General features: G+C 33.2%; 38 protein-coding genes and 1 pseudogene. All 39 read left to right on the top strand.

From position 1 onward, the window contains the following. Nucleotides 1-514: 514 nt before the first annotated feature. Entirely contained in the window at nucleotides 515-2,290 is a 1,776-nt protein-coding gene (locus HNS40_RS14340) for an SLC13 family permease (RefSeq protein ID WP_172281992.1), read from the top strand. A gap of 99 nt (nucleotides 2,291-2,389) precedes the next feature. Continuing rightward, on the top strand, nucleotides 2,390-2,764 hold the full coding sequence (locus HNS40_RS14335; protein ID WP_172281990.1) for a four helix bundle protein: 375 nt from the start codon (nucleotides 2,390-2,392) through the stop codon (nucleotides 2,762-2,764). 188 nt (nucleotides 2,765-2,952) lie between these two features. After that, complete coding sequence (cysC, locus tag HNS40_RS14330) at nucleotides 2,953-3,561, top strand: adenylyl-sulfate kinase (protein ID WP_172281988.1); 609 nt, start codon at nucleotides 2,953-2,955, stop codon at nucleotides 3,559-3,561. Between the two features lie 1,037 nt (nucleotides 3,562-4,598). Continuing rightward, entirely contained in the window at nucleotides 4,599-5,138 is a 540-nt protein-coding gene (locus HNS40_RS14325) for an ArsR family transcriptional regulator (RefSeq protein ID WP_172281986.1), read from the top strand. Nucleotides 5,139-5,344: 206 nt separating this feature from the next. Next, nucleotides 5,345-5,896, top strand: coding sequence for an ORF6N domain-containing protein (locus HNS40_RS14320; RefSeq protein ID WP_172281984.1), 552 nt, complete (start codon nucleotides 5,345-5,347; stop codon nucleotides 5,894-5,896). A 1,010-nt stretch (nucleotides 5,897-6,906) separates the two neighbouring features. Next, nucleotides 6,907-7,233 (top strand): annotated as a pseudogene (locus HNS40_RS14315) (NAD-dependent epimerase/dehydratase family protein); the annotation flags it as partial. Nucleotides 7,234-7,282: 49 nt separating this feature from the next. Next, nucleotides 7,283-7,708: a transposase gene (locus tag HNS40_RS14310; RefSeq protein ID WP_172281979.1), complete on the top strand. Its 426-nt coding sequence runs from the start codon at nucleotides 7,283-7,285 to the stop codon at nucleotides 7,706-7,708. Beyond that, nucleotides 7,705-8,571: an IS3 family transposase gene (locus HNS40_RS14305; protein WP_172281977.1), complete on the top strand. Its 867-nt coding sequence runs from the start codon at nucleotides 7,705-7,707 to the stop codon at nucleotides 8,569-8,571. Before HNS40_RS14310 ends, HNS40_RS14305 begins: the two co-directional genes overlap by 4 nt. A gap of 124 nt (nucleotides 8,572-8,695) precedes the next feature. Then, nucleotides 8,696-10,099, top strand: coding sequence for a UDP-glucose 6-dehydrogenase (locus tag HNS40_RS14300; RefSeq protein ID WP_172281975.1), 1,404 nt, complete (start codon nucleotides 8,696-8,698; stop codon nucleotides 10,097-10,099). A 248-nt stretch (nucleotides 10,100-10,347) separates the two neighbouring features. Further along, nucleotides 10,348-11,553 (top strand): L-2-hydroxyglutarate oxidase, encoded by a 1,206-nt coding sequence (lhgO, locus tag HNS40_RS14295; RefSeq protein ID WP_172281974.1) that lies wholly within the window; start codon nucleotides 10,348-10,350, stop codon nucleotides 11,551-11,553. A 6-nt stretch (nucleotides 11,554-11,559) separates the two neighbouring features. After that, nucleotides 11,560-12,555 carry an NAD(P)-dependent oxidoreductase gene (locus HNS40_RS14290; protein WP_172281973.1) on the top strand — a complete coding sequence of 332 codons (996 nt, stop codon included), beginning with the start codon at nucleotides 11,560-11,562 and terminating at the stop codon, nucleotides 12,553-12,555. 5 nt (nucleotides 12,556-12,560) lie between these two features. Beyond that, the gene (locus tag HNS40_RS14285) at nucleotides 12,561-13,067 is read left to right on the top strand and encodes a DapH/DapD/GlmU-related protein (RefSeq protein ID WP_172281972.1); all 507 of its coding nucleotides are present in this window, start codon (nucleotides 12,561-12,563) and stop codon (nucleotides 13,065-13,067) included. Continuing rightward, entirely contained in the window at nucleotides 13,051-14,199 is a 1,149-nt protein-coding gene (locus HNS40_RS14280; RefSeq protein ID WP_172281971.1) for a LegC family aminotransferase, read from the top strand. Before HNS40_RS14285 ends, HNS40_RS14280 begins: the two co-directional genes overlap by 17 nt. Further along, nucleotides 14,199-15,287 (top strand): hypothetical protein, encoded by a 1,089-nt coding sequence (locus HNS40_RS14275; RefSeq protein WP_172281970.1) that lies wholly within the window; start codon nucleotides 14,199-14,201, stop codon nucleotides 15,285-15,287. Before HNS40_RS14280 ends, HNS40_RS14275 begins: the two co-directional genes overlap by 1 nt. A gap of 4 nt (nucleotides 15,288-15,291) precedes the next feature. Next, nucleotides 15,292-16,260, top strand: a complete 969-nt coding sequence (locus HNS40_RS14270) for a GNAT family N-acetyltransferase (RefSeq protein ID WP_172281969.1) — start codon at nucleotides 15,292-15,294, stop codon at nucleotides 16,258-16,260. A gap of 95 nt (nucleotides 16,261-16,355) precedes the next feature. After that, entirely contained in the window at nucleotides 16,356-17,159 is an 804-nt protein-coding gene (locus HNS40_RS14265) for a formyltransferase family protein (RefSeq protein WP_172281968.1), read from the top strand. A 5-nt stretch (nucleotides 17,160-17,164) separates the two neighbouring features. Beyond that, nucleotides 17,165-18,223, top strand: a complete 1,059-nt coding sequence (locus tag HNS40_RS14260) for a GNAT family N-acetyltransferase (RefSeq protein WP_172281967.1) — start codon at nucleotides 17,165-17,167, stop codon at nucleotides 18,221-18,223. After that, nucleotides 18,224-19,282 carry a nucleotidyltransferase family protein gene (locus HNS40_RS14255; protein WP_172281965.1) on the top strand — a complete coding sequence of 353 codons (1,059 nt, stop codon included), beginning with the start codon at nucleotides 18,224-18,226 and terminating at the stop codon, nucleotides 19,280-19,282. Continuing rightward, on the top strand, nucleotides 19,279-20,436 hold the full coding sequence (locus HNS40_RS14250; RefSeq protein WP_172281964.1) for a glycosyltransferase: 1,158 nt from the start codon (nucleotides 19,279-19,281) through the stop codon (nucleotides 20,434-20,436). Before HNS40_RS14255 ends, HNS40_RS14250 begins: the two co-directional genes overlap by 4 nt. Beyond that, on the top strand, nucleotides 20,436-22,556 hold the full coding sequence (locus tag HNS40_RS14245) for a bi-domain-containing oxidoreductase (protein WP_172281963.1): 2,121 nt from the start codon (nucleotides 20,436-20,438) through the stop codon (nucleotides 22,554-22,556). Before HNS40_RS14250 ends, HNS40_RS14245 begins: the two co-directional genes overlap by 1 nt. A gap of 21 nt (nucleotides 22,557-22,577) precedes the next feature. After that, nucleotides 22,578-24,011: an MBOAT family protein gene (locus HNS40_RS14240; protein ID WP_172281962.1), complete on the top strand. Its 1,434-nt coding sequence runs from the start codon at nucleotides 22,578-22,580 to the stop codon at nucleotides 24,009-24,011. A gap of 2 nt (nucleotides 24,012-24,013) precedes the next feature. After that, a complete protein-coding gene (locus tag HNS40_RS14235) occupies nucleotides 24,014-24,904 on the top strand; it encodes a hypothetical protein (protein ID WP_172281961.1) in 891 nt (296 codons plus the stop codon). Nucleotides 24,905-25,035: 131 nt separating this feature from the next. Then, nucleotides 25,036-26,181: a DUF2334 domain-containing protein gene (locus tag HNS40_RS14230; RefSeq protein WP_172281960.1), complete on the top strand. Its 1,146-nt coding sequence runs from the start codon at nucleotides 25,036-25,038 to the stop codon at nucleotides 26,179-26,181. Beyond that, nucleotides 26,162-27,241, top strand: a complete 1,080-nt coding sequence (locus HNS40_RS14225; RefSeq protein WP_172281959.1) for a GNAT family N-acetyltransferase — start codon at nucleotides 26,162-26,164, stop codon at nucleotides 27,239-27,241. The genes HNS40_RS14230 and HNS40_RS14225 overlap by 20 nt, the downstream gene beginning before the upstream one ends. A 2-nt stretch (nucleotides 27,242-27,243) precedes the next feature. Next, nucleotides 27,244-27,843 carry a hypothetical protein gene (locus HNS40_RS14220; protein WP_172281958.1) on the top strand — a complete coding sequence of 200 codons (600 nt, stop codon included), beginning with the start codon at nucleotides 27,244-27,246 and terminating at the stop codon, nucleotides 27,841-27,843. 5 nt (nucleotides 27,844-27,848) lie between these two features. Beyond that, a complete protein-coding gene (locus HNS40_RS14215; protein ID WP_172281956.1) occupies nucleotides 27,849-29,315 on the top strand; it encodes a lipopolysaccharide biosynthesis protein in 1,467 nt (488 codons plus the stop codon). Between the two features lie 291 nt (nucleotides 29,316-29,606). Continuing rightward, complete coding sequence (locus tag HNS40_RS14210; RefSeq protein WP_172281954.1) at nucleotides 29,607-30,632, top strand: hypothetical protein; 1,026 nt, start codon at nucleotides 29,607-29,609, stop codon at nucleotides 30,630-30,632. Nucleotides 30,633-30,680: 48 nt separating this feature from the next. Beyond that, nucleotides 30,681-32,693 (top strand): alginate lyase family protein, encoded by a 2,013-nt coding sequence (locus tag HNS40_RS14205; protein WP_172281952.1) that lies wholly within the window; start codon nucleotides 30,681-30,683, stop codon nucleotides 32,691-32,693. A gap of 153 nt (nucleotides 32,694-32,846) precedes the next feature. Continuing rightward, on the top strand, nucleotides 32,847-33,983 hold the full coding sequence (locus HNS40_RS14200; protein WP_172281950.1) for a hypothetical protein: 1,137 nt from the start codon (nucleotides 32,847-32,849) through the stop codon (nucleotides 33,981-33,983). A gap of 97 nt (nucleotides 33,984-34,080) precedes the next feature. Further along, on the top strand, nucleotides 34,081-35,097 hold the full coding sequence (locus HNS40_RS14195) for a glycosyltransferase family 4 protein (protein WP_172281948.1): 1,017 nt from the start codon (nucleotides 34,081-34,083) through the stop codon (nucleotides 35,095-35,097). Between the two features lie 328 nt (nucleotides 35,098-35,425). Then, nucleotides 35,426-36,763 (top strand): phenylacetate--CoA ligase family protein, encoded by a 1,338-nt coding sequence (locus HNS40_RS14190; protein ID WP_172281946.1) that lies wholly within the window; start codon nucleotides 35,426-35,428, stop codon nucleotides 36,761-36,763. 2 nt (nucleotides 36,764-36,765) lie between these two features. Beyond that, on the top strand, nucleotides 36,766-37,959 hold the full coding sequence (locus HNS40_RS14185; protein WP_172281944.1) for a PLP-dependent transferase: 1,194 nt from the start codon (nucleotides 36,766-36,768) through the stop codon (nucleotides 37,957-37,959). A gap of 178 nt (nucleotides 37,960-38,137) precedes the next feature. After that, nucleotides 38,138-39,223, top strand: a complete 1,086-nt coding sequence (locus HNS40_RS14180) for a DUF354 domain-containing protein (RefSeq protein ID WP_172281942.1) — start codon at nucleotides 38,138-38,140, stop codon at nucleotides 39,221-39,223. Between the two features lie 29 nt (nucleotides 39,224-39,252). Next, complete coding sequence (locus HNS40_RS14175) at nucleotides 39,253-40,287, top strand: Gfo/Idh/MocA family protein (protein ID WP_172281940.1); 1,035 nt, start codon at nucleotides 39,253-39,255, stop codon at nucleotides 40,285-40,287. Continuing rightward, on the top strand, nucleotides 40,277-40,732 hold the full coding sequence (locus HNS40_RS14170; protein WP_172281938.1) for an acyltransferase: 456 nt from the start codon (nucleotides 40,277-40,279) through the stop codon (nucleotides 40,730-40,732). Before HNS40_RS14175 ends, HNS40_RS14170 begins: the two co-directional genes overlap by 11 nt. Before the next feature lie 107 nt (nucleotides 40,733-40,839). Further along, nucleotides 40,840-41,961: a DegT/DnrJ/EryC1/StrS aminotransferase family protein gene (locus tag HNS40_RS14165; protein ID WP_172281936.1), complete on the top strand. Its 1,122-nt coding sequence runs from the start codon at nucleotides 40,840-40,842 to the stop codon at nucleotides 41,959-41,961. 110 nt (nucleotides 41,962-42,071) lie between these two features. Beyond that, the gene (locus HNS40_RS14160) at nucleotides 42,072-43,442 is read left to right on the top strand and encodes an MBOAT family protein (protein WP_216664176.1); all 1,371 of its coding nucleotides are present in this window, start codon (nucleotides 42,072-42,074) and stop codon (nucleotides 43,440-43,442) included. 2 nt (nucleotides 43,443-43,444) lie between these two features. After that, nucleotides 43,445-44,497, top strand: coding sequence for a hypothetical protein (locus HNS40_RS14155; protein WP_172281932.1), 1,053 nt, complete (start codon nucleotides 43,445-43,447; stop codon nucleotides 44,495-44,497). A 122-nt stretch (nucleotides 44,498-44,619) separates the two neighbouring features. Then, nucleotides 44,620-45,402, top strand: a complete 783-nt coding sequence (locus HNS40_RS14150) for a hypothetical protein (protein ID WP_172281930.1) — start codon at nucleotides 44,620-44,622, stop codon at nucleotides 45,400-45,402. Nucleotides 45,403-45,933 lie beyond the last annotated feature (531 nt).

The following is a 45,933-nucleotide window of genomic DNA, read 5'->3' as shown; positions in this document are numbered from 1 at the left end:
TTACAATTCCTTACAACCCTTTACTACTTTTTACAACTCTTTACAATTCCTTACAACCCTTTACTACTTTTTACAACTCTTTACAATTCCTTACAACCCTTTACTACTTTTTACAACTCTTTACAATCCCTTACAACCCTTTACTACTTTTTACAACTCTTTACAATCCCTTACAACCCTTTACTACTTTTTACAACTCTTTACAATTCCTTACAACCCTTTACTACTTTTTACAACTCTTTACAATCCCTTACAACCCTTTACTACTTTTTACAACTCTTTACAATTCCTTACAACCCTTTACTACTTTTTACAACTCTTTACAATTCCTTACAACCCTTTACTACTTTTTATAACTCTTTACAATTCCTTACAACCCTTTACTACTTTTTACAACTCTTTACAATCCCTTACAACCCTTTACTACTTTTTACAACTCTTTACAATTCCTTACAACCCTTTACAATCCCTTACCCCGCAAATTATCTATCATAAAAGATAAGTCTGTTAAACCATGGAACAATACATAGTCTACACCGTAATCACCTTTATTCTACTAAGCCTCTACTTCAACTGGCTAGGCGCCTCCTTTACCTTTGTTTTGGGGGTTCTAACATTGGGGTTTGCAGGCATACTTTCACCTAAAGAAATATTAAGTGGATTCGCCAATGAGCAAATCATCATTATTATTGTCCTGTTGTTGATTGGCGATATCATTCGTAGTAAAGGAATTCTCAATAATTTCTTCGAGAAGTTTGTCTTTCGAGGGGCTCGGACCTATCATCGTTTTTTAGGGAGGATGATGTTTATGGTGGCAGGCTCGTCGGCTTTCTTAAACAACACACCACTAGTGGCAGTGATGATGCCCTATGTAAATAAGTGGAGTGGTAAAAATGATATGGCCTCCTCCAAATTTTTAATTCCCCTTTCCTTTGCAGCTATTTTAGGTGGTACCATCACCCTGATCGGAACCTCTACCAACCTTATCGTAAATGGGATGCTACAAGATCAGAAAATCATACCCAACTTTCATTCCCTAGATATCTTCGACTTTGCTTGGGTGGGAATACCCATGAGTATATTAGGACTCACATATCTCATGATATTCTCCAAGAAGCTCCTGCCCTCCAATAAGGACATCTCTAAGAACCTGGAAAGCAACCTGAGGGAATATCTGGTAGAAGTAAAAATCACTTCCAAATCCGATTTAATAGGCAAAACAGTAAGTAAGGCTGGATTGAGAAATCTAAAAAGCCTGTACCTAGTGGAGGTAGAGCGTGAAGGCTATGTATACTCCGCTACAAGCCCCAACTTCTTGCTCCGACAAGATGATATCTTAAGCTTTGCAGGAGACACCGCAGCATTGGCAGAAATTATAGATCCCAGCAATGGAATGCAGATTGAGCATGCCGCAGAACATCAAGCAGAGAAAAAGACAGGACTATTAGAAGTGGTAGTAGCTGCCAATTCAGTCCTCGTTAATAAAACAGTGAAACAAAGCAACTTCCGTAGCAAATATGATGCCTCTGTGATTGCTGTTCATCGTAATGGTGAAAAGCTAAAAGGAAAAATCGGTAATATCATCATCAAGGCAGGTGATGTATTATTAATGCTCACAGGAGAAGATTTCGAAAGCCGCTCCTTTCGCGATAGAGAGTTTTATAGAATCTCTAAACTCAGGACTTACGAAAAACCCAAGGTATTAGATACCATCGTATTGATTGGTGGATTAATTGCAGCCATCATGCTATCCGCATTCAAAATCATACCTCTATTTATTGGTGTGCTCGGACTTTTGGCTATCGTTCTCATATTGGGTATTGCCAATCCCAAAGAAATAGAAAAAGGCATCGACTTCAATCTGGGACTTACCATCTCCATGGCATTAGCCTTAGGTACGGCCATGACCAATACCGGAGTGGCCGCCGATATCAGTCATGGCATCATCAACCTCTTGGCGCCACTTGGAATACTCGGACTGCTGGCCGGAGTTTATATCGCAACTAGCATTTTAGCTGCCTATATCACCAATGTAGCTTCGGTAGCCATCCTCTTTCCCATTGTATTGTCTATTGCCGCAGAAGAATCATTAAACCCATTGCCTTTCGTGCTTTTAATAGCCTACGCCGCCGCCGCTAACTTCATGACCCCAATAGGTTACCAAACCAATATGATGGTCTACGGCCCCGGCTCCTATAAATTCACCGACTATTTGAAAATAGGATTGCCCTTAACGGTGTTGTATGGCGTGGGAGCAGTTTTGATACTTTGGTGGAGATTCTTTGTTTAGAACTGGCGAGGGGGAGAAAGGGCGAGCTGGAGAGCTGGTGAAAGAGGAGAGGGAGAAAAATTGTGATTAGTAAATTATTTCTTAAAGATAATATAGAAAATGGCAATAATAAATTCAGTTAAAGAATTAAAGGTTTATCAACTTGCGTATAAATCAGCAATGACAATTTTTCATCTAACTAAGGATTATCCAAAGGAAGAAAAATACGATTTAATTAGCCAAATTAGGAGGTCATCTAGATCGGTTGCAGCAAATATTGTTGAATCTTGGCGTCGTAGAAGGTATCCAAAGAATTTTGTTTATAAACTCAACGACTCTGAAACAGAAGCGGATGAAACTCTTTTTTGGCTCGATATTTCTTTAGATTGCGGCTATATTGATGAAATAACTCATCAAAAATTAATTGATGACTATAATCATATCATTTCTATGCTTGTCAATATGATTAATAACCCTGATAAATGGAAGCTATAACACCGGAGACATCTCCAGCTCGCCAAATCTCCAGCTCGAATAAAGCACTATATCAATTCAATGCCAGTCCATATGATTAATAATTTGATAAAAGGAAGCTATAATACCGGAGACATCCCCAGCTCTCCAGCTCGCCAAATCTCCAGCTCGATTTAACAACCTATTTTATTAAAAACAAAAGATAAAAAATGTCACCCAATAACATCCATACTACGTTTGATCGAATCATGAACCGTGAAGACAAAGAACGCTTATTAAACCAGCATTCAGTAGTCATCTGGTTCACGGGATTATCAGGATCCGGAAAAACAACGGTAGCGCAACATCTAGAACAAAAGCTTTACGAAAAAGGTTTCCTCACTCAAATTCTAGATGGAGATAATATCCGCTCTGGTATCAATAATAACTTAAGCTTTACCGAAGCCGACCGACTAGAAAACATTCGTAGAATAGCAGAAGTCAGCAAGCTCCTCATCAACAGTGGAGTCATCACCTTGAATAGTTTTATCAGCCCAACAGAGGAAATTCGAGAAATGGCAAAGAGTATTATAGGAGAGGAAAACTTCATCGAGGTATTTATGAACACCCCCATTGAGGTCTGTGAGCAAAGAGATGTAAAAGGACTTTATGCCAAAGCCAGAAGAGGAGAAATCAAAAACTTCACCGGAATTGACAGCCCCTTCGATGCCCCTGCCAAGCCTGATGTAGAACTCCACACCCACAAGGACAGCCTAGAAACATCAGTAGAGGCCTGCCTAAAAGTAGTATTACCTAAAATCACCAGAGAGAAAAGTTAAGAGGTTCAAAGTTTACCCTGACCGTAGCGTCATGGGTTCCATGTTCAAGGTTGAGTAGATTTGAAAGATTAGGTTTTCAAAATGAGCTGGCGAATCTACATGTAGTAAATCCGTGATAATCCGCTTAATCCGCGAAAATTAGCGTTCCTCTTAAAGCGAGCCAGCGAGCACCATTCGTGTTCATCCAAGTATATCACGTCAACTAATTCATTCGTGTATTCGTGGCTATCCTTTTTTACGAGCAACGCGAGTAATATCCGCGAAAATTAGCGTTCCTCTAAAAGCGAGCCAGCGAGCACCATTCGTGTTCATCCAAGTATATCACGTCAACTAATTCATTTGTGTATTCGTGGCTATCCTTTTTTACGAGCAACGCGTTAATATCCGCGAAAATTAGCGTTCCTCTAAAAGCGAGCCAGCGAGCACCATTCGTGTTCATCCAAGTATATCACGTCAACTAATTCATTCGTGTATTCGTGGCTATCCTTTTTTACGAGCAACGCGTTAATATCCGCGAAAATTAGCGTTCCTCTAAAAGCGAGCCAGCGAGCACCATTCGTGTTCATCCAAGTATATCACGTCAACTAATTCATTCGTGTATTCGTGGCTATCCTTTTTTACGAGCAACGCGTTAATATCCGCGAAAATTAGCGTTCCTCTTAAAGCGAGCCAGCGAACACCATTCGTGTTCATCCAAGTATATCACGTCAACTAATTCATTCGTGTATTCGTGGCTATCCTTTTTTACGAGCAACGCGAGTAATATCCGCGAAAATTAGCGTTCCTCTTCCCAAGAGCCAGCGAGCAGCTAAAAAAACGAGCAAAAAACTTGCGCAATAAAAAATAACGAGTAAATTTGTTACTCAATACCCTATTCCTCCTAATGCTACTGGGAGTGAAGAGGCGAAGCTGTATCTAAGTGTTTACGTATGGACGTATTTAAGTAGTAACGAATCGCAACCACGTAACCACGCAACCACGTAACCATCACAACCACGTAACCATCACAACCATCGCAACCATCGCAACCACGTAAAATGCTAGAAGCCCTAATCACCAGTAAAACCAGAATCAAACTTCTACTCAAGTTCTTCCTCAACCCAATGAGCGAAGGCTATCTAAGAGGGCTATCCACAGAGTTTGGAGAATCAACCAACTCCATCCGATTAGAGCTCAACCGACTAGAGGAGGCTGGACTACTTCATAGCGATAGCAGCGGACATAAAAAGATGTTTCATGCCAATCAAAAGCATCCCCTTTTCAACGATATTCAAAATATCATACATAAATATGTGGGTATGGATAAAATTATTGAAAAGGTAATTATGCATTTGGGAGAACCACAAGATGTATATCTATTAGGCGATTTGGCCAAAGGCCACGACAGCAAAGAACTGCATATACTCATTATAGGAGAAAACATAGACCAAGAATATTTGGATCAACTCTGCCAGAAAGCTCAAAAACTAATCAGCCGAGAGATAATCGCCCAATCGATGACCATGAAAGATTTTCAAAAACAACAAGCAACGCTCTTAAAAAAGCCATTATTGAAAATCTGGACACAAAGTAATTAAAATATGTTTTGCGTAGGCATGTATTTACGTAGTAAAGAAATCGCGTAACCATTTAAAAGCGCAACCATCGCAACCACGTACGCATGACGCTACGGTCAGGGTAAACTTTGAACCTAAAACTTTGAACTTTAAACCTTGAACCTCGAACAGCAAACCTCTTAACCTTTGAAATCTATACCCTTATCAATGTCCTATGACTATTAATCATGAGTAGCATCAATAAATACAAAAACATAGAATCAAAAATCATGATGATTCGAAATCAGAAAGTGATTTTGGATAGAGATGTTGCTGAGATCTATGGAGTGGAAACCAAAAGAATCAATGAGGCGGTTAAAAATAATCCTGACAGGTTTCCTGATGGATATATTATAGAAATAACGAAGGATGAATTAGATTCTTTAAGGTCGAAATTTTCGACCTTAAAGAATAAAGGAAGAGGACAACATACAAAATATTCACCTAAAGTATTTACTGAAAAGGGCTTATATATGTTAGCCACCATATTAAAAAGCAATGCAGCAACTCAAACAACAATAGCTATTATCGAAGCATTTGCTAGAGTTCGGGAACTCACACAAACCATTAATAAATTGTCGGATAACCCAGAAGAAGAAAAACAAAAATCACTCATGCAAAAAAGTGGAGAAATCATATCAGAACTACTAGATAATGATTTAAAATCTAGTGAAAGCGAAACCACAATAGAACTCAACTTCGCAGTACTGAAATTCAAACATACCATAACTAAGAAGTAAGTAACAAACAAATCTCAGCAGTTTTGCCCCAACAGCTGACGCTTCGGTACAGCATCGTTCCGACCCAAGGGGAGCCTGCTGAGCACCGTTTATAAATGAAAGCGCATAATTAATGATAATTAGCGTTTTACTTTGTGAGCTAGCGAACAAATATTCGTGTAAATCCAATTATATCACGTCACATAATTCATTCGTGCATTAGTGGCAATAAATTATTCAAAGTTTGAAGTTCAAAGTTCAAGGTTAATTTTGAGTAAACCTGGAAGATTAGGTTTTCAAAGCGAGCTGGAGAATTGGCGAGGGGGAGACTGGAAGAGGGTTAATTATTAAAGCAGTTCAATCTATTGTATCATTCAATCATTAACTCATTCATATAAAACGGCAACCAATACCTGAGTAGATTGTTGGGGATTGCTTCACTACGTTCGCAATGACCTTGTTTCAATTGAAACACCTGAGTAGAATCTTTCTTCGAAGAAAGTCATTGCGAGGCGCGTAGCAACGAAGCAAACTCCCCCATTAAGAACGAAATATCAAATATAAACCGTTACGAGTAAAGCGAGTAAATCCGTGAAAATTCGCTAAATCCGTGGAAATTCGCGTTTTAACCCTGACCGCAGCGTCACGGGGACCTCTTTTAAAGCGAGCGAGCGAGCACATCATTCAGCAGTTTTGCCCCAACAGCTGACGCTTCGGTACAGCATCGTTCCGACCCAAGGGGAGCCTGCTGAGCACCGTTTATAAATGAAAGCACATAATTAATGATAATTAGCGTTTTACATTGTGAGCTAGCGAACAAACATTCGAGTTTATCCAGACCAATCACGTTTAGTTAATCATTCGTGCACCTGTCTAGCTGCGTAGCCAGATAGATTAGTGGCCATCTATCTTACGAGCTATGCGAGTAAATCCGCGTAAATTCGTCTAATCCGCGATAATCCGCGTTCAGCCTGACCATAGCGTCAGTGGTTCCTCTTTTCTTGCGAGCGAGCGAGCAACAAATAACAATAATGAAAAGTTTAAAAAATAGTAAAGTTTTAGTAACTGGAGGAGCAGGGTTCATAGGCTCCAACCTAATAGAGCACTTCCTAAAAAACAACAACGAAGTAGTCTGCCTAGACAACCTAAGCACTGGCCACAAAAAGAACATCATGCCATTTATGGATAACCCCAACTTTCAAATGATAGAAGGGGATATCCGCCATTTGGATGTATGCAAGATAGCCGTGCGCGATTGCGAATACGTCTTCCACCAGGCGGCTTTGGGCTCTGTACCCCGTTCTATTAAAGACCCCGTAACCACCAACTCGGTCAACATAGATGGCTTTTTGAATATGTGTCAGTGCCTGAAATAAGTTGACCGTTTTTCAAGAAGGAAGGAAAACAATGGCAACACGTCAAAAGACAAAACTAACAGTAGCAGAAAGACAAAGGCGACATTTTAGCGAAAGTTTTAAATTACAGAAAGTTAGGGAAATAGAATTAGGTATCACAAAAATTTCAGAGATTTGTAAAGAATATGAAGTCTCTGATTCAGCAGTTAGAAGATGGCTTGATAAATTTGGTCTTATGAAAAATAAAAAAGAACGTTTGATAGTTGAGACAGAAAGCGATACCAGACAGCTCCTTGAGCTAAAGAAAAAGATAGCGGATCTTGAACGCAGCTTAGGACAAAAGCAAGTTTTACTTGAGTTCAAGGACAAGATGATAGAAGTAGCAGAAGAGATGTATGGAGTGGACATAAAAAAAAAGCTTTCCACCCAACTCTCGAAAGAATCTGGCATGAACGAGAACGATACGACTCCAGTATGAATAAACTTTATAGAGCAGCAGGGATTAGCAAACAGGCATTCCACAAATGGCTTGACCGTAAGAATATGAAGCGATCAGTTCATGAACAACTACTTTCTTTGGTTTATCAAATAAGAGATGATCATCCAACTATGGGAGTTCGAGACATGTACTACAAATTACAGCCAGACGGTATTGGAAGAGATGCGTTTGAAATATTTTGTGAGAATAATGATTTGATGGCTTCACGTCCGCGGAACTACCGTAAAACCACAGATAGTAGCGGAGTTATTCGCTTTGATAATCTCTTGGAAAACATCAATCTTACAGGAGTGAATCAAGCCTGGCAGAGTGATATAACCTATTTTGAAGTAAACGGAAAGTTTTACTACATCACATTTATTCTGGATTCTTTTAGTAGAAAGATTGTAGGTTATCAAACATCCAAAAGGTTGTTGACAGAACATACTACTTTACCAGCTTTAGAAATGGCGATAAAGGATAGACAAAATCAAAACCTGAGCGTATCAGGAATTATCTTTCATTCAGATGGCGGTGGTCAATATTATGACAAAAACTTTCTGAAACTGACTGCAAAATATGAATTCAGAAACAGCATGTGTGAATATGCCTGGGAGAATGGTAAAGCGGAAAGACTTAATGGAGTAATCAAGAATAATTATCTAATCCACAGGAAAATAAACAACTATGAAGATTTGGTGAAAGAAGTTGACCGAGCGGTGAAACTTTATAATGAAGAAAAGCCACACATAAGTTTAGGAAGAAAAACACCTTTAAACTTTGAGTCAAATTATCTAACTTTGATTCAAAATAACTCAACAACAAGGAGTAATGAAAATTTAAATTATAAATCGATAAATTAATAACCCAAAAGTGGTCAACCTTATTTAGGCATTAAGAAGACACCAACCTAAAGTTCGAGCATCAAACATTGAACCTTGAACATCAAACAAAAAGTGTGGTATTTTGATAACCTGAAATAAGAATATGATAAAAAAAATAAGGAAAATCTGTTGTATAGGTGCAGGATATGTTGGAGGTCCAACAATGGCGGTGATAGCACAAAAGTGCCCCGAAATTCAGGTAACCGTAGTTGATATTAATGAAGACAGAATTAATCAATGGAACCAGGAAGATTTGAATTTATTACCAATATTCGAACCTGGTTTAAGTGATGTGGTGGGTGAAGCTAGAGATCGAAATTTATTCTTTAGCACTGATGTTAATAAAGCAATAGATGAAGCAGAAATGATATTTATTTCTGTAAATACCCCTACTAAAACCTATGGTAAAGGGAAAGGGATGGCAGCAGATCTTAAATACATTGAATTGTGTGCCCGACAAATTGCAGATGTAGCTAAAGATGATAAGATAATTGTTGAAAAATCTACATTACCTGTGAGAACTGCACAAGCAATAAAATCTATATTAGACCATACCGGGAACAATATTAATTTCCAGATTCTATCCAATCCTGAATTTCTAGCTGAAGGCACCGCCATACAAGATTTACACAATGCAGATAGAGTATTAATTGGAGGAGATCATCATACAGTAGAAGGACAAAAAGCCATGGATGCTTTAAGTAGTATATATGCCCATTGGTTGCCCAAAGAAAGAATACTACAAACAAATGTTTGGTCTTCCGAATTATCTAAGTTAACAGCAAATGCTTTTTTAGCACAAAGAATTTCTTCAATTAATGCTATTTCTGCTCTTTGTGAAAAAACAGAGGCAGATGTAAATGAAGTGGCTCGAGCAATAGGCTCCGATTCCAGGATAGGCCCTAAATTTCTTAAAGCTTCAGTCGGTTTTGGAGGATCGTGTTTTCAGAAAGACATATTAAATCTGGTTTATATCTGCCGAACCTTAGGATTAGAAGAAGTGGCGGATTATTGGGAACAGGTCATTATCTTAAATGACTATCAAAAACACCGTTTTGCGGATAATATCATAAAGAAATTATACAATACTGTATCAGATAAAAAAATTGCTTTTCTCGGTTGGGCTTTTAAGAAAGATACCAACGATACCAGAGAGACTCCAGCTATGTATATTGCCGATTATCTTATTGATGACAAAGCCAATATAGCTGTATACGACCCCAAAGTAACGGAAAGACAAGTGTTTGCAGATCTGGATTATTTAGAGACCAGACAACCTGATCAAAACAGAAAGCATGTGAGTGTTTATAATAACCCATATGAAGCATGTAAAGATGCTTATGCCATAGCAATAATTACAGAATGGGATGAATTTGTAGATTATGATTGGGAATTGGTATACAAGAATATGAAGAAACCCGCATTTGTATTTGATGGGAGGAATATTTTGAATTTACAAAAGCATAAAGAAATTGGTTTTATTGTAAAGGCGATCGGAAAAAATTAAGTGTTAACAATTAATATATCATGGATTTTATAAGGTTCTAAATGCTTTTCTTAATTAAATAATACTAAAGTATTATATCCGTATTAAGAAGAACCAAAGAGCTTTTTAATTTAATACAGTGAGAACTTTTAAACTATTTTCTAGTTCTATTTTCCTCGTTTATATTGATTAGTCAGGTACTATAATTACAAAAGATTAAATAATCCGATAAGAAACAACATAAAATAGCTTTAAAACTTGAATATCGAATGAAAAACTATAAAACCCAATACTTGATAATAGGTTCTGGTATAATAGGGCTTAGTATAGCTAAGTCCTTAAAGGAAAAATCCCCTGATTCTGATATATTGATGTTAGAAAAAGAATCTGAGGTTGGGACACATGCTAGTGGTAGAAATAGCGGTGTTTTACACGCTGGATTCTATTATACAGCTGATTCTTTTAAAGCAAAATTCGCCAAGGAAGGTAATCAAAGGCTTACGGAATACTGTAAGCAAAAAGGTCTTAAAATCAATAATGCAGGGAAAGTTGTCGTGGCTACTAATGAAAAGGATTTGGAAACTCTTTTTGAATTAAAAAGAAGAGGAGATAAAAACGGAGTTGATATTAGTGTTGTTGATGAGGATGAGCTAAGTAGTCTTGAGCCTGCTGCCATGACTCACAAGAATGCACTCTACTCTCCAACAACATCTACCGTTGATCCAAAAGAAATTGTTAAACAACTTCAAATTGATCTTGAAAAGCAAGGGGTGAGATTTTTGTTTAATGAAGGCTACTATAGAAATCATGGGGATAATAGAATAGAAACAAGCTCTAATAAAATTATTATTGCAGATAGAATAATTAATACTGCCGGTCTTTATGCAGATAAAGTTGCTAAGGATTTTAATTTCAGTAAAAATTGTACAATTATTCCTTTTAAAGGCATTTACCTTAAAAATAAAGCAGGGGAGTTAAAAATAAAAAAACATATCTACCCTGTACCAAATATTGATAATCCTTTTTTAGGAGTTCATTTTACAACTTCTGTGGACGGTGCTATTAAGCTTGGGCCAACAGCCATTCCAGCCTTTTGGCGAGAGAACTATAAAGGGTTTGATAATTTCAAATTGGGCGAAATGTTTAATATACTTGGGTGGGAAGCTAATCTGTTTCTAAGCAATTCATTCGGCTTTAGAAATTTAGCATTTACAGAAATGCGTAAATATTATAGAAATTACTTTGTGAATCTGGCGAAACCCCTACTTAGAGCTGATATTGAATTAGATTCTCTTATAATTAAAACAGAACCAGGAATGAGAGCTCAACTTTTAAATACAAAAACTAAAGAACTCCTGCAAGATTTTGTTATTGAAGGGAATAAGAAAAGTGTTCATATATTAAATGCAGTTTCTCCGGCCTTAACTGCTAGTTTCCCATTTGCTGATTATATCGTTGAAAAATATATAAAATAAAAATCTATGAGAAAAAAAGTACTATTAGTTGGTGGAGCTGGTTATGTAGGCTCGGTAATTACTTCCCGATTTTTAAAAAAGGGATATAAAGTAAACGTATTGGATAATTTTGTTTACGATAATCACTTTTCTATTCAACCTTATATCGGTGATCCTGATTACCAATTTTTCTTAGGAGATATTAATGATAATTTAGCCTTAGATAATGCATCTGAAGGAGTAACTGATGTTATAATTCTTGCTGGCTTAGTTGGAGATCCAATAACAAAATCATTTCCTGAAGAATCATGCCAAATTAACGAAAAAGGTGTGCAAAATGTTATGGACTATTTTAATGGCAGAGGCTTAGATAAGTTAATCTTTATATCTACCTGTTCCAACTATGGACTAATCAAAGATGATCAATTGGCAGACGAAAAATTTGAATTAAATCCTCTATCTTTATATGCAAAGGCAAAAGTAGCAAATGAAGCATATTTAATGGAGAAGAAAGAAATGGTGGACTATACAGGTATTGTTTTTCGATTTGCTACAGCCTTTGGTCTTTCACCAAGAATGCGTTTTGACCTTTCGGTATCAGAGTTTGTTAGAGATGTTTTCTTTGGAGAGGAGTTATTGGTTTATGATGAGCATACTTGGAGACCATACTGCCATGTTAGAGATTTTGCTAGATTACTCGACATTGCTATAAACGCACCAAAAGAAAACGTAAATTTTGAAGTTTTCAATGCGGGTGGAGACATCAATAATTTCACGAAGAAAATGATTGTTAATGAAATATTGAGCCACATTCCAGAAGGTGATGTAAAATTTGGAAAGCAGGGAAGTGATCCTAGAAATTACAAAGTGAACTTTAATAAAGTAAAATCAGTTTTAAATTTTGAACCTGAATTTACTGTTCAACATGGGATTAAAGAATTGATAGAAGCATTAAAAATTGGCTTGTATTCAGATACTAAAGAAAACAAGAATAAATACGGTAATTATAAAATTAGCTACTAAATGATATGTTCGATAGGTTTTTAGCAAAAGTTTATTCAAAATTATTTCTTTCTTCCAACAAGGTAAAGGAGAAAAATTATAGGAGCCGATTTAATATTCACACTACTGCTAGATTCAATTATATTGAGAATACTTGGTTAAGTGGTAATATTAATATTGGTGCAAATACATACATTAACACAGCAAGACTCGTTTCTGGGCCTAATTCGCAGATTAGGATTGGCGAATGGTGTGCTATTGGGCATAATATAAATATTATATCTTGGACACACTACAAAGAAGATTCAACAGGGATTATTGAAGAAAAGCCGTTGCAAGAAGCAGATATTAATATTGGAAACCATGTTTGGATTGGCACAAATGTTTTTATTAAAGAAGGTGTTAATATAGGTGATGATTGTATTATTGCTGCTAATAGTGTTATAATATCTGATGTTGAGAAAGGAGCTATTGTAGGCGGCGTTCCAGCTAAATTAATATCTTACAAAGATAAATATGAAAAAAACACTTAATTACATAAGGAAAATCTATAACGATTCTGATGGTTTTATTCCATTGCATGCACCTGTGTTTCTTGGAAATGAAAAGAAATACTTAAATGAATGCATTGATTCAACTTTTGTTTCAAGTGTGGGCAAATTTGTTAATCAGTTTGAGCAGATGACTTCAGAATATGTAGGTTCCAAGTATGCTATAGCAGCAGCTAATGGAACAGCAGCTTTGCAGATTGCTTTAATTTTAGCAGGAGTTAAAAATGGCGATGAAGTAGTTACGCAGGCACTAACTTTTGTTGCTACTGCTAATGCTATCAAACATAGCCAGGCGAATCCAATATTTGTGGATGTAGACAGAGACACTTTAGGTATGAGTCCCGAAAGGCTCAAAGATTGGCTTCAGGAAAATGCTGTTATTAATTCGAAGGGTGAAGCCATTAATAAAACTTCTAAAAAGAAGATTTCTGCTATCGTACCAATGCATACTTTTGGACTACCTTGTAGAATTAATGAAATTGTCGATATTGCGAATGAATACAGGATCCCAGTTGTAGAAGACTCTGCTGAATCCTTGGGTTCTTTCGTAAATGCTAAACATACTGGCACTTTCGGATTGCTTGGAGTATTTAGTTATAATGGAAACAAGACAATCACCACTGGTGGAGGTGGGATGATAGTGACGGATAATGAAGAATTAGCAAAAAGAGCAAAACATATTACTACGACCGCAAAAATCCCTCATCCATTTGAATATGATCATGATGAAATTGGATATAATTATAGATTAACAAATCTAGCTGCTGCTATGGGAGTAGCTCAAATGGAAAACCTTAATCAAATTATAGAAAATAAAAGGAAAACAGCTAGTTTATATATTAACTATTTTGTTGAAACTGCTAATCACTTCTTCCAAGAACAGAATGGTTCCAAGTCAAACTATTGGTTAAATTCAATTAGTTTCTCTGAACCAAGTCAACGTGATGACTTTCTGAAATTTTCGAATGATAATGGAATTATGACAAGACCAATTTGGAAGCTTATGAATAAACTAGAAATGTTTAAAAAATGTCAATGCGGGGATTTAAGTAATTCAGAATGGTTGGAAGCAAGAGTTGTAAATCTTCCAAGTAGCTATAACAAATTTCTGTAATGAAGTTTCAGGAAATAGGCAGCAATTTTTATCGTCAACAATTTTCGAAAAGCTCATCATTAGATGAGTCCTTCTTTATTGAAAAATACGGAAAGGGAAAAAGCCTGATCTTTCCTTCAATGGGAAGACATGCATTGATGATTATTATTGAAGCCTTAGCACTTATAGAGAAACGTATATTACTGCCCGCCTATACCTGCGATACAGTGGTTGAGTCCTTCTTGGCTCACGATTTCATCATTGACTATTACAATTGCCATACAGATTTAACTTTGGATGTAGATGATTTCACACTAAAAGTGAATGCCTTCAATCCAAAAATCGTATTGGTACATGGTTATTTTGGTGAAAACACTTTTCTTGATGCAAAAACCAAAATAGAAGGACTAAGAGAAAAAGGAATCATCATCATTCAGGACGATACACAAACCCTGTTTTCAGAAAACGAGATTCTAGAAGCGGATTTTTATATGGCAAGTATTAGAAAATGGTTCGCTATTCCTGATGGAGCTTTTCTTTGGAGTAAAGAGATTGAGATTGAAGAGCCCGCAGAGGAAAACAAGGTCTATATTGACCTGCTGGAGGTGGCTTTTAAATTGAAGCATGACTTTACGCTCTGTCTGGATGAATCTATTAAAAAGAAGTACAAAGGCTTGTATTTGGAAGCTCAGAATTTGGTGGATTCAGACCCGAGTATATTCAAGATGGCAGAAGTGTCAAAAGGGACTTTCAACCAAGAAGACCTTAAGCAATATTCTGAAATTCGAAGAGAAAATTACAATACACTGTACCATGCCTTAAGTGGCAAGTTTAAACAAGTAAAACCTGTCTTTGAGCATTTTGCAGAAAGCAATATCAGTCCGTTTTGCTTCCCGATCTATTTGGAAGATAAAAAGGAGTTTCAAAAAAGGATGAGCGATAATGATGTGTTTGCAACCCACTTCTGGCCAAAAGCTGATTATATCCATGGAATCAATGAAAAAACAGAATTTATTTACAACAATTTGTTAGGCATTCCATGTGATCAACGATATACCACGCAGGATATGGAAAGAGTAATAGAGGTCATAAAACGATATTATTCCTAAAACAATGAATTTACCTGATATTTATTTTGAACCCGAATGGGGTCAGTTGTACGCCGAAAAGGATAAAGGGGAGTATTCAAATTTTGTTTTTGAAGATGAAAATGGTCTGATTTACTATTCTTTCGTAAAGCGTAAAATTGATATTGAAGTTGACGGTGAAAGCTATTTCGATATCGTTTCGCCGTATGGTTTTGGAGGACCTGTTGTACTCCACTATGCAGAAGGATGTAAACATCAACTTCTTGCGACTTTCAAAATTGCCTTTGATGCCTTTTGTAAAAGGGAAAATATCGTGACCGACTCTTGCAGATTCAGTCCCTGGCTAATGAACCATTTGGATTTTGAGCATATGTATGAGGTGGTGCCGAATTTCTCCACCGTAGGAATAGACCTTAGCGTTGAAGATGTTTTTATGGATGAAATAAAATCCAAGAAAAGAAACATGATCCGTAAAGCGCAAAAACTAGGCGTTGAAATTCATTTCGATTTCGAAGGCAAAGAGATAGACTCATTTATTCGAGTTTACGAAAAGACCATTGAGAAAAATAGTATTTCCGACTATTATCGTTTTAGTGCCTCCTTTTTTAAAAAGAATTTCGAAGAGTTAAAGGACAAGATTTGTATTGCCTACGCCACATATGAAAAGAAAATCATTTCGATTGCCTTCTTCCTATTAGGGAGTGAATATGTGCACTACCATCTGGCTGCAAATGATACCGACTATTTTGGCATTCCTGCCAATGACCTGATGCTTTACAAGGTTGCCCTTTACGGAAAGGAAATAGGGAAAAAGTATTTCATGTTGGGAGGAGCAGGTTCCAATAAGGCATTACACAGCCATAAAATGGGCTTTACAAGAGAAGGTGAATATCCCTTCTTTAAAGGTAGAAGAGTTTGTGACAAGGAGATCTACGATAAGCTTCTCCAGAATTGCACGAAAGTAGATATGAACTTTTTTCCATCCTATAGATAAGAATTATGAACACATCCTTTGTATTCGTAGGTAATAGAAGATCCGTGCTGGATGAAATGATAAAACTGTGCTTGTCGATTGACCATGTGTTGGTTATGAAACAAGGATATCTGAAAAACACAATCGATACGCTGAATCTTGATTATACCATCATCGAATCGAAAGCACACCTTCTGGAGATGCTTGATAAGCTCTCCTACGATGTGCTTGTTTCAAATGGGTGTCAGTATATTTTGCCCATAAGCAAGCTTCAAAAAGCTAAGTATGTGAACATACATCCCTCATTCTTGCCTGACCTTAAAGGAAGAGACCCGATCAATGGCGCTATACTTTTTCGAAAAGATTCAGGAGCTACCTGCCATATAATGGATGACTTGATTGATAATGGGGACGTAATTGAACAATTGAAGATTCCCTACACAGAGGATCTTGATTCCGCTCTTTTGTATCAGCTATGTTTTCTTGCTGAAGCGGAGTGTTTTAATAGAGCCTATAAAAGAAATTTCGAAGCCTCGATTGTTCAGAAAGAAAGCGACGAGTACATATACTACTCATACAGCCTACAGGATAGGGTGCTGGATTTCTCAGCCACACTAACCGAGATATTCGATAAAATCAAGGCCTACAACACAAAATCAAAGGGATGTTATTTTAAAGTTGGTAAGCATATTCTTAAAGTATATGAAGCAAAGATTATCAGCAACACTTTTGTACAGGATTTTTATAAAGACAGAAACGAGCTAGAGCTCCTCTTGAAATATGAGGGTGGAATCCTATTCAAGAACAATGGAGAATTTATTCGTTTTTCAGTTTTGAATGGTAATCTGGATGTCGTGAGGGAAGGAGATAAAATTTCGAATTGTGCGGATGATGATTTTAATACACTAGAAGGTTGCTAAACAACATGTATCGAGTTTTTGACATAAATAACATAACTGCTTGGAGCGAGATGCTTCATAAGCTACCAAAAGATCAAGTTGACATTTACTTTGATTCCGGTTACTATCAGATTTATAGAAATAACGGTGATGGTGATGTAAGATGTTTTTGTTTTGAGAAGGAGAGAGAAATCGCACTTTACCCTTTTCTAATCAACAAGGTAAATGATTTGGGCTTTGAATTGGATGGTGATTATTTCGATATAGAAGGTGCTTACGGATACAATGGAATCTTGTCTTCATCATATAAGGAATCATTTATCAATGAGTTTTATCAAGCCTTTGATGAATATACATCAAAACAAAATATCATAGCTGAGTTTACTCGTTTTCATCCTGTTCTAAACAATGTGAAGTTTTCGGAGAAACATATGAAGACCGTTTTTAATCGCGAAACAGTTTTTCTGGAATTGCTAGATGATTATGAGGAAATTTGGGAAAAGCAATACTCTTCGATTAATCGGAATATGATTCGTAAGGCCAGAAAAAACAATCTTTCTATTGTGAAATCAAGAGACTTCATGCCCTTCAAAGAAATGTATGATGAGACGATGCACTACGTAATGGCTGCGGACTACTATTTCTTCAATGAAAGATACTACGAATCGCAATTCGAAAATCTTCAGGATGACATTCAGCTTTACTATGCCCTACTCGACGGAGAAATTATTGGAGGCTCCTTGATTATGTTCAAAGAACAGTATGCTCATTACCATTTATCTGCCCGGAAGCATGCTTTTTCAAAACTTGCTGCTACAAATCTGATTCTTGATACTGCAATCCAGGATGCGATTAACAAAGGATGTAAGTATTTTCATTTTGGAGGAGGTAATTCTTCAGATGAAAAAGACCCATTATTTGTTTTTAAATCTAATTTCTCAAAGCAAAAAGGCCAATTTCATATAGGAAAGCGAATCCATAATCAGGAGGTATACAATCAGGTGGTTGCCCAGTGGGAGAAGAAGTATCCTGAATTGGCCGAATCAAATAGACACATTGTTTTAAAATATAAACTTCAAAAGTAAATGAGTTTACAAATTGATAGGATAAAGAACGTATCCATCAGGCCGGATACCTCCATATTAAGCGCATTAAAGCAAATGGATCAATTTGGGTTCAAGCTTTTAATGATTGTGGATGAAAATGCCTTTAAGGGACTGGTAAGTGTCGGGGACATCCAAAGAGCGATTATTAAAAACACAACCTTAGATGCCGAAGTTTACAGTGTGATTCGAAAGGATTACAAAGTAGGAAGCCCACAAGATACTTTTGAAGAAATTAAAAGAATTGTCTTCGAATACCGCATGGTATTCTATCCAATCGTGGATGGCAAACAGCATATCGTTGATATTTATTTCTGGGAAGATCTGTTTGGCGATAAAGAGATTAAGCCTATCGAACAGTTTGATTTGCCTGTTGTGGTAATGGCAGGTGGTTTTGGTAGTCGATTAAAACCTATAACCAATGTTTTACCTAAGCCACTAATACCAATTGGTGAAAACAGTATTATAGAAGATATATTTGAAAGGTTTTACGCACATGGATGCAAGGATTATTATATATCTGTTAATTACAAAGCAGAGCTAATAGAATACTATTTAAATAGCCAAAAGAAGCCTTACAACTTAAGTTTTTTTAAAGAGGATAAACCAATGGGAACAGCGGGGAGTCTTCATCTTTTAAAGAATAAGATAAAAGAAACCTTTTTTGTTTCTAATTGTGATATTTTAATCGATCAAGATTATTCCGAAATATTAGAATATCATCGTAGTCATCATAATGAACTAACCATAGTAGCAGCACTAAAGCATTATCCAATTCCATATGGAACAATAGAAACAGCAGAAGATGGACAACTTGTTGAATTAACCGAGAAGCCAGAATTCACTTTTAAGATAAATAGTGGAATGTATATACTCGAGCCAAGTCTTTTAAATGAAATACCAAAAGATGAATTTTTTCATATTACTCACTTAATCGATAAAATTATTGAAAGAGGTGGTAAAGTGGGTGTCTTTCCTGTTAGTGAAGGTGCTTGGAGAGATATTGGAGAATGGGATGAATACTTAAAATTGATTCGGTGAAAATATTGGTAAATGGCTATTTTTATGGGGGTAATTGTCCTCCTTTTCTTTATTATTTGAAGAAATTTAACAATGATATTAAACTTACGAATAGCCTAAGTATTCTTGAGGAACATGGTGTAAATACCGATTTCATCAGTTATGATGACTTGCTACCATTACGCTTAAACTGGTTTGAGAAATTTTTAGTTAAGTATTTGAAAAAGGCTAGAATTAAGCTTTGGATGAGAATATTAACAAGGAAATCGAAGCAAATTATTAAGGAATACAACCCAGACATTATTATTAATCACAAAATTTCCGAGAAATCAGAAATTATGTTGAAGACTGGATTCCAACCTCAGATTTCATATATATACGGTGGTGAGGTTCATGGTGATAGAATATTTAGCAAAAGTATTGAGTATTCTTTCTCTCAGAGTAAATATGTTTTAACAGCGACAGCAGAAATATTTAATTATGTTGTTAAAATGAAACCTGAAAGTAAGAATTACTTGAAACAGTACCCCCTTGGAACATTTAATTATAAGAAGGTTCTTACCTATAAGAATAATTGTGAGCGTGCAGAATTAAGAAAAGAGTATAATATTCCACGAGATCAGACAGTATTCATTGATAGTAGAAGTCTACGATCAATAAATACTGGTGTTAAATCAATCTTACATGTAATAAAAAAACTGGCTGAAAATGCCATGGATTTCACTTATGTATTTTTGCGAGGTCATTTAGGTACCGATCAAATGATAAAGTATGTGAATGATTATATAGATAAAAACAAATCTATCAGAGATAATGTTATTATAGTGGATAAAGTTATTTCAAATGATGAAATCCGAGATTATTATTACCTCTCGGATTGTTTTGTTTCTTTACTTCCGCATGACCAGTTTGGTAGCAGTATAATGGATGCATTATTTCTTGATTGTCATTTAATATTAACTGATTTAGAGGCGTATAGGAATGAACTTTCTGATTCTGCATTATATGTTCAAAACCAGGATTTAAATAAGCTTGAAGCCTATATGAAATCAATTGTTGTAAAACAAGCTACCCTTCCTAATGAGGAAATCAAACATTTTTTATCAGAAAAATACGGAGTCGAAAATAACTATAGCTCACTATATAAATTTATAAACAAAATCGTAAACGAATAATGAAGCAAGCTTTATTAAAAAAGGGAATTGTTTATCCTGTTGAATTACCACAGCCAACTGTAAAAGAAGGCTATGTAAAAATAAAAGTTTACCACTCTTGTATATCAGCAGGAACGGAGATGAGTGGAGTTTCCGAATCGAGAAAATCTATCATTAAAAGGGCACTTGATAATCCCAAGAAAATTACTGCCGCTATTACATATTATAAAAATCAAGGACTCAAAAAGACTAAAGATAAGCTAAATACTGTAGCTGATTCTTTTAAAGAAAGCGGATATTCTATTTCTGGAGAAGTAGTTGAAATTGGATATAATGTTTTAAATTTTAATATTGGGGATATTGTTTCTGCTGGAGGAATGAAACTTGCTGTTCATGCCGAGTATGTTGTTGTCCCAATAAACTTAGTTGTTAAAGTTCCTAAAGGATTGGATACTTTATATGCTTCTACAGGCACTGTTGGATCGATTGCATTACAAGGCGTGAGGAGGTCTGAATTGCGATTAGGGGAATATGGTGTTGTGCTTGGAGTAGGCCTAATAGGACTTATTACAGTTCAGCTATTGAAATCGGCTGGTATACGAGTAGCCTGTATTGATTTAAGTGATGGGAGGTTAGATTTGGTAAAAAAAATGGGTGTCGAATTGGTGATTAATCCGACTAAAGAAAATCCTGTAAATGCGATTAAGAATTGGACTGGTGGCTATGGAGCTGATGCAGTTTTATTTACGGCAGCAACATCTTCAAATGAACCGCTATCTCAGGCTTTTCAAATGACGAGAAGAAAAGGGAAGGTTGTATTAGTTGGTGTATCTGGAATGACCATAAATAGAAGTGATATTTATGCTAATGAAATTGATTTCCTTATTTCAACATCATATGGTCCAGGAAGGTATGATGATAATTATGAATTGAAAGGTCTAGATTATCCTTATTCTTATGTTCGTTGGACAGAAAATAGAAATATTGCTGAGTTTCTACGCTTAGTTCGAGATGGACATGTTGATTTTAGTTTGATAAATCCATTAGTATATCCTTTTGAGAACATTAGTGAAGCTTTTCAAGATCTTGAAAAGGATCCTGAAAATAAAATTTTGGCAATTATTGAATATGATAGAAAAGATGTATATGATAAAAGCCCTGATAGTATTACATTTCGAAATGACAAAAAAAATAAAAGAGAATATAGCATTGGAATTATAGGTGCTGGAAGTTATGTAGTAAGCACTTTACTTCCGATCTTAACAAATATGACGAACAAATTTAAGATCCATACAGTTGTAAATCGTGGTGGTAAGAAAGCTCTTGATATTGCAGATCGATTTCATGCTCAAAAGATCTCAAATGACATAAATGATATTTTAGAGAATGATGACATTGATATTGTATTTATTACAACAAGACACGATAATCATGCTGAGTTAATTCTTCAATGTTTAAAGAAAGGAAAGAATGTATTTGTTGAAAAACCTTTAGCTACAACACAAGAGCAATTAGATTCGATTAAAGAATTTTATGCTGATGGTTTTGAAAACAAGCCATTACTTATGGTTGGTTTTAACAGAAGATTCAGTAATTATATTCGTGAGATTAAAGCAAAAGTTAGCTCAAGGATTAATCCTATGTTTATGCACTATAGAATGAATGCCGGGTACAGTCCTACAGAATCTTGGGTACATGAAGATGGCGGTAGAATAATAGGAGAAGGATGCCACCTTGTTGATTTAATGCTATATATAACTGATTCTAAAATTACGGAAATTACAGCTAGCTCAATAAAACCGACTAATGAATCCATCAATTCATCTGACAATAAGACCTTTTCATTGAAGTTTGCAGATGGTTCGGTTGGTGTTATTGATTATTTTGCAATTGGACATAAAGATATACCTAAAGAAAATCTTGAGGTTCATTTTGATATGAAGAGCATCGTGATGACCGATTACAAATCTATCGAGGGCTTTGGTATTAAAGTAAATTCTATTTCGGATAAAACACCAAAAAAAGGGCAAGACAATGAAATGGAAGCTCTGTACCAAGCATTGGTAAGTAAAAAATGGCCTATTTCATTTGAGGATATGGTTCAAACAACAGAGACCACCTTTATTGTAAATGCATCATAATTGAAAATAGACTTATAAAATATGCTTTTCAATTCTTACGAGTTTATTGTATTTATTATACTCACATTTCTAGTTTATTGGTTTGTTGTAAATAAATCAATAAAACTACAAAACCTGTTTCTTTTGGGCATAAGCTACGTCTTTTACGGATGGTGGGATTGGAGGTTTTTATCATTAATATTATTTAGTTCATTACTTGATTATTTTATAGGTCTTAGACTTCAAAAAGAAAAGAAACCAAAGCCCAGAAAGCTTTTACTTATACTTAGTTTAGTTGTTAATTTAGGTTTTCTAGGTTATTTTAAATATTATAATTTTTTTGTTACTGAGTTTGTCGAAGCTTTTTCGTTTTTTGGTTTTTATCTTGACATTAAAACTCTTAACATCATTTTACCTGTTGGGATTAGTTTTTACACCTTCCAGACTCTTAGTTATTCAATTGATGTTTACAGAGGGAAGTTAAAAGCTACAAAGGACCTTATTTCTTTTATGGCTTACGTAAGTTTCTTCCCTCAATTGGTGGCAGGTCCTATTGAAAGGGCAGTTAATTTATTGCCTCAATTTCATGTAAAAAGAGTATTTGATTTAAATCTTGCGAAAGATGGAATGCGCCAAATATTATGGGGTCTGTTTAAAAAAGTAGTAATTGCTGATGGCGCTGCTTCTACAGTTAATTTGGTTTTTAACCAATACGACCAGCTTCCAGCCAGTACAATTTTGATAGGCGTTATTTTTTTTGCATTTCAAATATATGGAGATTTCTCAGGATATTCAGATATTGCCATTGGTGTTGGTAAGTTATTCGGATTTAAACTTATGCGTAATTTTGCATACCCATATTTTTCTAGAGATATTGCAGAATTTTGGAGGAGGTGGCATATCTCATTATCAACATGGTTTAGAGATTATGTTTATATTCCACTCGGTGGTAGTAAAGGGAATAATTATAAACGGATTAGGAACACCTTTATCATTTTCGGGGTAAGTGGCTTTTGGCATGGTGCCAATTGGACATTTATTGTTTGGGGTTTATTAAATGCGCTGTATTTTCTTCCACTTATGCTAACAAACAAAAACCGGAAAAATACGAATATTGTAGCAGAGAATTCAATTTTACCCTCCTTAAAAGAATTATTGCAAATTCTTTTAACTTTTACGCTTACACTATTTGCATGGATATTTTTCAGATCTGATTCAGTTACACAGGCTATAGACATTATTGGAAGTATATTCAGTCCATCAATTCTCGATACTCCTGTTAATATAGGGTCAAAATTCTATATATTGATAATTGTATTTGTAATCATTGAATGGATTCAAAGAAGAAAAGAATTTGGTTTGGATTTATCAAATGTAAAATCAAGAATTGTTAGATGGGGAGTATATTTTATTATCTCAATCTTAGTGTTCTACTTTTTTAATTATCAGCAATCCTTCATATACTTTCAGTTTTAATAATGAAAACGTTTATAAAAAGCACAATTCTATTTGCAGTTCCTTTTTTAATGCTATTGGCTTTGAATATTATTGTTGATCCATTCAATTATTCTGATTTTAATATTATTAAGCTTAAGAAGCAAGAGGTTTCAATGCCGTTAGATTATAGGTTGTACAAGCTCATAGAGTTTAAAAATAATCCACAAAAGTCATTGCTTTTAGGAGATTCAAGAGCAGCAGCTTTTAATACTTCTTTAATTTATGGAAATGAAAGTAATGGCTATTATAATTTTGGATATGGAGGTGGTAGTCTTCAAGAAGTTTTTGAAACTATTGATTTTGCCGAAGATCAAATAGAAATTGAAAATTTGTATTTATGCATACCATTTAACTTATTTGATGCCTCAAATAGCAAAGAGCGAATTAGTAAAGGAGTCAAAACTCTTAAAAGCCCAATGAGTTATTATCTGAATTTCAATATTACTAAGGCAAGTATATATGTATTGGTTTATAATATTTTTGATGAAAATCTTGCTTCTGAGAATCCAAATATTTCTAAGAAGCAATTTTGGACAAAACAATTGGAACTTGCAGATAAAGCATATCAAGCCTATAATTATCCCTTGACCTATCGTAAACAATTACTGGATTTGAAAGAGGATTGTGAAAAGGAAGGTATAAAGCTATCAATTATAATACCTCCTACACATGTAGACCTACAAAACCTAGTTGTTGTTAATGGTCTTGATGAAAATTATAAGGCCTATAAATTATTTTTGAATTCTATTGGTCCCATTTACGATTTTGATATTATGTCGAATATAACCATTGATTCAGCAAACTTTAAAGACCCATATCATTTCAACGATTCAATTATGAATATTCTTGTAGATGAAATATGGTATCAATAAGAAATAATGATAGTAACTCTAAATGTCGCTAATAAGAAGTACTTGCAGGAGGATGGAAACATCGATTTCAGTTTAATATTGGTAGGGTGTTAACAAATACCATTTTTGGATAATAATTACTTAACTATTAAATGAGTTTTACAAAAACAAAATATTTTAATAATCATCACACTGCATGTTCATTAATGATAGATGATGTTGTTCCTGCTGCTGTTTCAGAGGATGGTGAGATAGGCCCACATAACGATTGGGGATATTTAAAAGACAGTAAAAATTCTCTATTTTCCTTTTTGATGGAGAATCTTCTTATTAAATATCCTCATATTAAAGGTTCAATATTTCTTCCTTTAGAATCACATCTGTATATCCCTAAAGATACAAAGTATAATGTATTTACTGCCGATTTAGATGAAGAGTATATTGCGTTCTTAAAATCAAAATCTGAATATTTCGATATTGAATTTCATGGTGTGAAACATACGTATAATGATGGTGCTAAATTGGTATTTGAGTTTGAAAATATACAACAACAAGATTTCAAATATATAAGTAACAAATTGGATACATTTGAAAAGCTTGGTTTGTGTTTTAATGGGGTTAAGTTTCCAGGTTATAAGTATAATTCGAATGCTTTGAAATTCATAGAGAACAGGTCTTTTTTCTGGGTTGCTTTAGAAGCAGATATGATAAATCGTAAGCATCAAGATAATGTATTGAAGAAGCTTGACAAATTCGATTTAATTAATATACCTACGAATTTAAGTGGTGATATATTCAAACCATCTTCTTATATTAAACAGTTAAAAAGATTAATCAAAAATATTTTATTGCATAGAAGAGATAATTCACCAGAGAAGTATATTAAGTATTTGTATAACAATAAATTACCAATTACAATTCAAGAACACTTTCAAAATCAAATTCCAAATGGAAAAAGACAAACCCCTAATATTTATGATGATATTGAATCATTAGATAAAATTTATAGCTATTTACAACCATTAGATATTTGGTATGCTAGTTGTTCACAAATAGCTAAATATTATGATGCTTATATTAACACTGAAGTTTATATAAAAAAATATGAATTTGAGATTATTTACAATGGAAATTTAGAAAATTCAGAATTGTCATTTGTTTCAGAGTTTTCAAGAATCCAAGATACAATAACCAAAAAAATTTATATTGGCAAGCCAAGTAAAGATAAATTTGTTTTTAACCATATCCGTTCAGGAAAATATACTAAGTTCAATACTTATGATAAAGAAAATTATTAATAGTACAGAAGATTTTCTAGAAATAAAATCTGAGTGGGAGCGAATTCAAAACCAACCAAATAATTTATATTATTTTTCATCATTTGAGTATTGTTATACATGGTGGGAAGCAAATTGCAATAATATCTCTAATAAGTTATTCATTATCGTCGTAATTAATAATAATAAGATTGTTGGTATTGCTCCTTTAATTTTTGTTAACAAGAAAAAGTCTAAGACTAAATATACTAGTCTGGAATTTCTTGCTCAAGGTGATGAAAACGATTTTCTCATAGATAACGATACAGATTCTTCAATTTCAACTATAATAAAGGAGTTAATTAAAGAAATTGAATTGAATAATGAAAAATGGGATGTGCTTAATTTAACCCATATTAATCAGAATTCAGAATTAACATCTTATTTATTGAAATCTAAGTATAATAATAATTTCAATTATTTAATTGAAAACCCACATATTGATTTTAAGGAATTCAAAAATTTCAAATCATATTCTCATTTTATACCTAAAAATATTCTTAGATATTCCAAGAAGCTAAAGAGACAAACTAATTATTCATTTGTAATTAAAACGGATGATGTATTTAATAAAATATCCAAAATACACTTAATGGAAAAGGAATATTTAAAATCTAAAGGAAGAGAAGAGCGGCATTCAATTTTTGACTTACCCTATAGCGAGAAATTTAAATTCTTAGAATCATTGTATTCGAAGTCAAAATATTTATTAACTTTTTTATTAATTGACAATTCAAATGATGAAATTATTTCATATTATACTGGATATCTCTTTAAAAATAAATATTTGTATTGGAGTACTGGGTATAACCCACAGTACGAAAAACTTATTCCTTCTCGGGTATTAAAGTATGAAATTATAAAATACTTTTTTGAAAATGAACCAACTGTTAAATTTGACTTTGGAAGTGGCCGTTATGCCTGGAAGTTTGAATGGACTAATAGGTTTAGTTTGATGTATAGGTTGTATTATATGAATCCAAAGGCCAAAAAGCTGTTATGGGCTGAAAAAATATCATCTATTAAAAAGATATTATTCTAAAAATGATAATTAAGTCTATATTCAAAGTGATAGAAAGCATTCATGTTAAGGTTGATTTATATAAAATTAATTTGACTATGTGGGAGTATGAAAGCATTGAATCAAAAGGGAGATTTGAATTTATTGTTTCTTCCAATACTAAAATTTTAAAGTATTTTAAAACAATTGTAAGTGAAAGAGGTGAAAAATATTTGCATTTAGCAGAAGAACGTCTTAATTCTGGTGATTTTATTTGTTTTGGATTCCTTGATAAAGAAGAACATGACATAGCTTACCTTAGATGGTTGAAAAAGAAGACTTTTTATAGTGAAGTATATAAAAAAACCATATTTCTAGGTGATAAGGATGCATTTACTATGGATAGTTACACGCCAGTAAAGTATAGGGGGTTAAAGCTGCATAAAGATACTAATAGTAACATGTTAAACTATATTAAAAAGAAGTTCGATTTAGAGAATATATATATAATAATTTTTAATGGAAGAAAGTATGATCACTTACACCGAACAATTAAACAGTTGGGGTATGTTAAAGAAAACACAAACAGTTATTTTGATTTCTCATATGCTAAATCAAAAATTAGTAGGTTACTTAAGACATAGTTCTCATGTCAAAATTCATTAAGAATATTTCTTTATATAGTTTTGGTAGTATTTTAAATAAAAGCATTCAGTTTTTATTACTTCCACTATATACACATTTTTTAACTCCAACTGATTATGGAATACTTGAATTAACATATTTATATGGTGCACTTCTTGTAATCTTTTACGGATTTATTATCGAAAATGGCTATGTCAGACTATATTTTGATAAAAAAGAAAGTTTATATAGAGACACTTTGTTTGGAACAGCATTTATATTTAAAATAGTAGTTGGATTAGGTTTTTTATCCATTTCTTTTCTTTTTTCAGATGCGATTTCGATTGCTATTATTGATGTGGAAAATGGAGCGCTTTTTATTCAGCTTATTAGTTTGTCTGTGTTTATTAAGGCTATAGCGGAGATTCCTTTAAAAACACTTATCGTTGAAAAAAGAGCATTAAGATATTTAATCAATAATTCATTATTTGTTTTGGTCTCGTTGTCGAGTACAGTTTATTTTGTTGTATTCATGGAATTAGGAATAGAGGGTGTTTTGTATGGTCAAATAGTTGGTTCAACTACTCAATTTATAATACTGGTTTTAACAGAGTTGAAGTGGAGGTATTTTAGATTTTCAATATCCTATCTGAGCGAGATGTTGTATTTTTCTATATTTCTAATTCCTACTTCTTTAGCCTCTTTCATTACCTATTGGTCTAATAGATATTTTCTTCAAGAGCATTCTTCATTGGAGGATGTTGGGATTTTTTCTTTGGGTTATAAAATAGCTTCAATAATACCAATACTTATCACTGGTCCTATTAAAAAAGTAGTTGGACCAGAGATTTATGGTCTTATCGATAACCCTGAGGAATGTAAAAATAAGATTAGACATTTCACCTCTATTATTTTATTTTTTCTTTTATTTTTTGGATTAAGTTTATCTATGTTTTCTAAAGAACTGGTTTTTTTTATGGCATCAACCGAATTTGCATCTAGTTATGAAGTCGTTTTTATATTAAGCATGGGATATGTAATGATTGGAATTGCCGGAATTGTTGTTTTACCAATAAATATAACAAAAAAAACATGGTTAATTACAATAACTTGGATTCTGGGTTCACTACTTAATGTTCTTTTGAACTACTATCTCATAGATGTATATGGTAAAGAAGGAGCTGCCTATGCAACATTCTTAACATTTTTATTTATTCTTACACTCTATTTTGTTTTTTCAGAAAGAGTGTACAGAGTAGGTTTTGAATATAAAAAATATATTTCGTTAGTTTTATTTACGGGTATAATTTATTATATTAGTAGTCTAATAAAACTGGAATCAATTGTACTTAACATCCTGATAAAATTCTTTCTCCTGGTAACATCAATATTAATTATCGTGAAAGTATTTCTCAATCTTAAAGAAAAAGCTTTTTTGATAACTAAGGTAAATAGTTTGTTTTCGATAAAAAAGATGTTTAAAACCAAGTAATTCATATTTATGTTATTCTTTTTAGGTGCTCTTTTATTCTTTTTATTACCCTCTCTTTCAAAGAGAAATACTTCATTTATTGATTATTATTTGCTTTTTTGCTTATATTTTGATGCTGCAAATGTATTAGTAGATTCTCAGGCGGTAAATTTTCAATATTTTCAGAATTTTTTAATGCTTTCTTTTTCATTCTATTATTTTTTTACCCAGATAAATAAAGTATCAAAGCTTCATAAAAAAGTATTTATCAGCACCACTGTATTCTTATTGATTATTCTTATTTTCCCAATCTTGAAAGGAGAAAGTATTGATCAATCCATACGAACTTTTTCAAAGGTTTTTACATCAGTCATTATATTACCGATATCTTTTCATTATTATTCAAAAAAGGGAAATATAAAAAACTTAATTATTTCAGGGTATTATTTCATAATAGCTTGGGTAATGATTGTTTTATTATTTACAATATTGAAATATGATGCTGTAGGAGATAAGTTAGGGTCAACAACTTTTGGAGGAGGGATTTTTTATTTTGGAAACATGGGCCAGCGAGGAGCTCTAACATATATAAGCTTTGCACTTTTGATTGTTCCTCTTATTATGAGTAATTTTTTAAATAAGAGAAAATCAACTCTTTTCATTTCAATAGGGTTTATATTGTCAATTTTGTTTATTGCTCTAAAGAGATTTTCTTTTGTAGTTATCATTTTAGGATTATTTAATTATCTTATAAAATCCACTATAAGTTTCAAATTAAAACTTAGATTAGTCCTTGGGGCAAGTGTAATCCTTATACTTGTATTTTTTACTACAGACCTCAAGGATATTACAATAAAAAGTTATGATAACAGAGGTGCTGAGAGGAAGTTTGGAACTGAAGCTATAAGTAGTGATATTCGTATATTTGAGCCTTTTTATGTTTTTCGGCAAATAGGAGATAATTCCATGAGTGATTTCTTTTTTGGTAAAAAAATGGCAAAAAGGACAATAAGTATATCAACTTCAAATTTTGAAGGTGACAGAGTCGTACACAATGAATATGCACAAATTTTATTAAAATATGGAATATTTGGTTTGGTAATGTATCTATATATATTCGTAATACTATATAAAATAGTATTAAGGTTGAAGAAAGAGTTGCAAATCAGAAACATTTACAGGGACGAATACTGGATAGTTTTCCAGAATTTTTTAATAATATTTATTATTTCAGGAATGGTTGGGGGACATGTTCATATTACTTTTCGAGGATTTGTTCTTTTGTTTCTAGGAGGTATTGGGGGCTATTTTTATTCTTTATTGAGGAGAAATGAGTAGTGTATAATTAATTCAAGAAATTGTAAAAATCACCTTTATCAAACTCTTATGAATTTTAAAATTAGAAAAGCTATTGATTTTAATGAAGAACTCTACGTTTTTTGGGGAGTAATTAAAAAATACTATACTTATAAAAATCAATTTTATAGATTAACTCATAAACGGGTTAAAAAGAATATTAAAGCAAATATTTTTGATAAAAAGCTTGAGAAAAAACAAGTAAATGAAATTTTAACTAAACAATGTGGAGACTTTATAAGTTTTTCAAAAATTCTAAATCATAACGAGAAAAACTTAATTTTGAATGAAGCTGAAAAAGTCGTAAATCATGAATTTAATTTGCTTGGTGGATACCATAGGTTTAAAGAAAAGATCAATTGGCATTTAGATTACAAGTCTGGTTTTGAATGGAAAAAAGGTGTTTTCTATTTTGATTATTCTCAGGTTGATAATCAAAATAATGCAGATGTTAAAATACCTAGAGAAGTAAGTAGGTCACATCATATGCTGAAGTTAGGTCAAGCTTATTTAGTATCGGGGGATGAAAAATATACTTTAGAATTTATCGAACAAATTGATGATTGGATATTAGAAAATCCTTTAATGTTTAGTATAAATTGGGGATGTGCGCAAGATGTGGCTATAAGAGTTGCGAATTGGATTTATGCATTAAATATGTTTATGCACTCTAATCGCATTACTGATGATTTTTTAATCAAAATAATGACGAGCATATATGAACATGGGTGGTTCATACGTAATAATCTTGAAAAATCATATAAAGGTAATGCCAACCATTATGATGGTGACCTTGCTGGTTTATTGTTAGTTGGCTCTTTGTTTAAGGATATAGATACAACCGCGATGAAATGGTATTCTCTATCAAGATATCAGGTATATAATGAAATTAGGTTGCAAATCCTTCCTTCTGGTGTTTTTTTTGAAAAATCAACTAATTATCATAGATTGATTACTGAATTTTTCTTTTATTCATGTATTTTATTAAAAAGAAATAATGAACAGATTCCACTGGATATAGAATATCGTATAAAAAGTCTCATCTCGTTTATAATGAATTATTTAAATAAAAACGGATATGCTCCAGTTATTGGAGATCAGGATGATGCAAGATATTTGCCATTTTCAGCAACAAAAAATATTGATCATAGATATTTATTATCTATAGGAGCTGTTTACTATAAAGATTCATTATTTAAAAGGTACTCTGGAAAATACGAATATGACACCTTTTTCCTATTAGGATATGAATCAAAAAAAGAATATGATGATTTACCTTCTTATGAGAAGGTACTTGGTTCAATTGCATATAAAGATGCAGGGTTTTATATAATGCGTAATAATACCATTTTCTTGTTTATTAATAATAGTGGGCAATCAAGATATCCCGATGATCCTTTTATGGCTGGATCACATACGCATGCAGATTTATTATCTTTTGAATTACAGATTAATGGTAAAGCATTTCTTGTAGATACAGGTAGCTATTTATATACAGCTTCCCCAATAGAAAGAAACCTTCATCGCTCGACTAAAATGCACAATACAATTGAAATAGATGGCGAGAATCAATACAAGATAAATAAGCATCACTTGTTTGGTTATGAATCATATGCTAACACAAAATTAATCCAATGGATTTCAGAAAAGGAATATGATTTGTTTGAAGGTGAACATGATGCTTATTTGCGGCTTAATGAAGGAGTAATTCACCGTAGAAGGTTTCATTTTGACAAAATAAAAAATCTTATTAAGATTACAGATGCACTTTTTGGTAAAGGAAAACATAACGTTAGTCTATATTTCCATTTCGGAGAGTTGATACCATTTGAGTTAAATAATAATAGATTGATTACTAATCTAAAAAATCATAAAAACATTGAAATGATTTTTGAAGATCGAGCTGATACGAGAATATCAAAGATTGATTCATGGGTTTCTAATAGTTATGGCCAAAGAGAGCCTTCCTCGTCTGTTTTAATTGAGTTTAGCACAAACTGCCCTGTTATATTTGAAACCATTATTATTATTACAGAAAGGTAAATACCGCTCAACTTGTCAACCGATGAAGTATTCTGTTTTAGTATGGTTTTATAACCTTTTATAAAAATGCTATTATGAGGGCGATAAATAGAGGTGGTTTTTTACGTAACCCCATATTCTTTAAATTTTACAAAATGTCAACAAAAAATTAAGATGACTAATAAAACACTTATTTATGTTTCAGGTACAGATAGTTCTGTTTTTAGTTCACAAGTTATTTCATTATTAAAAGAAATAAAAAACCGTAATTATTTTGACAAAGTTATATTATTAGCCGGGATTAAGAAAAATCAGAATAAGAAAGATGAGTTGGAAAAACTAAATATTTATGATTTTGAAGTCATCCCATTCAAATTATATCCAAATTATAATCTTTATTCAAGAATACAAACAAAAGAAATCCAAAGAACCTTAAGTAAGGTATTAACCGAAAACACCATTATTCATTTAAGGGGAGAAATCTTGGCGGGCTATATGAAAAAGGCCACTAATAATTTAAAAATTAAGAATGTAAAAATCCTTACTGATATTAGAGGTGCAAGTAAGGAAGAAATAAAACTATATTTAAAAGGCAGATATAACAGAATCAAGTATTGGTTAAAACTTAGGCAAGCAACTAAAAACATCTCGAAGGTGGGATTAAATAGTGATTATATAAGTTGTGTTTCTGAATCACTTAAGAAATATGTGTTTGAAAATACCACTATTGATAGTGGAAAATTGGGTGTTAATCATTGTATTGCAGATGAATCTTTCAATTATTCAGATACTAAAAGAACGGAGTTTAGAGAGAAGTTGAATATTAAGGAAGATGAAGTATTGTGTGTATTTGTTACAGGAGGTAATGGGCCGTATCAAAACACTGAAAGCATTGTTAATGCAATTTTAAACAAGGGGATAAAAATACTAAACCTTTCAAAAAAGGAAATCCCTAACGCAATAAATCTATTTGTTAAATTTGATGATGTACCTGGGTATTTGTGTGCATCAGATATCGGAATTGTATGGAGAAATGATGATATTGTGAATAATGTAGCATCGCCAGTTAAGTTTAGTGAATACGTTTGTTCTGGGTTACCTGTAATTGCAAACAATGGTGTGAATTTGATAAATGACTATGTCAGTTTAACTGATCATGGAAAAATAGTTGATAGTTTTGAAGATATTAATCAGAGTATGATAAAAAAGCTCTTGTCTTTAGATCGTAGTAGTATTTCGAATCAGGCACAATTTTTTTTTTCAGGTAAGGTATTAGTGGAGAATTATATTTTGATGTATAAAAAATTGTGACATCAAAATGAGAGAATACTTTTGGCGAAATAATTTGAAAAATAAATAAGAGTTAATTATTTAACTACTGTAATGGCCTTATTAAATGCTAATTTCAATGGATAAAATGAGAATTTTAATATTAGGGAATTATAAAGAGAATAAAGGAGGTATTTCGGGGGTAATATATAATCATATTACTAAAATAAGAAGTGAAGGAAGAGATGTAAAAATTTTCAACACTAAGAAAACCGCAATTAATCGGATCTTATTAATTTTCCCCTTATTAAGAGAATTGAGAAAATATAATGTAATTCATATACATGGGTGTTCTAATTTGGGGTTTTATCCTATATTAATTGGAATTATTGCAAGTAAATGTATTTATAATAGAAGAACTATAGTTACTTATCATGGAGGAGGTGCTAAACTATTTTTGCAAAAATGGGGTTGGTTTGTTCGGCCATTATTATCTAAAGTTGATGCCGTTACTGTAATGTCCGGGTTTCTGCAAAATATATTTACTGAACATCGAATAAAAACAATTATTTTACCAAATCTACTTAATGTCGTTGTAAGGAATGAAGGATGTTTAAATTTCGATAAACCACGACTAATTTCAATAAGAGCCCTAAAAAAAATTTATAATATCGACGATATTATTAAATCATTTAAATTAGTTCATGAGAAATACCCTGATGCTCAATTAGTAATTGCGGGTACTGGAAGCAAGGCTGAAGAGCTTTCAGATCTTAGAGAAAAACTTAACCTTTCAAATATATCTTTTTTAGGGTTTCTAAACAATAAGCAAATACCAGAGGAATTATTAAAATCCAATATTATGATATCTGTTCCTAGTTTTGATAATCAACCTATGTCCATATTGGAAGCATTTGCTAGTGGGGTTCCTGTGATTTCATCAAATGTTGGAGGTGTTCCATTTATGATAAAAGATGGTGTAAATGGTTTTATGGTAGACGTAAATTGTCCAAAACAGATTGCAGAGAAAATAAGTTGGATTATGAATAATCCAGGAAAAACAATACAAATTGCTGATAATGCGAAAAAGGAATTAAAACAGTATCAGTGGGAGAGTATTCGAGGTAAGTTATTTGATATTTATGAGGGAGGATAATTTGTTATTATAAATTTTAAACATTGGTTTTATAAAGCAGATAGTAGTAATATTCATGGAGTTAGTCTTCAATAAATAATAAAAGGTTAACTATGTTGCTACAAAATATCCTCCTAATAAACAATGTCTTGCAATTAAATGATAAATAGCAAAACCAAAAAATGACAACACATTTTAGTCTTAAAATATAGTCAGGCTCGCTCTTGAAAACAAATGATGAGTATCAAAACAGCAACTTATGTTATTTAATCCAACAATTATACAAAAACACATCTTTTACAAGAAGTTTTTTTTGGATTAAAACCTATCTATTAATAAAAAATAAACTATGTCAATAAGAAATACAATTACTGAAAAAATAGTCCTACCATTAAGTGATTTTGTATTAGATCAGTCTGTTTCTAAACATTTTAGGTTTTTGCAGAAGAGTCAATGGTGGTCTAAAGTTGAAATAAATGAGTATCAAAATAAGAAACTAAGGGAATTAATTAAACATGCTTATGAAAATGTCCCCTATTATACGGAACTATTTGATAGTTTATCTTTAACACCAAATGATATTAAAACTACAAAAGATATAACGAAATTACCAATTCTCACGAAAGAAATTGTGAGAGAAAACATGAAGAATGGAAAGTTAATAGCAAAAAATATTTCCAAGCGGAAAATGATACTAAATGGTTCAAGTGGATCGACTGGTGAGCCTCTACAGTATTATATCTCAAAGGAAGCTTATAGTTTTAATATTGCTGCTAATCTTCGAGGGTGGTATTGGATGGGGTATAGACTTGGGGATAAGTATACCAAGTTGAGTCAAAATCCACGTAATGGTATAGTAAAGAAAAGTCAGGATTGGATAAATAATTGTTATTATACAGTATCACAAAGTCTTTCTAAGCAGGACATTAGTAATATCGTTGCGGAATTAGTTAAAAATAACGTAACTGTCATAAGGGGTTATCCTTCAACTATATATATATTAGCAAATTATATTTTTGATGAGGGAATTAATGGTTTTTCTAATTTGAAGGCAATTGCTACAACTGGAGAAATATTATTCCCATATATGCGAAAAAAAATAGAATCCGTCTTTAACTGTAAGATATTTGATGCTTATTCCGGAGAGGGTGGTGCTGTTGTTTTTGAATGTGAAACACATGAGAAATATCATTTGACAGCTGAATATGCATATACTGAGTTTGTTAGAAATCATAGTTATAATATGGAAGTTGGGAGTGGAGAAATAATATCAACGGATTTTTGGAATTTTGCTGTTCCTTTTATTAGATATAATTCAAAAGATGTGGCGATAATGTCTGATGAAAATTGTAGTTGTGAAAGAGGTCTTCCTGTTTTAAGTAAAATAGAGGGTCGAGATGTTGATATTCTAACTACTCCTTCAGGGAAAAGCTTAATAGTACATTATTTCACGGGTTATTTTGAGTGGATTACTTCAGTTGTGCAATTTCAAATTATACAATATGAACAAAATAAGATTGTATTAAAACTGGTTCCTAATGATTTATTTAATGAGAAGGAAAAAGATAAGATTTTTAATGACATGAGTGTTTATATTGGAGACGACGTTTTTTTTTCAATAGAAATTGTGGATAATATCCCTGTTAATCCAAAAAATGGTAAAAGAAAATTTGTTTTAAAAAAATAGTAATGAAGAAAATTCTCACAGAGATATTAAATAGACATAATACATTGAGAGGAAATTGTATTAATCTTCTTCCATCTGAAAATGTTATTAGCCCTTTAGCTAAGTCATTTCTTTCAAGTGATATGGGCCAGAGATATTATTTCAAAACACCATTTTCTGCTAACAATGGTATTTCTTATGCTTATAGCGGTACTGATTATATTGAGGAAATAGTAAATCTTGGTGAAACAATAGCGAAAGAACTTTTTTCTGCAAATTATGTCTCCTTGTATCCTGTTTCAGGACATCAGGCTAACTTAGCTGTTTTATTTGCATTTACACAACCTGGGGATAGTATCATGGTTTTCGATACTGCATATGGTGGTTATCCTGGTTTAGATAAAGAAAAGCTTCCTAAATATTTAAACTTAGACGTACATTTTATTCAAGTAGATCATAAAGAACCTGAGATTATAGATTATGAAAAAACTTATCGTTTAATTGAAGAAATAAAGCCAAAATTAGTAATCTATAGTTCTGCTCATACTTTATTCCCAATTGATATTATGGGCTTATCTAATAAATGTCATGAAGTAAACGCTAAATTTATTTATGACGGTTCGCATCCTTTAGGATTAATTGCTGGTGGTGTTTTTCAAAAGCCATTATTGGAAGGAGCAGATGTTCTAATAGCAGGGACTCAGAAATCGTTTCCTGGGCCACAGGGTGGGATTATTGCTACCAATAAGTATGCTAAAGAGTTAGAAAAGGTAAATCATTTTGTGATTATTGATAATCCTCATTTCCATCGTATTGCAGCATTAACTGTAGCTCTGATTGAAATGAAAGAATATGGCTTTGAGTATGCTCAACAGGTAATAAAAAACACGAAAGCTTTGGCAAAAGAATTATATCATCATGGTTTTAAGGTGAAATATATAGAGAAAGATTATTCCGAATCACATATGTTTAAGATTAAGGTAGACAATGATTATATACACTTTGTAAAAAGGCTTGAAGAATTAAATATTATGTTAGATACAGCAGGAAGAATAGGTGTTGCTGAAATGACCAGATTGGGCATGAAAGAAAAAGATATGAAATCTATTGCATTGTTTTTTGTTCAAGCTAATGGTTCCGGTAATATGGAGGCTCTAAAGAAAAGGGTTATTAATTTCAAGCAAAAATTTAGTACTATCTATTATTGTGATTCTTAATAATTGAATTGTTCAGTTGAAATCAGCAATTTATATTCGCTTAACTTGTCACGCTAATAAATTTATATAGTTAAGCTAACAAGAAGAAAGTAAATATTGTAGCTCAATAATGTTAAGATAATATAGAGAATAAAAAGGTTTAAATAGGTTCGATTATTCTATACAAAATCAATAGCACATGAAAATACTGATAGACATAGGTCACCCTGCGCATGTCCATTATTTTAGGAATTTCATAAAAATAATGGAAAGCAAAGGTCACGAAATAAGAATTACTGCAAGAGATAAAGATGTCACAGTAAAACTCCTTAACTTTTATAACTTGCCATTTTTTAATAGAGGAAAAGGTTCTAAGACAGCAGTAGGTAAAATTCTATATATAATAAAGGCAGACTGGAAAATATATAAGTTTTCCAAACATATTAAGCCAGATGTTTTCTTGAGCTTTGGCTCTCCATATGCCTCTCACGTCGCTAAGGTTATGGGGAAACCGCATGTTGCTTTTACAGATACAGAAGCAGCTAATTTAACAATGTTGTTTTACAAACCTTTTACTGAGTTGATTGCTACACCAGAGGTGTTCACGAAAAACTTAGGAGTTAAACAAATACGATTTAAGGGGATTATGGATTTGGCGTATCTTCACCCTAACTATTTTCATGCAAACACTTCTATTAGAGAATATTTGGGTTTGGATATTAATACTCCATATTTTGTGTTGCGATTTGTTGCATGGGAGGCTAGCCATGATATTGGTGAAGGCGGTATGAGCGATATTGGCAAATTGCACTTGATTGAATCGTTATCGAAATATGGAAGAGTATTTATAACATCTGAAAATAAATTATCTGATGATTTGTCAAAATATCAATTAAAAATACAACCTGAACAAATGCATGATGTATTAGCAAGTTCAGATTTATATTTTGGGGAGAGCCCTACAATGGCAACAGAATCAGCAATATGCGGTGTGCCAGCTGTTTTGGTTTCATCTTGGGCAGATGAAGCAGGAGTAGTTAAGCAATTGGTTTCCGAAAAAATGGTTCTTTCCTATAAACCAGAGAAAGAAAAGGAAGCTATTAATAAAGCCATAGAAATTGTAACCAGCGATAAATCAAAGAACGATTGGATAAAACGCAAAGATGAATTTATTAAAAAGAATATTGACTTAACAGCATTTATGGTATGGCTTATTGAGAATTATCCCAAAAGCAAGGAAATAATTATAAAGGATCCAAATTACCAGCAGAAATTTTTTGGATAAACATAAATTTCATTAATAATTAAAAACAAATGGATAAAAAACTAAATTTTGCAATCGTTGGTTGCGGACGAATTGGAATAAGACATGCAGAACATATAATAAAGTATGCTGCTTTGGTTGCGGTTTGCGATACTGTCAAGCAAAAGGCCGAAGAGTTGGCCAAGCAATATAATATAAATGGTTATTATAGTATAAATGAATTATTAGATAAAGAACCTAATATTGATATTGTGTCAATATGTACACCTAATGGTTTGCATGCTGAGCACTCCATAGCATCTTTAGAAAAAGGAATGCATGTGTTATGTGAAAAACCTATGGGTATCAATGTTCATGAATGTGGTGAAATGATAAAGTCAGCTGAACGAGCTAATAAAAGATTATTTGTTGTTAAACAGAATAGGTTCAATCCACCTGTTGTAGCTTTAAAAAAATTGCTGGAAGAGAATAAGCTAGGGAAAATATATACTGTTCAACTAAATTGTTTCTGGAATAGAAATTCACAATACTATTCTTCATCTGAATGGAAAGGTACAAAAGCCCTTGATGGAGGCACTTTATTCACTCAATTTAGTCACTTTATTGATTTGTTATATTATCTAGTGGGTGATGTAAAAGAAACCTATGCCTTTGCTGGCAATTTTAATCATCAAGATGAAATAGAATTTGAAGATAATGGTGTAGTAGCTTTAAAGTTTTATAATGGTACTTTAGGCACTATTAACTATACAGTGAATAGTTATCAAAAAAACATGGAAGGCTCAATAACAATATTTGCTGAAAAAGGAACAGTAAAAATTGGTGGACAATATTTAAATGAACTAGAATATCAAGCTATAGAAGGTATTAGTATTGATAATTTACCCAAAGGAAATCCTCCTAATATGTATGGCCAATATATAGGATCAATGTCAAATCATTCTCAAGTATATGAAAATGTTGTTGATGTTCTCAGTAATGATGGTATTATTGCTACAAATGGTTATGAAGGATTAAAAACTGTCGAAATAATAGATAAAATCTATGCTAGTATCCAAAAAACAAGCAGTAAAAATGAATATTAAAAGTATTGGGGTTAAAGACGTTGATTTTGGAGAAAATATTACTATTGTAGAGCCTGTTAATATTTATAATTGTAAAATTGGCGATAATTCATTTGTAGGACCTTTTGTTGAAATACAAAGAGGCGTTGTAATTGGCAGAAATTGTAAAATCCAATCACATTCATTTATATGTGAACTAGTTAAAATTGGTGATGATTGTTTTGTTTCACATGGTGTAATGTTTATTAATGATTTGTTTAGAAGTGGTAAACCAGCAGGTGGCCAACAAGAGTATTGGAAAGAAACAATTATAGGAAACAGTGTTTCAATAGGGACTAACGCAACAATTTTACCAGTGAGTATTTGTGATCATGTTATTATTGGTGCTGGTTCGGTTGTAACAAAGGATATACAAAGATCTGGTATATATGCAGGTAATCCAGCAAAAAAAATTCGTGATCTATAAAATAGAAATATGAAACGAACATGAATTTTATCATGCTAAATTACACACACTAGCTGATAAAATTCATCGAGAGTTCCATCTGACCTAAAAAAACAAATTATAAACAGATGAAAATACCATTTATTGATCTAAATGCTCAATATGAATCTATTAAGGAAGAAATAGATTCTGCAATTCGTAAGACTTTTGAGACAACATCTTTTGTCCTCGGGGAATCGGTTAAAGCTTTTGAAGAAGATTTTTCAAAGGCGCATGATGTTAAACATTGTATAGCCGTTGGTAATGGAACAGATGCTCTTGTAATATCCCTGAAAGTCCTTGGCATAGGTGCAGGTGACGAAGTAATTGTTCCTGCAAACTCATTTATTGCTACATCAGAGGCCGTTAGTGTAGTTGGTGCTAGAGTTTCTTTTGTTGACAACCATCCAAACACATATAATATTGATTCAAACAAAATAGAAAAGGCAATTAGTAAAAATACAAAAGCAATTATTGTTGTTCATCTTTATGGCCAATCTGCTGATATGGATTCGATTCTTGAAATAGCAAAGAAATATAATCTATTTGTAATAGAGGACTCGGCTCAGGCCCATTTGTCTGAATACAGAAGTGTTGATGGAGGTTGGAGAAAAGTAGGCTCTTTTGGGGATATTGCTACATTCAGCTTTTATCCTGGGAAAAATCTTGGTGCATATGGTGATGCTGGCGCTATTTTAACAAACAATTCTTCATTAGCTAAAAAAGCTAGAATGTATGCGAATCATGGTCGAGTATCAAAGTATGACCATGAATTTGAGGGTATAAATAGTCGCATGGACGGTATTCAGGGTGCAGTATTGAAAACTAAACTTAAATATTTAGAATCTTGGACCAATAAACGGAGAAAAGCTGCGCAATATTATTTGAAGAAACTTAACGAAATTGAAGGAGTTTCCATTCCTGTCGTTCCTGAAACATGTAACCCTGTTTGGCATTTGTTTGTTATAAGATGCAGTAATAGAGATGCATTGAAGGGTTATTTAACAGATAATGGAATTAGTGTTGGTGTTCATTACCCTATTTCACTGCCAAATTTAAAGGCCTATAAGTATTTAAGTTATAACAGTAATGATTTTCCAGTTTCTTCTTCGTATCAAAAGATGCTTCTAAGTTTACCAATATTTCCTGAAATAACTCAGAAACAACAGGATTATGTAATTACTGCAATCGAAGAGTTCTTTAAATTGTAATTTAAATAAAAATATAAACCTAATATAATATTCGTTTTAAGTAAGATTCTATGTTATTTAATTCCTTTATATTCTTTATTTTCCTAGGCATAGTTTTACCAATATATTATATGCTGCCAAAAAGTTGGAGAAATCCTTTATTGCTTTTCGCCAGTTATGTTTTTTATGGTTATTGGGATTATCGTTTTACATCCTTATTGGCCATTTCAACCATTATCGATTTTACAGTTGGTCAAAAATTATTTAAGAGTAAAGAGCCAAAAACAAGGAAAAACTGGTTGATGGTTTCCTTGTTTGCTAATTTGGGTATACTGGCGGTTTTTAAGTATTATGGTTTCTTTATTTCGTCTTTCGAACCCTTAGCTGCCATTTTTGGAGGTAAGCTGGATTATCTTCATTTAAATATTATTCTTCCGGTGGGTATTAGTTTCTACACCTTTCAGACCATGAGCTATACTATAGATATTTATCGGAACAGACTACAGCCCACAAACAATTTTATAGATTTTGCAGTATTCGTAAGCTTTTTCCCTCAATTAGTGGCGGGTCCTATAGAACGGGCATCCAACCTTTTGCCTCAGATAGCAAAAAGACCTATGCCATCAAGAGATCAGATAGAAAAAGGTATTGTATTAATTGTAACAGGTTTGTTTAAAAAGGTTATGATTGGTGATACGACAGGGAGAATTGTGGATCATATTTTTAGTCAACCAGATATTTACAAATCACCGGAATTATTGGCGGCTCTTGTGCTGTTTTCAATACAAATTTATGCTGATTTTTCTGGCTATAGTAGCATTGCCAGGGGAACTGCCAAATTATTAGGAATAGAATTGATGAAGAATTTTGAGCAACCCTATTTATCCCAAAATATTACAGAGTTTTGGAGGCGTTGGCATATTTCCTTATCATCCTGGTTACGTGATTATCTCTATATCTCGCTTGGGGGAAATAGAAAAGGAGTGAATAGGACTTATATCAACCTGATGTTAACCATGCTCTTGGGGGGGCTTTGGCATGGAGCCAGTTGGAATTTTGTGATCTGGGGGGGCTTACATGGTATTTATTTGGCTATTCATAAATTAATACTTGGTAATAAGAAAGTAGCGGATCGGTTTCAATATAAAGGTTTGGGCAGTCTATTGAAGTATTTATTGAATATGTCCTTCACTTTTGTTTTGGTTTTATTTACTTGGTTGTTTTTCAGAGCAACAGATTTTCATACTGCATCGACTTTCATTTCTAAAATGATTCATTGGGAATCCAGTGAGTTCGCAGGGCGCATTTTAATCATCACCCTTTCATTTGCTATCATGATAGGCCTGTTTGATTTTTTTGAATATTATACAAAACGACATACTTTTCTATTAATGCTTAAAAACAAAGGACTGGTTTATGGTATTTTGCTTGCTTTATTATTAGTAAGTTTTCTGTTTATGTTTCAGAGTGAAGCATTACCATTCATCTATTTTCAGTTTTAATAATGAAAGCAATTAAAACATGTTTAGGTTTTATTTTGGGCTTATTGATTTCATTGGTCATCTTAGATCAATTTATTAGCAAAGCTCAGATTGAAGGAACATCTCCAACAGATTTCGACACCATCATAGGAAGAAAAAGAAGAGCCAATTTGCCTTTTACTTTTTTCAATGAAGGTTTTTCAATGGGGAACTTTAATGAGTATTCATACCTGGGACCTGCATATAATCCTGTTAAAGAACCGAATCATTTAAGAATTGCTATTCTAGGGGATTCCTATGTGGAAAGTTTTCAGGTCTTTCGGCGTGATCAATTTCATCAAATTATAGAAAATACAGTTACCAGTCGTATGGGCGATACCGTTGAAGTCCTAAACTTTGGTCGCAGTGGTTTTGATTGGGCTGATATGTACGCCTATCAAAAGAGGATGGTAGCAAGATTTAATCCGGATATCACCATTTTTATGATAAGCGATGCAGATTTAATTTGTACACAAACAGACCCTTTAATACCCAAAGTTATAGAGCGTAATAGTCAATTAATAGTCACCAATGAATTAATCCCAAAAGCCTATTTACACACCTACGAAAAAACCAAAATATTGACCCAAAACTCTAGTGTCCTGGCGATGTTCAATAATTGCAGGAAGTTAGTAAAAGCAGGAAAGTTATGGCCAAAAATGCTCGACAAGTTCTATTGGGTAAGTAAAAAAGCAACAGATACCGAACCCCAACTAAAATCGTCTAAAAGAATACCCGATATTGCTTTCAAAATATTAGATAATCTCCCTTCAAATTCGATCATTGTCAATAGAGGAACCAATGAATTGGATTCAGCCTTTATGCAAAAACTATATAAAAATGCCATCTCATTTATAGACATCAGAGACACATTATCAGTATTGGAGCAACAAGGCTTTGATCCTCATTATTGGCCTGTTACCAAAACGCGTGGTCATTGGAATCATCAGGCACATCAGGCAGTGGGCTTATATTTGTCTCATCAAATAGAGTGTATTTTAATAGAAAGTCCGGATCATCAATTTAAATTCAGATAAAGCATATTTGCGAAACAAGTACAGCAAAGAATAGGGAAACAAAAAATCACAAAAGGTCAAACACTTTCCATAGCGTTTGGCCATTTTTTATGTAAATTTGTTTGATAAACAGAAACCATAAAATGAGAGATTTCACTTTCCAGGCTTTTCAAAATTTATTAGAAAATCTAAAAAAGCAGGGTTATTCTAGCTTTACTTTTCAAGAATACCTAAAATCCAAAGAAAGTATAACTACTCAGAAATGGATCATTCTTCGGCATGATGTGGAGGAGCGCTATGAGCATGCTTTGCGTTTTGCACAAATACAACATCAATTTGGCTATAAAGGAACCTATTTCTTTAGAATACTACCCAAGAGTTTTCAGCCAGAAATAGTCAAACAAATAGCAGAACTCGGCCACGAAGTGGGTTATCACTACGACGATTTAACAGAATGCCATGGAGATTACGAGAAAGCCATTGCCCGTTTCCAGAAAAACCTAAACACACTCAGAGCCATTGCCCCCGTTCAAACCATTTGCATGGATGGCTCACCGCTTTCAAAATATGATAATAAAGACTTATGGAAGAAGTATCATTATCAAGATTTTGGCATCATTGGCGAACCCTATTACGATATGAATTTCGATGAATTCTTCTACCTAACCGATACCGGCCGCCGCTGGGATGGTTGGAAAAGCAGTGTTAGAGATAAAGTCCCCCAACAAGAAGAATGGTTCAAACAAGGTCTGGTTTTCAAAACAACCCAGGATATCATCAATGCAGCCCACCAAGGCAAACTCCCCCATAAAATCATGTTCACCTTCCACCCCCAACGCTGGACAGACAATGCTTTCCTTTGGACCAAGGAATTGGTTTTGCAGAATGTTAAAAATCAGGTTAAGAGGTTTTTGGTGAAGAAGTAACAATACCCCAAACTTCCCAAACGAAACCCAGTCATTGCGAGGAGCGTAGCGACATGGCAATCTCCTTATACTTAAGACTTCATCAATTTTGAAATGGTTTTCATCGCCGCATGCCTCTTTGTTCTATTCCTGGCTCTCATCAGGCGGCTTTAAAAATGTGTTAATCATTCTCGCCTGGGGTGCCATTCGCAAGCTCATTCTACCCCAGGCTATAAATGTTGCGCCCCTCTGGGGCTTTTCTTTTTTAAGACCGAACCAATCACAACGACCAAGCGCAGGCAAGACAAAATGGCGGGCCAGCTCAGGCCTTGTAGGCAGAAGCCCGTCTGCCCATATTTATAAATAGTGCCGGGCAGGCATCATTTTTTCTTGATTTTTTGCTTCGAACGCAAAAACGCAACCACGTGGATATACCGGCGTTATTGTGCCAGTCATACCGACGTTATTGTGCCAGTGTGAACAGCTATAATTTCTAGGCTAAATTTACACATTAATTTGTTTCATTTTCACACATTAATTTTCCTAAATATT

Origin of the sequence: Lentimicrobium sp. S6 (assembly GCF_013166635.1) — a bacterium.
GTDB lineage: Bacteria > Bacteroidota > Bacteroidia > Bacteroidales > UBA12170 > UBA12170.
The sequence above is the reverse complement of the archived record's forward strand: the minus strand, read 5'-3'. Positions and strand labels throughout refer to the sequence as shown.

Excerpts from the sequence above, each read along its gene's own strand:
- lhgO (WP_172281974.1), top strand. The coding sequence starts at position 10,348 with ATGAAAAACTATAAAACCCAATACTTGATAATAGGTTCTGGTATAATA.
- HNS40_RS14335 (WP_172281990.1), top strand. The coding sequence starts at position 2,390 with ATGGCAATAATAAATTCAGTTAAAGAATTAAAGGTTTATCAACTTGCG.
- HNS40_RS14300 (WP_172281975.1), top strand. The coding sequence starts at position 8,696 with ATGATAAAAAAAATAAGGAAAATCTGTTGTATAGGTGCAGGATATGTT.
- HNS40_RS14240 (WP_172281962.1), top strand. The coding sequence starts at position 22,578 with ATGCTTTTCAATTCTTACGAGTTTATTGTATTTATTATACTCACATTT.
- HNS40_RS14215 (WP_172281956.1), top strand. The coding sequence starts at position 27,849 with ATGTCAAAATTCATTAAGAATATTTCTTTATATAGTTTTGGTAGTATT.
- HNS40_RS14310 (WP_172281979.1), top strand. The coding sequence starts at position 7,283 with ATGGCAACACGTCAAAAGACAAAACTAACAGTAGCAGAAAGACAAAGG.
- HNS40_RS14195 (WP_172281948.1), top strand. The coding sequence starts at position 34,081 with ATGGATAAAATGAGAATTTTAATATTAGGGAATTATAAAGAGAATAAA.
- HNS40_RS14285 (WP_172281972.1), top strand. The coding sequence starts at position 12,561 with ATGTTCGATAGGTTTTTAGCAAAAGTTTATTCAAAATTATTTCTTTCT.
- HNS40_RS14270 (WP_172281969.1), top strand. The coding sequence starts at position 15,292 with ATGAATTTACCTGATATTTATTTTGAACCCGAATGGGGTCAGTTGTAC.
- HNS40_RS14235 (WP_172281961.1), top strand. The coding sequence starts at position 24,014 with ATGAAAACGTTTATAAAAAGCACAATTCTATTTGCAGTTCCTTTTTTA.
- HNS40_RS14280 (WP_172281971.1), top strand. The coding sequence starts at position 13,051 with ATGAAAAAAACACTTAATTACATAAGGAAAATCTATAACGATTCTGAT.
- HNS40_RS14165 (WP_172281936.1), top strand. The coding sequence starts at position 40,840 with ATGAAAATACCATTTATTGATCTAAATGCTCAATATGAATCTATTAAG.
- HNS40_RS14175 (WP_172281940.1), top strand. The coding sequence starts at position 39,253 with ATGGATAAAAAACTAAATTTTGCAATCGTTGGTTGCGGACGAATTGGA.
- HNS40_RS14320 (WP_172281984.1), top strand. The coding sequence starts at position 5,345 with ATGAGTAGCATCAATAAATACAAAAACATAGAATCAAAAATCATGATG.
- HNS40_RS14265 (WP_172281968.1), top strand. The coding sequence starts at position 16,356 with ATGAAACAAGGATATCTGAAAAACACAATCGATACGCTGAATCTTGAT.
- HNS40_RS14225 (WP_172281959.1), top strand. The coding sequence starts at position 26,162 with ATGATAAAGAAAATTATTAATAGTACAGAAGATTTTCTAGAAATAAAA.
- HNS40_RS14155 (WP_172281932.1), top strand. The coding sequence starts at position 43,445 with ATGAAAGCAATTAAAACATGTTTAGGTTTTATTTTGGGCTTATTGATT.
- HNS40_RS14255 (WP_172281965.1), top strand. The coding sequence starts at position 18,224 with ATGAGTTTACAAATTGATAGGATAAAGAACGTATCCATCAGGCCGGAT.
- HNS40_RS14160 (WP_216664176.1), top strand. The coding sequence starts at position 42,072 with ATGCTGCCAAAAAGTTGGAGAAATCCTTTATTGCTTTTCGCCAGTTAT.
- HNS40_RS14340 (WP_172281992.1), top strand. The coding sequence starts at position 515 with ATGGAACAATACATAGTCTACACCGTAATCACCTTTATTCTACTAAGC.
- HNS40_RS14220 (WP_172281958.1), top strand. The coding sequence starts at position 27,244 with ATGATAATTAAGTCTATATTCAAAGTGATAGAAAGCATTCATGTTAAG.
- HNS40_RS14190 (WP_172281946.1), top strand. The coding sequence starts at position 35,426 with ATGTCAATAAGAAATACAATTACTGAAAAAATAGTCCTACCATTAAGT.
- HNS40_RS14230 (WP_172281960.1), top strand. The coding sequence starts at position 25,036 with ATGAGTTTTACAAAAACAAAATATTTTAATAATCATCACACTGCATGT.
- HNS40_RS14185 (WP_172281944.1), top strand. The coding sequence starts at position 36,766 with ATGAAGAAAATTCTCACAGAGATATTAAATAGACATAATACATTGAGA.
- HNS40_RS14180 (WP_172281942.1), top strand. The coding sequence starts at position 38,138 with ATGAAAATACTGATAGACATAGGTCACCCTGCGCATGTCCATTATTTT.
- HNS40_RS14205 (WP_172281952.1), top strand. The coding sequence starts at position 30,681 with ATGAATTTTAAAATTAGAAAAGCTATTGATTTTAATGAAGAACTCTAC.
- HNS40_RS14290 (WP_172281973.1), top strand. The coding sequence starts at position 11,560 with ATGAGAAAAAAAGTACTATTAGTTGGTGGAGCTGGTTATGTAGGCTCG.
- HNS40_RS14170 (WP_172281938.1), top strand. The coding sequence starts at position 40,277 with ATGAATATTAAAAGTATTGGGGTTAAAGACGTTGATTTTGGAGAAAAT.
- HNS40_RS14325 (WP_172281986.1), top strand. The coding sequence starts at position 4,599 with ATGCTAGAAGCCCTAATCACCAGTAAAACCAGAATCAAACTTCTACTC.
- HNS40_RS14260 (WP_172281967.1), top strand. The coding sequence starts at position 17,165 with ATGTATCGAGTTTTTGACATAAATAACATAACTGCTTGGAGCGAGATG.
- HNS40_RS14150 (WP_172281930.1), top strand. The coding sequence starts at position 44,620 with ATGAGAGATTTCACTTTCCAGGCTTTTCAAAATTTATTAGAAAATCTA.
- HNS40_RS14200 (WP_172281950.1), top strand. The coding sequence starts at position 32,847 with ATGACTAATAAAACACTTATTTATGTTTCAGGTACAGATAGTTCTGTT.
- HNS40_RS14245 (WP_172281963.1), top strand. The coding sequence starts at position 20,436 with ATGAAGCAAGCTTTATTAAAAAAGGGAATTGTTTATCCTGTTGAATTA.
- HNS40_RS14305 (WP_172281977.1), top strand. The coding sequence starts at position 7,705 with ATGAATAAACTTTATAGAGCAGCAGGGATTAGCAAACAGGCATTCCAC.
- HNS40_RS14275 (WP_172281970.1), top strand. The coding sequence starts at position 14,199 with ATGAAGTTTCAGGAAATAGGCAGCAATTTTTATCGTCAACAATTTTCG.
- cysC (WP_172281988.1), top strand. The coding sequence starts at position 2,953 with ATGTCACCCAATAACATCCATACTACGTTTGATCGAATCATGAACCGT.